Origin of the sequence: Pseudocolwellia agarivorans (assembly GCF_002000085.1) — a bacterium.
GTDB lineage: Bacteria > Pseudomonadota > Gammaproteobacteria > Enterobacterales > Alteromonadaceae > Pseudocolwellia > Pseudocolwellia agarivorans.
The window spans coordinates 173,015-230,685 of sequence record NZ_MUZU01000004.1; the positions used below are offsets into that span (position 1 = coordinate 173,015).

55 protein-coding genes (2 of these 55 running past the window's edge) are annotated in these 57,671 nt (G+C 34.5%); 41 read left to right on the forward strand and 14 right to left on the reverse strand.

The window, feature by feature from the left end:
- From fliI to B0X80_RS08250, 41 genes are all read left to right on the forward strand, one after another.
- Positions 1-497: the 3' portion of a flagellar protein export ATPase FliI gene (gene fliI / locus B0X80_RS08050; protein ID WP_077339334.1), read on the forward strand. The gene continues 859 nt to the left of window position 1, outside the view; only the last 497 of its 1,356 coding nucleotides appear in the window; its start codon lies beyond the left edge, outside the window; its stop codon occupies positions 495-497.
- A 55-nt stretch (positions 498-552) separates the two neighbouring features.
- Positions 553-993, forward strand: coding sequence for a flagellar export protein FliJ (gene fliJ / locus B0X80_RS08055; RefSeq protein WP_077339336.1), 441 nt, complete (start codon positions 553-555; stop codon positions 991-993).
- A 104-nt stretch (positions 994-1,097) separates the two neighbouring features.
- Positions 1,098-3,131, forward strand: coding sequence for a flagellar hook-length control protein FliK (locus B0X80_RS08060; RefSeq protein WP_077339338.1), 2,034 nt, complete (start codon positions 1,098-1,100; stop codon positions 3,129-3,131).
- A gap of 136 nt (positions 3,132-3,267) precedes the next feature.
- Complete coding sequence (gene fliL, locus B0X80_RS08065; RefSeq protein ID WP_077339340.1) at positions 3,268-3,816, forward strand: flagellar basal body-associated protein FliL; 549 nt, start codon at positions 3,268-3,270, stop codon at positions 3,814-3,816.
- Positions 3,817-3,889: 73 nt separating this feature from the next.
- Positions 3,890-4,957: a flagellar motor switch protein FliM gene (fliM, locus tag B0X80_RS08070; protein WP_077339342.1), complete on the forward strand. Its 1,068-nt coding sequence runs from the start codon at positions 3,890-3,892 to the stop codon at positions 4,955-4,957.
- A 74-nt stretch (positions 4,958-5,031) separates the two neighbouring features.
- Positions 5,032-5,424, forward strand: a complete 393-nt coding sequence (gene fliN, locus B0X80_RS08075) for a flagellar motor switch protein FliN (RefSeq protein ID WP_076416948.1) — start codon at positions 5,032-5,034, stop codon at positions 5,422-5,424.
- Positions 5,425-5,434: 10 nt separating this feature from the next.
- Positions 5,435-5,854 (forward strand): flagellar biosynthetic protein FliO, encoded by a 420-nt coding sequence (gene fliO / locus B0X80_RS08080; protein WP_077339344.1) that lies wholly within the window; start codon positions 5,435-5,437, stop codon positions 5,852-5,854.
- A gap of 106 nt (positions 5,855-5,960) precedes the next feature.
- Entirely contained in the window at positions 5,961-6,683 is a 723-nt protein-coding gene (fliP, locus tag B0X80_RS08085; protein ID WP_089024856.1) for a flagellar type III secretion system pore protein FliP, read from the forward strand.
- Positions 6,683-6,952 (forward strand): flagellar biosynthesis protein FliQ, encoded by a 270-nt coding sequence (gene fliQ, locus B0X80_RS08090; RefSeq protein ID WP_076416947.1) that lies wholly within the window; start codon positions 6,683-6,685, stop codon positions 6,950-6,952. The genes fliP and fliQ overlap by 1 nt, the downstream gene beginning before the upstream one ends.
- Positions 6,953-6,967: 15 nt before the next feature.
- Positions 6,968-7,750, forward strand: coding sequence for a flagellar biosynthetic protein FliR (gene fliR / locus B0X80_RS08095; RefSeq protein WP_077339346.1), 783 nt, complete (start codon positions 6,968-6,970; stop codon positions 7,748-7,750).
- Entirely contained in the window at positions 7,750-8,880 is a 1,131-nt protein-coding gene (flhB, locus tag B0X80_RS08100) for a flagellar biosynthesis protein FlhB (protein WP_077339348.1), read from the forward strand. The genes fliR and flhB overlap by 1 nt, the downstream gene beginning before the upstream one ends.
- Before the next feature lie 203 nt (positions 8,881-9,083).
- The gene (gene flhA / locus B0X80_RS08105; RefSeq protein ID WP_077339350.1) at positions 9,084-11,189 is read left to right on the forward strand and encodes a flagellar biosynthesis protein FlhA; all 2,106 of its coding nucleotides are present in this window, start codon (positions 9,084-9,086) and stop codon (positions 11,187-11,189) included.
- A 40-nt stretch (positions 11,190-11,229) separates the two neighbouring features.
- Complete coding sequence (flhF, locus tag B0X80_RS08110; RefSeq protein WP_077339352.1) at positions 11,230-12,753, forward strand: flagellar biosynthesis GTPase FlhF; 1,524 nt, start codon at positions 11,230-11,232, stop codon at positions 12,751-12,753.
- A 167-nt stretch (positions 12,754-12,920) separates the two neighbouring features.
- Positions 12,921-13,763: a MinD/ParA family protein gene (locus tag B0X80_RS08115; protein ID WP_077339354.1), complete on the forward strand. Its 843-nt coding sequence runs from the start codon at positions 12,921-12,923 to the stop codon at positions 13,761-13,763.
- A 32-nt stretch (positions 13,764-13,795) separates the two neighbouring features.
- The gene (locus B0X80_RS08120) at positions 13,796-14,515 is read left to right on the forward strand and encodes an RNA polymerase sigma factor FliA (protein WP_077339356.1); all 720 of its coding nucleotides are present in this window, start codon (positions 13,796-13,798) and stop codon (positions 14,513-14,515) included.
- Positions 14,516-14,564: 49 nt separating this feature from the next.
- A complete protein-coding gene (cheY, locus tag B0X80_RS08125; RefSeq protein ID WP_076416940.1) occupies positions 14,565-14,948 on the forward strand; it encodes a chemotaxis response regulator CheY in 384 nt (127 codons plus the stop codon).
- Between the two features lie 41 nt (positions 14,949-14,989).
- Positions 14,990-15,733 (forward strand): protein phosphatase CheZ, encoded by a 744-nt coding sequence (locus B0X80_RS08130; protein WP_077339358.1) that lies wholly within the window; start codon positions 14,990-14,992, stop codon positions 15,731-15,733.
- Positions 15,734-15,744: 11 nt separating this feature from the next.
- A complete protein-coding gene (locus tag B0X80_RS08135; RefSeq protein WP_077339360.1) occupies positions 15,745-17,802 on the forward strand; it encodes a chemotaxis protein CheA in 2,058 nt (685 codons plus the stop codon).
- 11 nt (positions 17,803-17,813) lie between these two features.
- Positions 17,814-18,908, forward strand: coding sequence for a protein-glutamate methylesterase/protein-glutamine glutaminase (locus B0X80_RS08140; protein ID WP_077339362.1), 1,095 nt, complete (start codon positions 17,814-17,816; stop codon positions 18,906-18,908).
- A gap of 61 nt (positions 18,909-18,969) precedes the next feature.
- Positions 18,970-19,749 carry a ParA family protein gene (locus tag B0X80_RS08145; protein ID WP_077339364.1) on the forward strand — a complete coding sequence of 260 codons (780 nt, stop codon included), beginning with the start codon at positions 18,970-18,972 and terminating at the stop codon, positions 19,747-19,749.
- Positions 19,749-20,516 carry a chemotaxis protein CheW gene (locus B0X80_RS08150; protein WP_245825417.1) on the forward strand — a complete coding sequence of 256 codons (768 nt, stop codon included), beginning with the start codon at positions 19,749-19,751 and terminating at the stop codon, positions 20,514-20,516. Before B0X80_RS08145 ends, B0X80_RS08150 begins: the two co-directional genes overlap by 1 nt.
- Positions 20,517-20,540: 24 nt before the next feature.
- A complete protein-coding gene (locus B0X80_RS08155) occupies positions 20,541-21,035 on the forward strand; it encodes a chemotaxis protein CheW (RefSeq protein ID WP_077339366.1) in 495 nt (164 codons plus the stop codon).
- A 15-nt stretch (positions 21,036-21,050) separates the two neighbouring features.
- Positions 21,051-21,506 carry a DUF2802 domain-containing protein gene (locus tag B0X80_RS08160; RefSeq protein ID WP_077339368.1) on the forward strand — a complete coding sequence of 152 codons (456 nt, stop codon included), beginning with the start codon at positions 21,051-21,053 and terminating at the stop codon, positions 21,504-21,506.
- Between the two features lie 143 nt (positions 21,507-21,649).
- Complete coding sequence (locus B0X80_RS08165) at positions 21,650-22,414, forward strand: MlaA family lipoprotein (RefSeq protein WP_077339370.1); 765 nt, start codon at positions 21,650-21,652, stop codon at positions 22,412-22,414.
- A gap of 164 nt (positions 22,415-22,578) precedes the next feature.
- Entirely contained in the window at positions 22,579-25,323 is a 2,745-nt protein-coding gene (locus B0X80_RS08170; protein WP_077339372.1) for a polysaccharide biosynthesis/export family protein, read from the forward strand.
- A 135-nt stretch (positions 25,324-25,458) separates the two neighbouring features.
- Entirely contained in the window at positions 25,459-26,511 is a 1,053-nt protein-coding gene (gene wecA / locus B0X80_RS08175; protein WP_077339374.1) for a UDP-N-acetylglucosamine--undecaprenyl-phosphate N-acetylglucosaminephosphotransferase, read from the forward strand.
- Between the two features lie 444 nt (positions 26,512-26,955).
- Positions 26,956-28,794, forward strand: a complete 1,839-nt coding sequence (locus B0X80_RS08180; RefSeq protein WP_077339376.1) for a hypothetical protein — start codon at positions 26,956-26,958, stop codon at positions 28,792-28,794.
- A 176-nt stretch (positions 28,795-28,970) separates the two neighbouring features.
- A complete protein-coding gene (locus B0X80_RS08185) occupies positions 28,971-29,690 on the forward strand; it encodes a DsbA family protein (protein ID WP_175623905.1) in 720 nt (239 codons plus the stop codon).
- Between the two features lie 194 nt (positions 29,691-29,884).
- A complete protein-coding gene (gspG, locus tag B0X80_RS08190) occupies positions 29,885-30,295 on the forward strand; it encodes a type II secretion system major pseudopilin GspG (protein ID WP_077339591.1) in 411 nt (136 codons plus the stop codon).
- Positions 30,282-31,943 (forward strand): GspE/PulE family protein, encoded by a 1,662-nt coding sequence (locus B0X80_RS08195; RefSeq protein WP_089024849.1) that lies wholly within the window; start codon positions 30,282-30,284, stop codon positions 31,941-31,943. Before gspG ends, B0X80_RS08195 begins: the two co-directional genes overlap by 14 nt.
- A complete protein-coding gene (locus tag B0X80_RS08200) occupies positions 31,940-33,130 on the forward strand; it encodes a type II secretion system F family protein (protein ID WP_077339380.1) in 1,191 nt (396 codons plus the stop codon). The genes B0X80_RS08195 and B0X80_RS08200 overlap by 4 nt, the downstream gene beginning before the upstream one ends.
- On the forward strand, positions 33,117-33,515 hold the full coding sequence (locus B0X80_RS08205) for a prepilin-type N-terminal cleavage/methylation domain-containing protein (protein WP_077339382.1): 399 nt from the start codon (positions 33,117-33,119) through the stop codon (positions 33,513-33,515). Before B0X80_RS08200 ends, B0X80_RS08205 begins: the two co-directional genes overlap by 14 nt.
- A 10-nt stretch (positions 33,516-33,525) precedes the next feature.
- Entirely contained in the window at positions 33,526-33,918 is a 393-nt protein-coding gene (locus B0X80_RS08210) for a hypothetical protein (RefSeq protein ID WP_139345300.1), read from the forward strand.
- On the forward strand, positions 33,915-34,607 hold the full coding sequence (locus B0X80_RS08215) for a type II secretion system protein (protein WP_175623906.1): 693 nt from the start codon (positions 33,915-33,917) through the stop codon (positions 34,605-34,607). The genes B0X80_RS08210 and B0X80_RS08215 overlap by 4 nt, the downstream gene beginning before the upstream one ends.
- Entirely contained in the window at positions 34,591-35,448 is an 858-nt protein-coding gene (locus B0X80_RS08220; RefSeq protein WP_175623907.1) for a type II secretion system minor pseudopilin, read from the forward strand. Before B0X80_RS08215 ends, B0X80_RS08220 begins: the two co-directional genes overlap by 17 nt.
- A complete protein-coding gene (locus B0X80_RS08225; protein WP_077339391.1) occupies positions 35,432-36,430 on the forward strand; it encodes a hypothetical protein in 999 nt (332 codons plus the stop codon). Before B0X80_RS08220 ends, B0X80_RS08225 begins: the two co-directional genes overlap by 17 nt.
- Positions 36,427-36,972 carry a hypothetical protein gene (locus B0X80_RS08230; protein ID WP_077339393.1) on the forward strand — a complete coding sequence of 182 codons (546 nt, stop codon included), beginning with the start codon at positions 36,427-36,429 and terminating at the stop codon, positions 36,970-36,972. The genes B0X80_RS08225 and B0X80_RS08230 overlap by 4 nt, the downstream gene beginning before the upstream one ends.
- Complete coding sequence (locus tag B0X80_RS08235; protein WP_077339395.1) at positions 36,969-37,457, forward strand: hypothetical protein; 489 nt, start codon at positions 36,969-36,971, stop codon at positions 37,455-37,457. Before B0X80_RS08230 ends, B0X80_RS08235 begins: the two co-directional genes overlap by 4 nt.
- Positions 37,454-39,496: a secretin N-terminal domain-containing protein gene (locus B0X80_RS08240; protein ID WP_077339397.1), complete on the forward strand. Its 2,043-nt coding sequence runs from the start codon at positions 37,454-37,456 to the stop codon at positions 39,494-39,496. The genes B0X80_RS08235 and B0X80_RS08240 overlap by 4 nt, the downstream gene beginning before the upstream one ends.
- A 134-nt stretch (positions 39,497-39,630) precedes the next feature.
- Entirely contained in the window at positions 39,631-40,977 is a 1,347-nt protein-coding gene (locus B0X80_RS08245) for a lipopolysaccharide biosynthesis protein (protein WP_077339399.1), read from the forward strand.
- Positions 40,974-42,167, forward strand: a complete 1,194-nt coding sequence (locus B0X80_RS08250; protein WP_139345301.1) for a polysaccharide pyruvyl transferase family protein — start codon at positions 40,974-40,976, stop codon at positions 42,165-42,167. The genes B0X80_RS08245 and B0X80_RS08250 overlap by 4 nt, the downstream gene beginning before the upstream one ends.
- 132 nt (positions 42,168-42,299) lie before the next feature.
- Here B0X80_RS08250 and B0X80_RS08255 read toward each other — a convergent pair whose 3' ends face one another.
- The 14 genes from B0X80_RS08255 to B0X80_RS08320 all read right to left on the reverse strand — a co-directional run.
- Positions 42,300-44,222, reverse strand: a complete 1,923-nt coding sequence (locus B0X80_RS08255) for a hypothetical protein (RefSeq protein ID WP_077339403.1) — start codon at positions 44,220-44,222, stop codon at positions 42,300-42,302.
- 169 nt (positions 44,223-44,391) lie between these two features.
- On the reverse strand, positions 44,392-45,273 hold the full coding sequence (rfbD, locus tag B0X80_RS08260) for a dTDP-4-dehydrorhamnose reductase (protein WP_077339405.1): 882 nt from the start codon (positions 45,271-45,273) through the stop codon (positions 44,392-44,394).
- A 60-nt stretch (positions 45,274-45,333) separates the two neighbouring features.
- Positions 45,334-46,395, reverse strand: a complete 1,062-nt coding sequence (gene rfbB / locus B0X80_RS08265; protein ID WP_077339407.1) for a dTDP-glucose 4,6-dehydratase — start codon at positions 46,393-46,395, stop codon at positions 45,334-45,336.
- 36 nt (positions 46,396-46,431) lie between these two features.
- Positions 46,432-46,980, reverse strand: a complete 549-nt coding sequence (gene rfbC / locus B0X80_RS08270; RefSeq protein ID WP_077339409.1) for a dTDP-4-dehydrorhamnose 3,5-epimerase — start codon at positions 46,978-46,980, stop codon at positions 46,432-46,434.
- Positions 46,980-47,858, reverse strand: a complete 879-nt coding sequence (rfbA, locus tag B0X80_RS08275) for a glucose-1-phosphate thymidylyltransferase RfbA (protein ID WP_077339411.1) — start codon at positions 47,856-47,858, stop codon at positions 46,980-46,982. Before rfbA ends, rfbC begins: the two co-directional genes overlap by 1 nt.
- A 26-nt stretch (positions 47,859-47,884) precedes the next feature.
- Positions 47,885-48,928 carry a DUF1972 domain-containing protein gene (locus B0X80_RS08280; RefSeq protein ID WP_077339413.1) on the reverse strand — a complete coding sequence of 348 codons (1,044 nt, stop codon included), beginning with the start codon at positions 48,926-48,928 and terminating at the stop codon, positions 47,885-47,887.
- A 2-nt stretch (positions 48,929-48,930) separates the two neighbouring features.
- Positions 48,931-50,052 (reverse strand): glycosyltransferase family protein, encoded by a 1,122-nt coding sequence (locus B0X80_RS20440; RefSeq protein WP_175623908.1) that lies wholly within the window; start codon positions 50,050-50,052, stop codon positions 48,931-48,933.
- A 192-nt stretch (positions 50,053-50,244) separates the two neighbouring features.
- Positions 50,245-51,183 carry a glycosyltransferase family protein gene (locus tag B0X80_RS08290; RefSeq protein WP_139345302.1) on the reverse strand — a complete coding sequence of 313 codons (939 nt, stop codon included), beginning with the start codon at positions 51,181-51,183 and terminating at the stop codon, positions 50,245-50,247.
- Positions 51,184-51,216: 33 nt separating this feature from the next.
- Positions 51,217-52,515 (reverse strand): hypothetical protein, encoded by a 1,299-nt coding sequence (locus B0X80_RS08295; protein ID WP_175623909.1) that lies wholly within the window; start codon positions 52,513-52,515, stop codon positions 51,217-51,219.
- A 2-nt stretch (positions 52,516-52,517) separates the two neighbouring features.
- Positions 52,518-53,441, reverse strand: a complete 924-nt coding sequence (locus B0X80_RS08300; RefSeq protein ID WP_077339419.1) for a hypothetical protein — start codon at positions 53,439-53,441, stop codon at positions 52,518-52,520.
- Between the two features lie 10 nt (positions 53,442-53,451).
- Complete coding sequence (locus tag B0X80_RS08305; RefSeq protein WP_175623910.1) at positions 53,452-54,954, reverse strand: lipopolysaccharide biosynthesis protein; 1,503 nt, start codon at positions 54,952-54,954, stop codon at positions 53,452-53,454.
- 32 nt (positions 54,955-54,986) lie between these two features.
- Positions 54,987-56,117: a dTDP-4-amino-4,6-dideoxygalactose transaminase gene (gene rffA / locus B0X80_RS08310; RefSeq protein ID WP_077339422.1), complete on the reverse strand. Its 1,131-nt coding sequence runs from the start codon at positions 56,115-56,117 to the stop codon at positions 54,987-54,989.
- On the reverse strand, positions 56,104-56,676 hold the full coding sequence (locus tag B0X80_RS08315) for an acyltransferase (RefSeq protein ID WP_077339423.1): 573 nt from the start codon (positions 56,674-56,676) through the stop codon (positions 56,104-56,106). The genes rffA and B0X80_RS08315 overlap by 14 nt, the downstream gene beginning before the upstream one ends.
- Positions 56,677-56,784: 108 nt before the next feature.
- On the reverse strand, positions 56,785-57,671 hold the 3' portion of the coding sequence (locus tag B0X80_RS08320; RefSeq protein WP_245825418.1) for a Wzz/FepE/Etk N-terminal domain-containing protein. It continues 139 nt past the right edge of the window; the window shows 887 of its 1,026 coding nt (coding positions 140-1,026); the start codon falls outside the window, past its right edge; it ends in the stop codon at positions 56,785-56,787.

The window sequence follows — 57,671 nt, forward strand, 5'->3', positions numbered from 1 at the left end:
CAGTATTTTCTAAACTACCACAACTGGTTGAACGAGCAGGTAATGGTGGTGAAGGACAAGGTTCAATTACTGCATTCTTTACTGTATTAACAGAAGGTGATGACTTACAAGACCCTATTGCTGATGCGTCTCGGGCAATACTTGATGGGCACATTGTGCTATCACGCGACTTAGCCGATTCAGGGCATTACCCCGCGGTAGATATTGAAGCTTCAATTAGTCGTGTTATGCCTATGGTAACTGGGCCAGAGCACCAGCAACTTGCCCAACAATTAAAACAAGTTTATTCCTTGTATCAACAAAACAAAGATCTTATTTCTATTGGTGCCTACAGTAAAGGCAGCGATCCGCGTATTGATCAATCTATTACCTTACTGCCTGTTATTAATTTCTTTTTACAGCAAAAAATATCTGAAGTTATTCCATACGAACAAAGTTTAAGTCAGTTACAAGAAATTATCTCTGCGGCCCAAGCTCATGCACAACAAGGCCAATAACTTATGCGTAATTATAATGTTATTACGAGGCGCTATTTATTAAAGGAGGTTTTCTATGCCAATGAAGCAACTAAACACCTTATATAAATACGAGCAAACTAACGAAAACACCGCAGCTAAAAATTTAAGAGAAGCTGAGTTTGAATACCAACAAAATTTACAACGTTTAGATAGCGTAAGTGAATATCGACTCGAGTATATGAAGCGACTTAATCAGCGTTCGCTTGAGGGGATTGATAGTTATACCTTTAGTCACTTTCATGCTTTTATAAAAAAACTAGATAATGCCTCAGAACAAGTTCAAATAGCGTTAAATCAAGCTCAAGCCATGGTAAAAAAGCGAAAGCAAGAATGGTTAGCACAAAGACAAAAAGTACAAGCCGTTGAGTTATTAAGAGATAAAAAATTAAAAGCACTGGCCTTAATTGACAACAAACGAGAACAAAAAATGTTTGATGAAATAGCCACCCAGCAATTTGTTAGACGAAAAAGGTAATAATTTATACCAGTATGGAACATGTTTTGCTTTAATTTTAAAGTAGCTCCTTTTATACCTACTAAATAAAAGGTAATGGAAGCCCATTTTTTTCAGGAAAATTTATGTCTAATATGACTTTGTTAACACTAGAATCAACTCAACCCATTGATACAAAAGCATTAAGTGGTGGCTTTGACGATTCAAGTAAAGAAAGTTCTTTATTGTTTTCTGATGTAATGGAAAAACATAAAGGGCAAGCTCAAAGCGGCAACAGTGTTACAACAAACGGCAAAAAAGAGCAGCAGTTATATGCTAATGAAAATATTCATAAAGAAAATGAACTTAATGAGTACGAAAACCAAAATCAAACAGAAGAATTAGAAACACAAAACAATAATCATGCAGATGCTGAATTAAGCACTAAAACAAATAATGAAGCACAAGATACAACTCTTTCAGAAGCGGATGCCGCAGAGTCGATTGATCCTAAAAGTATACCTTCAACTAAAGAGCAAACAACTAACCAGCCAGAGCAATTATTATCTTTTTTAAATGCTTCTGAAAAAGTATTGGTAACTTCAAATAATACAGTAGCGTCTAGTAGTGAAAAAAATGCAGGTGAAGAAGCGTCTAAAATTGTAGAGACCAATAAAGCTGTAAATAGTGCGAATACGTTTAATAAAGTTGTAGGAGATTCATCTGAAACTTTAATTGAGAAAGAAAGCGCAGGCGCACTAAAAACAGATAAAACACTGATCGCACAATCAGTATCTAATCAAATCGATACCGAAGACTCAGACATTTTACAAAAAGTGAAGGCGTTACTTCAGTCTAAAGAAACAGAAAGCACGAACACATCGGTTAAAAATATCGTTGAAACACCAGTTAAAAATAATGCTGATAAGAGCACAGCTAAAGTATTAAGTAATGATAGTGCGGAAGCTACTGATGATGAAATGCTCATTAAAGCAGGTGCGGTTGCAACACAGCCTCAAGGTATACCTACAACGTTAGATGCTAAAAAAACAAACAGAAAACTTGAGAACATACCCGATAATAAAACGGGGACTGTAAATCATATAACAAATACAAAAAGTGAAGCATTAGAAGAGGTGATCGAACAATCTACCGACATACTTTCTGATACTGAAAAAACAAGTATAAAAACAGAGCAAGTTATTGCTCAATCAAATGCCCAATCAAAATTTCAAACACTATCTAAAGACGTCAGTAAAATCGATCAGAGCGTAAATGAAAGTAAAAATATTAACGCCACAGGGGAGTTATCAGAAGAAGCTATTGATAACGAATCATTTGATGAAAGTATTACCCGTAAATTAAACAATGTAACGAACGAAAAACACAATGATGTTAAAAATATTATTGGTGAAAAAAATCAGATCGAGCAAAACAAAAGTATAGCTCAGTCGCCTGTTGCAACAAAAGAGTTTGAGTCAAAAGCTGAAACTGCAGCTGAAAGTACAGAAGAGAGTGTTGATATTGTTATCGAAGAAATAATGCATAACGAAGCAAAAACACTTAATAGTCATGCTAAATTAAACCAAGGTGTTAATCCTTTATTTGATACGTTGTCTCAAAGGGATGTTAAGCATCTTACACAGGGCGAAGAAAGATTTATCGAGCATGAGCTTTCATTTGAAAATACAATGCAAAACATTTCAGCAGATTTAGCCCAAACACAAAAAAGTGCGGTTATTCAACAAATAGAAACCATTTCTATTATGCGTAAAGACTTTACCGATGCTGTAAAAGAAAAAGTTATGGTGATGATTAACCAAAAAATACAGCAAGTTGATATTCAGTTAGATCCTCCTGAATTAGGTCGAATGCAAGTTCGTATCAACTTACAAAACGAACAAGCTGTGGTTAATTTTGTAGTACAAAACCAACAAGCAAAAGAAGCTCTTGAGCAAAATATGGATAAGCTTAAGCATATGATGTCAGAAAGTGGGGTTGATGTTGGCGGGGCCAATGTAAAACAACAATCGAATCAATCATCAGCACAAGAGCAAAATAATCAAGGATCAAATGGACAATTTGAACAGCACGAAGATGGCGCTACAGAACAATCTATAACGGCACAGCAATCAAAAGTGATTAAAGCTTCATCAACAGGCGTTGATTACTATGCTTAAATTAATAAAACACATTGGCTAGGTTGCCATTCAAGGCTATAGTTATACCCAATTGATTATTCGAATATATATACCCTTTATTATTCAAGCAAATATGCATCTTGATTGGTAACGGGTATAAGCTTAAGGAATCGAAATGGCTGACGGTAAAGAAGAAGAGTTAGAACTAGATAATGCCGGTGGTGGCAAAAAGAAAATGATCATCATTATTGCCGCCGTTGTAATTTTAATTGCAGGCGGTGCAGGGGCTTTTTTCTTTATGAGTGGAGGCGACGAACCTACCGCTGCAGAGGTTGAAGCTGCATTAGACAGCGGTGAGAGTGGAAACAGTATGCCTGAAGCCTCTTCTGCAACGGCAGAAATAGGAACCGCAATTTATGTTCCTATGCCCAGGCCTTTTAGATTTAATGTACCTGGTGCAGCACGTGATAGATTTGTTGAAATAAGAGCGCAGCTATTAGTTCGCGGTGGTGATGATGAAGAAACAGCAAAGAAACACATCCCTTTAATTGAAAGCACTTTATTAGCGGTATTTTCTCAATCAAACGCTGATGATTTAGCTACCAGCGCAGGCAAAGTGTCATTAAAGCAAAAAACCTTATCTGAAATTCAAAAAGTATTAATGGATATTGAAGGTAATAAAATTGTAGAAGAAGTTTTATTTACGGGTTTTGTAATGCAGTAATTTTACATCTCGCTATAATGCGGCTGATAAAAGTAAATAACAATAACCATAACAACTATAAAGAGACTATCGAGTGAGTGATTTATTATCGCAAGATGAAATTGATGCGCTATTACATGGTGTTGATGACGTTGAAGAAGAGGAATTAGTAGAAGACAGTGCCAATGCAGATGGCATGTCCGACTACGACTTTTCATCACAAGATAGAATTGTGCGTGGGCGTATGCCTACCCTTGAAATGGTTAACGAACGTTTTGCCCGTCATATGCGCATTAGCCTATTTAATATGATGCGCCGAACAGCTGAAGTTTCTATTAACGGCATTCAAATGATCAAATTTGGTGAGTATGTTCACACTTTATTTGTACCTACAAGTTTGAATATGGTTCGATTTCGTCCATTAAAAGGTACGGCATTGATCACCATGGAAGCTCGCTTAGTTTTCATTTTAGTTGATAATTTTTTTGGTGGCGATGGTCGTTATCATGCCAAAATTGAAGGGCGAGAGTTTACCCCAACAGAACGTCGTATTATCCAAATGTTACTTAAATTAATCTTCGAAGATTATAAAGAAGCTTGGTCACCTGTTATGGATGTTTCATTTGAATATTTAGATTCAGAAGTCAATCCATCAATGGCAAACATTGTTAGCCCAACCGAAGTGGTTGTTATTAGTTCCTTCCATATTGAACTTGATGGTGGTGGTGGCGATTTTCACGTCGCTTTACCTTATTCAATGTTAGAGCCTATTCGAGAGCTTTTAGATGCTGGTGTGCAAAGTGATAAAGAAGACACTGATATGCGTTGGTCTAAAGCATTGCGTGATGAAATTATGGATGTTCCAATTGGTATATCAACAAAATTCATAGAAGTAGAATTACCTTTATCACAAATAATGGAGCTTGAAGCTGGCGATATTATTCCTATCGATATGCCTGAGCATGTAACCGTATTAGTAGAAAACTTACCAAGTTTTAGGGCTAAATTAGGTCGTAGTCGCGACAACTTAGCGCTGAAAATAGAAGAAAAAATTAAACGTCCAGAATCAGTTAAAAACGAACTAACCATATTAACTAAAGGTGGTAAACGTTTAGACAGTGATGCGGAACTTCATCTTTTGGAAGATGATTTAGAATATTAGCTATACACATAAATGAATACCAATGTGTTGTAGATAAATAGAATTAAATAAAAATATGATAGAGGTCAACAGCGATGAGCGATGACAACGAAGATTTAGGCATGTGGGACGAAGCAATGGAAGAGCAGGCAGAAGCAGAAGCGGCTGATGCGAAACCCGTTGAATTAGATGAATTAGAAGCTGATGCTCCAATAACCGGAGATGAAAAGCGTAAGCTCGATGCTATTTTAGATATTCCTGTCACGATTTCTATGGAAGTAGGTCGTAGTAATATTAGTATCCGTAACTTATTACAATTAAACCAAGGTTCTGTAGTTGAGCTTGACCGAGTCGCGGGTGAAGCACTTGATGTGATGGTAAATGGAACCTTAATTGCTCATGGTGAAGTGGTCGTCGTTAATGACAAATTTGGTATTCGTTTAACCGATGTTATTAGTCAAATAGAGCGGATTAAAAAACTTAAATAATGGATCATTAATGCAAGTACTTTGTTTTTTTGTTGGCGTATTTTTTACTTTTACCAGCTTTGCTGAAGAAAAAACCGTACAAGTAGGTAAACATGTTACGGCGAGTACCGATCCGGTTACTATGATCTTGTCGTTATTTCTTGTTTTATTAGTTGTTATTGCAAGTGCTTACCTTTTAAAGAAATTTCAAATTACTGCTCAAGGGAGTAATCAGGGATTAAAAGTTGTTACAAGTTTGCATTTAGGCACAAAAGAACGTGTAGTTGTAGTGCAAGTAGCAGATAAACAATTAGTGTTAGGTGTTACTGCAAATCAAATTACACTTTTAGATACGTTAGATAAGCCGCTAGAAACAGGTAAAAGTGCAACTGAATTTTTTGATAAATCCGTTGTTAGTCTGTTAAAAAAAAGCATCAAAAAAAATGATTAAACCTATGGTAAGTAACGTGATAAAAAACGTCGTAAATGAAGTGCCAACAGCAATAATAAGTACTGTAAAGCAGCGCTTGCCTATTTTAGTATTTGTTCTTTTATCAATGTTTGCTTTTAGTGGTGTTAGTTATGCTGAAGACTTAAGTATGTCAGCGTTAAAACTCACCACTAACCCTGACGGTTCACAAGAATATTCAGTAACGCTTCAAATCCTCATTTTTATGACTGCCCTAAGCTTTATACCAGCGGCAGTTATTATGATGACTTCTTTCACACGAATTCTGGTTGTTATGGCGATATTGCGTCAAGCGATTGGGTTACAGCAAACACCGTCTAATCAAGTGGTTGTTGGTTTAACCTTGTTTATGACGTTATTTATTATGACCCCTGTATACAATGAAATTAACGCACGAGCTATTCAACCTTACTTGCAAGATCAACTTACCTCCGTTGAAGCCATAGACAGGGCCAAAGTACCTTTAAGAGCTTTTATGCTTGAGCAAACACGTATAAAAGATCTAGACACATTAGCAAGTATGGCGGGCATTGAACAAGTCGGTGAACCCACAGATTTACCTATGACGGTTATCGTGCCTGCATTTGTTATCAGCGAATTAAAAACAGCCTTTCAAATAGGTTTTATGTTGTTTATTCCTTTTTTAATCATCGATTTAGTGGTGGCCAGTATATTAATGGCAATGGGGATGATGATGTTATCTCCCATGATCGTTTCTTTACCTTTTAAATTGATGCTCTTTGTATTAGTAGATGGTTGGAATTTAGTGATTGGTACTATTGCCACCAGCTATGGGATGGGAGCCGGCTAATGAATCCAGAGGTCTTTGTAGACATCCTCAGCGATGCTTTATTTCTGGTTATTATATTAGTAAGTGCGGTTATTATTCCTAGTTTACTTATAGGTTTAGTGGTTGCGGTATTCCAAGCGGCAACTTCAATTAACGAACAAACATTAAGTTTTTTACCTCGCCTGATTGTTACTTTGCTTGCTTTGATTTTTGGTGGGCACTGGTTGGTACGACAACTCATGGATTTTACTATTCGATTAATAGGTAGTATTCCCAGTGTTGTTAGCTAATGGCGTGTTCAGCTAATGGAATATACCGACGCGGTAATTAACCAATTTATTGCTGACTTTATTCTGCCTTTTACGCGTATTTCAGCATTAATTATGAGTATGATTGGTTTTGGTTCTAAAACCATTCCTTCATCAATCAAATTAGGTTTATGTGTTGTGGTTACTGTTGCGGTAATGCCGGCAATTCCTCCGTCACAAGTTGATAATATTTTTTCTCTTGCAACCGCTTTATTAATAGCGAAACAAATCATTATTGGCATTATGCTAGGGTTTGTAACGACCCTTGTGATTAATACGTTTATTTTAGCGGGACAAATTATAGCCATGCAAACGGGTTTAGGTTTTGCGTCTCTAGTGGATCCCGCCAGTGGTATGAACGTACCTGCTGTTGGTCAATTTTTTCTTATATTATCTTCTCTATTGTTTTGGGTTATGGATGGGCATTTAGCTTATTTGCAGTTTGTTGTTACAAGTTTTGATACCTTACCTATCGGTTCTAACGATTTTGATAGTACAAAGTTTAGGGAGTTGGTTGAATGGGGAGGTTGGATGTTTGCTACAGCATTATCTTTATCTATTGCGCCTTTAACCGCTATGTTACTTATTAACTTTTCTTTTGGTGTTATGACTCGGGCCGCTCCCCAATTAAATATTTTCTCTATTGGTTTTCCTATTACCATGTGTGCAGGACTACTTATAATGTGGCTAACCATGGGGAATTTTTTCACACACTTTCAAATACAATGGCAAAGAGCGCTTGAGTTCTCTTGTTATTTAATTGACTGTAAGGCTGCATAATGGCTGAGTCTGATAGTGGTGAAAAAACCGAAGAACCCACGGCCAAAAAGCTTTCTGAAGCGAGAAAAAAAGGGCAAATAGCTCGATCCAAAGATCTAGGTACAATGTTTGTCTTGGTAGGAAGCGCTGTAGCAATAATGATGGTTGGCAGCTCTTTAGTGGAGTCGCTTTCACACATTATGACTCGGTTCTTCAGTTTATCCCGCAAAGAATCTTTAGATATTCACGCCTTATTTAATGTTGCTCAAGGTACAGTATCCGACATTATTGCTCCACTTTTATGGATTTTCTTCATTATCATGTTAGCTGCTTTTATCGGTAATACGATGTTAGGTGGTATAAGCTTTTCGGCAGAGGCTATGGCACCTAAGTTAAGTAAAATGTCACCTATTGCTGGCTTTAAAAGAATGTTTGGCGTTAAAGCTTTAGTTGAACTGATCAAATCATTACTCAAATTCTTTGTTGTGTTTATTGTTGCTTTTCTTTTATTAACTAGCCTATTCGATCAAATATTAGGCTTAAGTTTAGAAGCTATTCCTATAAACTTTGAGCATGCGACAGACATGCTGCTGTGGATGTTTTTAGCGTTAGCTTTATCTATCGGTATTATTGCTGCTATCGATGCCCCTTATCAAACATGGGAACATAATCGACAGCTAAAAATGACCAAACAAGAAATAAAAGACGAATTTAAAAATTCAGAAGGTAGCCCCGAAATTAAAGGGCGTATCAGGCGTGTGCAATACGAAATGTCGCAACGACGAATGATGCAAGATGTGCCTGATTCAGATGTGGTTATTACTAACCCAACGCATTACTCTATTGCATTAAAATACGATGGTTCTTCAGGTGGTGCTCCTCAGTTAGTGGCAAAAGGAATAGATGAAATGGCTATTCATATTCGCACTATAGCTAAAGAACATCAGGTAGAAATTATTCAATCACCAGCTCTTGCACGTTCTCTTTATTATACTGCTGAAGTCAATGAAGATATCCCTGAAGAATTGTTTGCAGCTGTCGCTCAAGTACTCGCCTTTGTTTATCAGTTAAATGAACATAAAAAAGGTAAAAGCAAAAGGCCTACTGCATTAGCTAAAAATTTACCTATCCCTGATGAGTTTAAATATTAATTTAACCCCAATGCGGGTTAATGAATGTTAGTGAATTAATTAAAGTCCTTATTTGTCAGTCGCTTAATGTTTGTCATTGTTTTCTTGAGTTTGTTGAGTAACTTTGCTTATCCCGAGTTGAGGTTAATTTACGCCTTACCATTCTATATTGGTCTAGATATTGCTGAGACATTAGTATGTGTCAATTAATTAGCAGCCTTTAGATGCAATTTTCATCAGCAATAACTCAAGCAAAACAACTTCGATTTAGTCAATTAAAAGGTATTGGTACGCCGTTTTTAGTCATGGCGGCGTTAGGTATGGTTATTTTACCCATGCCAGCTATTTTATTAGATGTGCTTTTTTCTTTTAATATCGCGTTATCCCTTATTGTGTTGCTCATTACGGTTTATACCTTAAAGCCATTAGAATTTGGCTCTTTCCCAGCAGTACTACTTATTGCAACTATTTTAAGATTGGCTTTAAATGTTGCCAGTACGCGTATTGTTTTACTTGAAGGTCATGAAGGACCCGATGCCGCAGGTAAAGTTATAGAAGCGTTCGGTTCTGTTGTTATTGGTGGTAATTATGCTGTTGGTTTAGTGGTATTTTTAATTCTTATTATTATCAACTTTATGGTTGTTACAAAAGGTGCTGGACGTATTTCAGAGGTAACAGCTCGATTTACCCTTGACGCGATGCCCGGAAAACAAATGGCGATTGATGCTGATTTGAACGCCGGTTTTATAACAGCCGAACAAGCAAGAGAGCGCCGTGTTGAAGTAACAAGTGAAGCTGATTTTTATGGTTCAATGGATGGTGCTAGTAAATTTGTAAAAGGTGATGCAATAGCCGGTATTCTCATATTATTGATCAATATTATTGGTGGCTTAGTTATTGGTATGGTTCAGCACGACCTATCTTTTGATAGTGCTGTTGAAATTTATACCCTATTAACCATTGGAGATGGCTTAGTTGCACAAATACCAGGGTTATTATTATCGGTAGGCACCGCAATTGTTGTTACTAGACAAAACACCTCCCAAGACATGGGAGAACAAGTTAGCTCACAACTCGGACAAGAAAAATCACTTTATATTGCTGGCGGCGTTATGTTTATTATGGGCGTCATTCCTGGAATGCCTCATTTAGCTTTTTTAACTTTTGCTGTAATTATTCTCGCGGGAGCATTTTTTGGGGCTAAGTTGAAAAAGAAAAATGCAGCTGACGTCATTGAAAAAGAAAAAGCAGCCGAAATTGAAAGCCAACAAATAGAGTCTGAAGTTAAAGATTTAGGCTGGGATGACGTTAATCACGTTGATATTATTGGTTTAGAAATAGGATATCGTTTAATACCACTCGTTGATAAAGCCCAAGGTGGTGAATTATTAAATCGAATTAAAGGGGTGCGCAAAAAGTTATCTCAAGAATTTGGTTTTTTAGTGCCTGCTGTTCATATACGCGATAATTTAGATTTAGACCCTAACACTTATCAAATTTCATTAATGGGTGTAACGGTTGGCGAAGCAGAAATAAGACACGATCACGAGCTTGCGATTAACCCAGGGCAAGTATTTGGTAACTTAGAAGGCACACCGACTAAAGATCCAGCTTTTGGCTTAGATGCTGTTTGGATAAACCAATCGCAAAGAGAATATGCACAGTCTTTAGGTTATACCGTTGTTGATTGTGCAACCGTACTCGCAACCCACTTAAGTCAAATTTTAACTAATAATGCTTCACAGTTACTAGGGCATGAAGAAGTTCAAAACTTGCTTGATATACTAGCTAAGTCATACCCTAAATTGGTTGAAGGATTTATTCCTGACACATTAACGCTTGGTTGTTTGGTTAAAGTACTACAAAACTTAATGAATGAAGGCGTGCCAGTAAGAGATATGCGCAGCATTGTTCAAACACTTGTAGAGTACGGACCTAGAAGCCAAGACCCTGAAGTACTAACGGCTGCAGTTAGGATCACACTGCGTAAGTTTATCGTACAAGAGCTTGTAGGGCCAGCCAATGAAGTTCCCGTCATAACATTGTCACCAGAGTTGGAACAGATGTTGCATCAGTCTATGCAGATGGCTGGAGATGATGGTGCTGGAATTGAGCCCGGTTTAGCTGAGCGTTTACAAACTTCGTTAAGCGAAGGAGCCCAGCAACAAGAAATGGCGGGTGATACGCCTGTTTTACTTACATCCGGTATATTAAGAACTGTGTTAGCTAAGTTTGTTAAATATACAATTCCAGGATTAAGAGTTATTTCTTATCAAGAAATACCAGACGATAAACAAATAAAGATCATAAGCGCGATAGGCAATACATAGCATTATTCGCTCGCGATAGTAGATAAATAAGGGGTCCATAGTGAAAATTAGACGTTTTGTTGCCGCAGATATGAAAACTGCATTAGCGCAAATTAAAGAAGAGCTAGGGGCGGATGCTGTTATTATGTCAAATAAAAAGGTTGTTGAAGGTGTCGAAATTATGGCGGCTATCGACTATTACCCATCACAAGCCAAAGAGACTATTGCTCAAGAACCAACAGCAACGAATAAAAATCCTCAAGACTTGAGTAACGATATCGTAAGTTTGAGTGGTAACTCAGTTGCAGCACAGACTAAGCAAAGTGAAGAGAAAACAGAAGCAGCTTCAGCTCCTGTAGATAGCTTATCAGCTTTATTGAATCGCAAAGTACAGCAAGAGGCTCAAGCTGAAACTCATAGTAGCTTGAAAGAAACAGTACCGTCTTCAAGTAGTGATATTGAATTACAATTCAAAAATTTTACAGATCGCTTACAACAAACAACTCAACAAAGAAACGAAGAGCAACATACAGAGCAAAAAAATAGTGCTCAAACGGAATCAGCATCGTTTAATGATGTAAGTCATACAGAAAATACCAATGATACCCAAGCCTTTGATGAACCTTCTATAAATTCTTATACACCTGAAACTTCAGGTGAATTCGAAAATATGAAAAAAGAAATGCATACCATTCGTCATTTGTTAGAGCATCAATTATCAGGGCTGATGTGGCAAGATATGGCACAAAAAAATCCTCAAAAAGCATTGCTTATAAACAAGCTAGTTGCTTTGGGATTAACTGACCACATGGCAGACCAAATTGCAGGATTTATTCCGCCACAACAAAATGAACAAGATGCTTGGGAACAAGCTAAAAAGTTTATAGCTCAACAATTAAATACAACTAATAACGACATAATTCATCATGGTGGTGTTATTTCTTTAGTAGGGCCTACAGGTGTAGGAAAAACAACAACTATCGCTAAACTAGCTGCAAGATTTGCTCAAATTCATGGGGCTGACGAAGTGGTTTTAATCTCTACAGATAGTTTTAGAATTGGTGGTTTTGAACAGTTAACAACCTATGGTCGTATTATTGGCTGTCAGGTAAAACTGGCTAACGATGCACAAGCATTAGATGCCTTATTACAACAGTTTAGCCAAAAGAAACTTATTCTTATTGATACCGCAGGCATGGGACAAAGAGATATGCGTTTAGCGCAGCATTTAACCGATTTAATTGCTGATGCACGTGTACGAATTCGTAACTATCTTGTCTTATCAGCTAATACTCAGCAACGTGTTATGCAAGAAAATGTAGAAAGATTTAAAAAAATTCCATTGGCTGGCTGTATCTATACTAAACTTGATGAGAGTATTAGTATTGGTGAGATTATTTCTACCTCTATTCAGAATGGACTACCGATTGGATATTTAACCGATGGACAAAGAGTTCCTGAAGATATTAAAGTGGCTAACGCTGAAAAGTTAGTTACCTTAGCAGACAAAATGAGTAGCAGAATAAATCACCAACATGCTAGTACATGGCGACCAATGCCGAAAAAAGAAGCAAGTGCAGCATAAATTGAATATGTTTAGCAAAACAAACTAGCTTAAATTAAGTAAATTAGTTAAATTGAATGAAATTGATAAAAACTGCTTATAACTTCACGAGTTAAGATGTACTGAGCTATAATACACATACTTAGCAACATCTTTTCAGTGGATATGTCAGTGACGAGAAGATTTAAATGATAGACCAAGCGAGTGGTTTACGTAAGATGCAAGATTTACAACAAATTAAAGTAATAGCAGTTTCAGGTGGTAAAGGTGGCGTAGGTAAAACTAACGTATCTTTAAACACAGCCATAGCATTAGCTCAATTAGGCAAGCAAGTACTTGTTTTAGATGCCGACTTAGGGCTTGCTAATGTTGACGTTATGTTGGGACTTCGTGTTCAGCGTAACTTATCACATGTACTATCTGGTGAATGTGAATTAGACGATATTATTATTGAAGGCCCCGCCGGAATTAAAATTATTCCTGCAACGTCAGGTACTCAGTCTATGGTGGATCTAACACCTAATGAGCACGCCGGACTCATTCGTGCTTTTAGTGATATGCAAACAAAGTTTGATATTTTAATTGTAGATACCGCCGCTGGTATCTCAGACATGGTATTAAGTTTTTGTCGTGCTTCACAAAATGTCATGCTAGTTGTATGCGACGAACCCACATCAATTACCGATTGTTATGCGCTAATGAAACTGTTAAGCCGTGACCATGAGGTATTTAAATTTAAAGTTGTAGCTAATATGGTGCGCAGTCCTAACGAAGGGCAACAACTATTTGAAAAACTCTCTAAAGTAAGTGACAGATTTTTAGATGTAGGATTAGAGCTTGTTGGTGTTGTTCCTTTTGATGAAAACATACGTAAATCTGGTCGTAAACAAAAAGCAATAATTGAAGCATTTCCTAATTCACCTGCTTCAATAGGTTTTAGAAACTTAGCAAAAAATATCATGAAATGGCCTATTCCGCATCAACCATCAGGCCATTTAGAGTTCTTCATCGAACAATTATTAGAACATTAATATGCCAACTAACCTGACGTGAGTATATAAGTTTGGGAAAAGCAGATGCTTACAGTACTCAAACAGATAAATCTGTTCTAATAGAACAATATACTGTTTTAGTTAAACGAATTGCCTACCATCTACTTGCGAGGTTACCTGCAAGTGTACTTGTAGATGATCTCATTCAATCTGGAATGATTGGTCTTTTAGAAGCCTCAAATAATTTTGACCATACTAAAGGTGCAAGCTTTGAAACATTTGCAGGTATAAGAATTAGAGGAGCCATGTTAGATGAAATTCGACGTGGAGACTGGACACCTCGCTCTGTTCATAAAAATAGTCGTATGGTAACAGATGCAATAAAAGAATTAGAAGCCGAGTTAGGAAGAGATGTAACCGATAAGGAAGTAGCAGATAAACTTGATATTTCTTTAAATGAATACCATCATATTCTTAATGATGTAAGTTCTGGGAAAATAATCGGAATAGATGATTTAGGCATTAGTGAAGACGCTTTGAATTTAGAAGATAAAGAGAAAAGCAATGAACCCTACAATCAAATAGAACAAATTGTTTTTAAAAGAGCGTTAAGTGAATGTATTTCTACTTTACCTGAGCGAGAAAGTTTAGTACTTTCATTGTATTATGATGAAGAGCTTAACTTACGCGAAATAGGACAAGTTCTTGATGTAAGTGAATCAAGAGTGAGTCAAATTCACAGTCAGGCCATGCATCGTTTAAAAGCGCGTATGCATTCTTGGCAAAGTTAAGTAGAATACAATTAATTTAAAATTTTGAATGTTCTCACCGGAGGGTGCCTTGGATAAAAATATGAAAGTTCTTGTAGTTGATGATTTTTCAACGATGAGACGAATAGTGAAGAATTTGTTACGTGATTTAGGTTTTACTAACATTCAAGAAGCTGATGATGGCAATACAGCTTTACCTATGCTGCAATCAGGAGAGTTTGATTTTGTAGTAACCGATTGGAACATGCCGGGCATGCAAGGTATAGATTTATTAAAAGCTATACGAGCAGATGCAAGTTTGTCTCATATACCTGTTCTAATGGTAACAGCTGAAGCTAAAAAAGAACAAATAGTCATGGCTGCTCAAGCTGGAGTAAATGGCTACATTGTTAAACCTTTTACTGCTGCTACGTTAAAAACTAAACTCGATAAAATATTCGAACGTTTAGGTTAATTGAAGCTTTTTCATTAAAACCTAAATAAAGGATATTTTGCATGAGTAACTTGCCTAAAGTACATATTTCATTAGAACAAGCGAAGTTGTTAGTTGAATATTTAGAATCTGATCAACAAGATAAAGCTGATGAATTAGTTGCAGATATTCAAAACCCGATTAATACAGAATTGTTTGCTGAAATAGGGAAATTAACCCGTCAGTTACATGATTCTTTGAATAATTTTCAGGTAGATTCACGACTGACCGATTTAGCAAAAGCAGACATTCCTGATGCTAAAGAACGCCTCAATTATGTTATAGAAAGAACTGAAGAAGCTGCCAATAAAACAATGGATGCAGTGGAGGCTATTTTTCCTGTAATAGAGTCTTTACAAAGTAGAGTTGAAAACGTTAATCCTTTATGGACAAAGTTAATACAAAATAAACTCGAGCTACCTGAGTTTAAACAGTTATGCTTAGATATTGATCTACTATTAAAGTCAACGGGAAGTGAAACCGATAAAATTCGCGTATTAATGACAGATGTTTTAATGGCGCAAGACTTCCAAGATCTTACTGGCCAAGTTATACGTAAAGTGATTGATCTTGTAATAGAAGTTGAAGATGGTTTAATTGGAATGCTAACCGCATTTGGCATGTCTTCAGACTCAGTTCAAAATAAAGCTAAGCCTTCAGTAGGTGATAATTTGGTTGAAGGTCCGATTGTAAATACTAAAGAACGTAATGATGTTGTTTCAGATCAAGACGATGTTGACGATCTTTTATCAAGTTTAGGGTTTTAAGGAGTTGCTAAATGTCGTTTGAGCAAGATGAAGAAATTTTACAAGATTTTTTAATTGAAGCAGGTGAAATTCTAGAAGCCTTATCTGAACAATTAGTTGAGCTTGAAAATGATCCTGATAATGCTGATTTATTAAATGCAATATTTCGAGGATTTCATACTGTAAAAGGCGGCGCAGGCTTTTTATCATTAACTGAACTTGTCGATGTGTGTCATGGCGCAGAAAACATATTTGATCTACTAAGAAATAACCAAAGAACGGTTACTTCGGCATTAATGGACGTAATTTTACAAGCAACAGATTCTATTAATGAAATGTTTGCTTTAGTACAAGCAGGCGAACCATTAGTCCCAGCTGAACCCGAATTAATCGCTGAATTACATCGATTAAGCGTACCTGAATCTGAAGATGCTCCGGCCGCTGCTGTTGTGGCAGAACCCGAAGTTTCAACCTCATCTAATTCATCTGACGAAATGTCTGAAGACGAATTTGAAAAATTACTCGATGAACTACATGGCGGAGGTTCTGTAACGCCTCCTCCAGCTTCTACGCCGCCTAATGTAACAAGTAATAGTAACGAAATTACAGACGATGAATTTGAAAGTTTACTTGATGATTTACACGGACAAGGCGCGTTTTCTCCAGAAGTTAATAAACCTGCAGCTGCAAGTAATGTTATTGATGATGACGAATTTGAAAACTTGTTAGATGAACTTCATGGACAAGGAAAAGGACCACAAACATCAAATAACAAACCACAAGCTACTCCCGCACCAGCAACACCGCAACCAACACCTGTAGCACCAGCTAAGCCTACACCTGCTGCCAAACCTGCAACTTCTGAGAAAAAAGTATCACAACCTACAGCTTCTCAAGGAGAAACAACGGTTCGTGTTGATACTAAACGACTTGATCAAATCATGAATATGGTTGGGGAACTGGTATTAGTTCGAAATCGTTTAACCAGTTTAGGAATGACAAAAGAAGACGAAGAGCTAACCAAAGCGGTTTCTAATCTTGATGCTGTAACTACTGATTTGCAAGGCGCGGTAATGAAAACGCGTATGCAACCAATTAAAAAAGTGTTTGGTCGTTTTCCTCGAGTAGTACGTGACCTCGCTAGAAGCTTAAATAAAGAAATTAAGCTTATTCTAAAAGGTGAAGAAACTGATTTAGATAAAAACTTAGTTGAAGCGCTTGCTGACCCATTGGTGCATTTAGTACGAAATTCAGTAGACCACGGAATAGAAGATCCCGATGTACGTGAAGCTAATGGCAAAGAGAGAGAAGGTACTGTAGTACTTTCAGCTTCACAAGAAGGTGATCATATTCTACTAACCATCCGAGATGATGGTGCAGGAATGAACGCCGAAAAGTTAAAAGAAATAGCGATAACCCGAGGCGTATTAGATGCAGATGCAGCTGCAAGAATGTCAGATAGTGAAGCATTTAATTTAATTTTTGCACCAGGGTTCTCAACTAAAACTGAAATATCAGAAGTTTCTGGCCGTGGCGTAGGAATGGATGTTGTAAAAACTAAAATTACACAATTAAACGGTACAGTTAATATCGATTCTGAATTAGGAATTGGTACCATACTTGAAATTAAAGTACCTCTAACGTTAGCTATTTTACCAACCCTTATGGTCATTATTGGTAAGCAAACTTTTGCTTTACCGCTAGCTTGCGTGAACGAAATATTCCATTTAGATCTAACAAGCACCAACATAGTTGACGGACAATTAACGATTATCGTTAGAGATAAAGCCATTCCTTTGTTCTATTTAGATCAATGGCTAGTTCGAGACTATGTTGAAAAGCCTAGAGATACCGGGCATGTAGTTATTGTACAAGTAGGTACTCAGCAAGTTGGCTTCGTTGTAGACAGTTTAATAGGCCAAGAAGAAGTTGTTATTAAACCTCTTGATCGTTTATTGCACGGTACTCCAGGCATGGCAGGCGCTACAATTACAAGTGATGGCGGTATTGCATTAATTGTTGATGTGCCAAATCTACTCAAATATTACGCTAAGAAATCTAGTGTCCATAAAAAATTACGTACAAGATAAAGAGATAGTTAATGCCATATAAGGTATTAGTCGTAGATGACTCCAGTTTTTTTAGACGTCGGTTAACTGATATTTTAAATGCTGATCCAAACCTAAATGTTATTGATGTTGCAGTAAATGGTATCGACGCTGTAGAAAAAGCTAAAATACTTAAGCCTGATGTTATTACCATGGATATTGAAATGCCTCATTTAAATGGCATTGACGCGGTAAAGCAAATAATGAAACACTCGCCAACCTCAATTATTATGTTCTCTTCGTTAACACATGAAGGTGCTAAAATAACGCTTGATGCTCTTGATGCAGGAGCGTTAGATTTTTTACCTAAAAAGTTTTCTGAAATAGCTAAAACCACCTCAGATGCAGGCATAGTTTTACGTCAACGTGTTACTCAGTTAGCTCGGAAAAATTCTACGATCAAAGCAAGAACAAACTTAAGAGATATAGTCACTAATAAAACACCTATAAAAAGGGTATTGAGCGACGTTACTCAAAAAAGTAGAGTTGTGATTCAAAAATCACCACAAAACTATAAAATTCTCACAATAGGAACCTCAACCGGCGGACCTATTGCACTTCAAAAAGTACTAACCCAATTACCTGAAAATTTCCCTGTACCAATTCTTATTGTGCAACATATGCCAGCGTCATTTACTAAAGCCTTTGCTAATCGATTAAATAACTTATGCAAAATATCAGTTAAAGAAGCCGCTACCGGGGATGAACTAAAAGCTGGACATGCTTATGTAGCTCCAGGTGGTAAACAAATGGTTATTGATGGCAACGACTCAAAAGCTAAGTTAAAGATAATAGATGATCTTTCAGAAAGAGTTGCTTTTAAGCCCAGCGTTGATATTACTTTTGCTTCAACAGCTAGAGTGTTTGGTAAAGATGTATTAAGCATAATCTTAACGGGTATGGGCTCTGATGGTAAAGATGGATGTCGTTTATTAAAAGATAAAGGTGCCACTGTTTGGTCTCAAGATGAAGAGTCTTGTGTTGTGTATGGTATGCCGCAAGCTGTGGTAAAAGCAGGTTTATCTGACGAAGAGCTAGCATTAGATAAAATATCATCATCAATACTAAAAGTTTTTGATCTAAAATAAACGATTTAACTCAAAAATAGTATTAACTAATTGTTATTAATAGCTTTGATAGGAAGTTTTCTTGGTAGTTTGGACTGTAGCAAATCAAAAAGGTGGCGTTGGAAAAACTACATCAACAATAACGTTGGGCGGTTTATTAGCTGATCAAGGTTTGCGAGTGCTATTGGTTGATACGGATCCTCATGCATCATTAAGCTACTATTTTGGTATCGAGTCAGAAGAGTTAGACTTAAGTGTTTATAATTTGTTTCTTGAGTCTTCAACTAAAGAACAAGTATTACAAACCTTATGCCCAACACAATATCCTAATATTGATATTTTGCCCGCTACTATGGGGTTAGCAACATTAGATCGTGCCCTAGGTAAAAAAGGGGGCATGGGGCTAGTCCTTAAAAAAGCGATACATTTAATCGAAGATGAATACGATTACGTTTTAATTGACTGCCCGCCTATTTTAGGGGTGCTCATGGTTAACGCACTGGCCGCATCAGACAGAATAATTGTTCCAGTACAAACAGAATTTCTTGCATTAAAAGGGTTAGAGCGAATGATCAACACCTTAGATATAATGCAAGGAGAGCAAGCAGATCCCTTTAAATATACTATAGTTCCTACTATGTTTGATAAACGCACTAAAGCATCATTAATAACCTATAGAAAACTACAAGATATATATTTTGGTAAAGTATGGTCTGGTGTTATCCCAATTGACACTAACTTCAGAAATGCAAGCCAAGCACGTAAAGTACCGTCTGATTATTTGAGTAGTTCAAGAGGTGTGGTTGCTTATAAAAAATTATTACATGCCTTAATAGATGAACATAAAAGGTTGATATCTTAATGGATAAATCATTAACTGCTAGTAAGAAATTAATGAAAAATTACTTATCTGAGCTGTTAACAGAAGATAAAGAAGATTTAATTGAACAAAAAGCAGCGGAAGAAGAAAAGTTAAATAAACTACTTCAAAAAGCGAGTGCAGCCGAGCGTGTTAATGAAACGATAGCAAATACGGTTATTTCAAATAAATCTACTAATATTAATATAGACGAACAAAAAGTAGAGCTATTATCTAAATCTAACAAACAACCAGTTAAAAATACGCTACCAAAAGAAGAAGATAAAAATAAGCTTAAAGCAAAAAATACCAATAAAACATATCGAGACAAAAGTTTCCAAGCAATGTTTTTTGACGTTGCAGGCCTAACCATAGCCGTACCTTTAGTTGAATTGGGTGGAATTCATAACGTAGACAAAATAACCAACTTAATGGGGAAACCCAAATGGTTTGAAGGCGTTATGCTTCACAGAGAAGAAAAAATTAATGTAGTTGATACCGCACTTTGGGTAATGCCTGAAAAGTACAATGCAGAATTAAGAAAATCAATAAATTATCAATACGTTATAATGTTAAGTGACAGCAGTTGGGGATTGCAGGCAGAAAATTTAGTTGATACTGTTACATTAAAACCAGAAGACGTAAAATGGGTTAGCTCAGCTAAACGTCCTTGGTTAGCAGGATTAGTTAAAGACAGAATGTGTGCTCTTTTAGAAGTAGAATCATTAATTCAACTATTGAATAATGGTATAGATATACAGCAAATATAAATATTTGAAATTGAGGGTAATTAAATGTCTGACGAAAAGCGTAATGATAATCCTAGCCAAGCTAATGATGATGAAGTTTTACAATGGGTTACTTTTAAATTAGACACTGAAACGTACGGTATTAACGTAATGCAAGTGCAAGAAATTTTACGTTATAGTGAAATTGCACCTGTTCCAGGTGCTCCTCAATATGTTTTAGGTATAATTAACTTACGTGGCAATGTAGTTACCGTAATAGATACGCGCTCAAGATTTGGATTAGAATCAAGTGAAATCACAGACAACACACGAGTGGTTATTATTGAGTCTGACAATCAAGTTATTGGTATCTTAGTGGATAGCGCATCAGAAGTTGTATATTTACGCGCTTCAGATATTGATGTTGCCCCAAATGTTGGCAATGACGAAAGCGCTAAATATATACAAGGCGTTACCAACCGAGAAGGTGAACTTCTTATTTTAGTTGACTTAAATAAACTACTTTCAGACGACGAATGGGATGCAATTAAGCAGTCTTAATTACTGTAAATAAATATGTTTAATACCCCTGAATTTATAGTGCTAGGCGCCTTAATAATATTATTACTATGCATTATTATAATATTATTTATATCCGTTCGTTCGCTAAAAAAGCAAGTTCGTTTAACCGCAACAAGTATTGCTTCCAACGAATTACTTGTTAACCAGTTACAAACACTATTTTTACAGATTGATAAATCTTTAGCTGAAACTAACACTCAACATAGCGTACAAAATACAGAACTAAACCAAGTATCAAAACAGTTAGAGCATAGAATTAAAAACCTTCAAGACGATATTCTCAAATTACAACAAGTACAATCTCAACAACCAGAAGACAAATTATACAGCAGAGCACTTAAATTAGTTGAATTAGGAGCTGATGCAGAAGAACTTGTGAGAGAATGCGATATTCCTAAAGCAGAAGCAGATATCTTGATAGCTATTCATCAAAAGAAAAATCCACTTTAACTGTTCAATTTCTTACAAGATTTAACATTTTTACCGATAAATACTGTGATTATTGCAGACACATCATGTTAAAATGCCAAAAAATTACATTATATTCTCTACGAATATAGGTCAGCTAATCTCATGGAACAGCGAATAGTCATATGAAGATCCCCTCAGAAAAATCTATTTTAATTGTATTTATAGTTGGTTTATTAGCTATTAGTGGTTGTTCTTCCACCCCGTCGAATAACGCATATGCAGACCCTAAAGATCCTTTAGAATCAATTAATAGACCTTTTTGGACCTTTACATGGGACTATGCGGATAAGTATGTTGCAAGACCCGCCTCTTCAGCTTATGCCGAGTATGTACCTACCGATTTAAGAACAGGCGTTTACAACATGGCGCTTAACCTTAACGAACCTTCTGCAATTATTAATAACTTACTACAAGCCAAGTTTTCTGACGCAGCCGTAAGTACTGGTCGATTTTTATTAAATTCTACTATTGGCTTATTCGGCTTTTTTGACCCCGCGAGCGATTTTGGTTGGGCCAGAAAACAAGAAGAATTTGGCGAAGTATTAGGTAGCTATGGCGTAGGCGATGGACCTTATCTTGTTGTACCGGGCTTAGGTCCATCTTCAGTAAGAGAAGAGGTTGGTGACTATGTTGACAAATATTATTGGCCGTTAGCTGCCATAGACTTTTGGCCCAATATTGTAAGAATGGCTGTGGTTGGGCTAGAGCAAAGGGCTTCATTATCGCAACAAGAAAAACTGATAGATGAATCTATAGACTCTTATGAATTTGTCAAAAATGCTTATTTTCAAAACTTAAAGTTTAAAGTTTATGACGGTAACCCACCTATTGAAGTTAATGCGGCTGATGAAGCTGAGCTTGAAGCATATTTAGATGAGATAGATTAAACTAATAAATATTTGTTTATTTTATAATTTATACACTGTGGGTTTCATGATAACGCTTTAAGCTACTTTATGCTTAGAGCGTAAAGTGATAGAATCCTTACCCGAAAGATTTGTACCAACTTATGGTATTTATAATTAAATTTTGCTCTAGGACAACTTTTTTAATGATAACTTTTTTACACAAATCAACGCTGTTACTTTTAGTGTTTTTATCATGTTTTTCTTTTGTCGCACTTTCTGCACAGTTACCCAGTAATATTTCTCCTCAACAATTAGAGCAATTTAAAAAATTATCTCCAGCACAACAAAAATCATTAGCATCAAGCATGGGAGTTGATTTAAGTACAATTCAATCTCAAGTTAAAAAAAATAATATAAGTGAAGACGAAACAAAAAACTTACAACAATATTACCCTAGAGGAACCCAGTTTGATGAAATGGGAAACCCAATAGGTTTATCAGAAGAAGAGTTAGCTGAAGAAGACGAAGATGAATTAAAGCCATTTGGTTACGATGTTTTTGCTAACGCACCATTAACTTTTGCTCCTTCAATAGATATCGCTATACCTGATGATTACACTATTGGAACAGGGGATGTACTCAGCGTACAAATGTTTGGTAAAGAAAATAATGAATACGAATTAATTGTTTCAAGAGAAGGCAAAGTAACCTTTCCTGAGCTCGGTGCATTTAAAGTCGCAGGTATGACTTTTGAAGAAGTTAAAAAATATTTAAAAAATGAAATTCAAAATAAAGTGCTAGGTGTTGATATCGTTTTAACATTAGCTGAGCTACGATCTATTCGAGTTTTTGTTTTAGGAGAAGCTTTTAAGCCTGGTAATTATTTACTTAGTTCATTATCCAGTATTACTCATGCTATTTTTTCTGCAGGTGGGATAAGTGATATAGGATCTTTACGTAATGTTCAATTAAAAAGAGCGGGTAAATTAGTTTCTTCGCTTGATTTATATGACTTATTAATTAATGGTGACTCCAGCAGCGATGTTTTACTAAAATCTGGAGACGTTATTTTTATTCCACCAGTCGGAAGTAGAATTTCCATTGATGGTGAAGTAAAAAGACCCGCAATTTACGAGTTAAAAAAAGAAGAAAATTTTAACTCTATTCTAAAAATGGCCGGAGGAATGTTACCTTCAGCTTATCCATCATCAACCATTGTTGAACGTTATAATAGTCGCAATTTACGTTCAGTTGTTAACATTGATTTATCTATTGCAGAAAACCTAGCCAAAAAAGCCAGAGCTGGCGATTATATTCGTGTAATGGCAACATCGAGTAATTTTGAAGATAGTGTATCTATTATAGGAGCTGTATCACGTCCAGGTAATTATCAATGGAAGCCTGAGCAAAAGGTATCCGACTTACTACCGAACATTTCTTCTTACTTACTTGAAAATGCAGATCTAACGTATAGCATTATTGTAAGGCAAATGAACCATTCACGTGATATAGAAATAATACAGTTTAGTATTGCTGATGCATTGTCTGATAAAAATGCTATTGATAACGTTTCATTAAAGCCTTTAGATAAAATACTTGTATTTTCAAATGTTGAAAGAAATAGCCAAGAACTGACAAACTTAGATGAATTTCTTTTAACCGAAACAGAGCTTTTAGAAAAAGAAAAAGAAGTATTAATTAAAAGCTATGAAGATAATTTATTTTGGGAGCAATATGGTGAAAATGCAGAACCTGTTAATCCATTTAAAGAAGAAGATAAGGCAGAAGAAACTTACAACGCTACTAAAAAATCATTAAAAGATCTTAAAGAAAAAAATATAGAACAAGAACTAAAACCTAACGAAATAAGTTTCTTTTCAAGACAAAGATTATTAGCACCAGTAATTAAACAACTAAAAAGACAAGCCTCTTTGAACCAACCGTTAAAGCTAGTTGTTATTGACGGAGCTGTAAAATATCCCGGTACATATCCCTTAGCCAACAATGCTAGCGTAGTTGACTTAATTAAAGCCGCTGGTGGTTTGTTAGAGTCTGCCTTTTTACAAAAAGCCGAATTATCAAGGTTTGAAGTGAACAATAAAGCAGCCAATAAAACATTGGTTAACCTTAATTTAGCTGATGCCTTAGCTAGCTCAGAGACAAGCTTTCGTTTAAAAAGTAAAGATCGATTAAATATAAATCATATTCCCGCATGGCAAAAAGATCAAACAGTAGAATTACTAGGAGAGTTTAAGTTTCCGGGACGTTATACCGTTAGAAGAGGCGAAACTCTTGCTAAATTAATTGAAAGGGCTGGAGGTTTTACTGAGTACGCAGACATTCAGTCTTCTCTTTTTACGCGTGAGAAATTAAAGCAAGTTGAATTACAAAATTTAATCGATGTTTCTCAAAATTTACGAAATGAAATTGCTTCAAAATCATTATCTCAAAGAGAAGGCAGCCAAATTTTAGATTACGAACAAGCTAACTTATTATTAGCAGATCTTACTAAAGTTGAGCCTGTAGGGCGTTTAGTCGTTGATATTGAGAAAATAAACGATGGGCGTTCATTTGATATACTACTAGAGGATGGAGATGCTTTATACGTATCGCCAAAGCAAAACACAATCAATGTAGTCGGCCAAGTTCAAATTGCATCGTCTCATTTGTTTGAAAAAGGCTTAACGGCTTTTGACTATATTAAATTAAGCGGCGGAGCTAAAAAACAGGCTGATGAAGACAGGATTTATATCATAAAAGCTAATGGAGCTGTTGAAATACCAAATAACGATAATTGGTTTACAGCCAACAGTGGTCAATTACAACCGGGTGATACGGTTGTTGTACCATTAGATTCATACTTTATGGATGATCTAACCTTATGGCAAACCGCAACTCAAATTTTATATCAAGCTTCAGTTGCCGTAGCTGCAATTGCAAGATTGTAAAGGTAAATTTATGTAATAGAATGTAATGCTTATGTGCAAAATGCATAAACAAAGATATACTAAACACATTCAACTTAGTTACAATATGTATTGTAACTAATTTAATTTTAATAACTTTCAACTGGTATACATTAAATGTTATTTATAATACCTGCTTTATGCGTGGCTTTTTTTTCATCTATATTTACTATTAAAGTACTGCTTCCGTTAGCGCCACAAATAGGTCTAATTGATTATCCATCAGATAGAAAAAATCATGATGGTGCTATTCCTCTTATAGGGGGTATATCAATATTTACCGGTGTACTTATTGCTTCATCTTTATTTGTAGAGCAAAGCCAACTTTTAAATTTATACTTAATTTCATCCGCACTCCTTGTGTTTATAGGTACAATGGATGATATTTACGATCTTAGTGTAGCACCTCGTATGATCTTTCAAGGTCTTGTTGGTGCAATTATGGTTTTTGGTGGTGGTATATACATCAGTAATCTTGGTGATCTATTTATACTAGGTGATATAGACATCGGGTATTATGGAATAATATTTACCATGCTCGCTTGTATTACTGCCATTAATGCTTTTAACATGATTGATGGGATAGACGGGCTAGCGGGGTCAATGAGTATTGTCTCTATTTCATCTATCGCTATTTTAACTTTGTTTGCTGATAGTCAAAGAGATGTGTTACTACCACTTATTATTGTGGTGGCTATTATCCCTTACCTTTTTTATAACGTAAGTACACGTAACCCCAGAGGTAAAAAAATCTTCATGGGAGATGCTGGTAGCATGTTTATGGGCTTAACGGTTATATGGTTACTTACCTTAGGCACTCAACATACAGAAACGCAAGAAGCGGCTTTTAGGCCCGTTACTGCCTTATGGATAATCGCTGTTCCTATTATGGATATGTTTGCCATAATGTTTAGGCGTATTCGTAAAGGTGTGTCGCCTTTTAAAGCTGACACCGGTCATTTACATCATATTTGTTTAAGATTAGGACTTACTTCTAGGCAAGCGCTTTGGGCCATATGTGGTTTAGCTATATTTTGCGCACTTATTGGTATTGCAGGAGAAGTCGCTTCTGTTCCTGAATGGATAATGTTACATTGTTTTATAGCTTTATTTTTATTGTATTCGTTTGCTATTCAACATTCATGGAAATTTGTTAGAGCGCTTAAATAATAACGTAATAAAGTAGTGATATATTACATTAAATAAGTAAGCATAGGTATTGTTATAAAATTGTTATAAAACTGATGTTTTTTGCTTGAATTTTATACGCTTGCTTGTAAAGCACGGTTTATTGACACTAATAAGCACTTTTTTGTATTAACTTATTGACAATAGACCAAGTAATCATTAAATTTCACACTCATTGTAATTTAATTGAGCATTTAGTTAGTAGTTATGATGCAGTGATGCTTAATTGATAAATGAGGGAGGGCATGCCAATAAATTTCTTTATTTGTTTGTTATGGCTGAACGAATTGAAACAATTAATTAATAGCAAAATGTAAATACAATGATTAAAAACTAATATAGTTTTAAAAGAACACGTGTTCACAAGTCTTTAACGTTACATATAAGTAATTAAAGGCTTAAATATATAAATGGAGTAAACTTAGAATGAAAAAATTTAATTTAGCAGCATTACCATTAGCAGTTGCCGGTGTTTTAGCATCAACTTCTGCACTTGCTGGTACAGAAGCTTGTTTTGAAGTATATAAAGGTGGGGATGCTTTAGCGACTGCTGCTTTTGCTACACCATACAACTTAGCTGCATGTAAAGAAACTCGTGGTGGCGCTGCTGCTGATGATTTAGCCATTAATGATGTTGTTGCAATAGCATATGAACTTACTGGTAAAAATTCAGACGGTGAAAAAGTTTTTGATATCGATTTTGACGATATTGATAACACAGGTGCTATAACTGGTGATGATCAATACATTGTTTACATCCCAACAACTGATATCCCAGGCGGCACAAAAATTGATATGATGCTTTCTGGTTCAGAAGCTGAATTTTCAGGTAACGGTAACCAAATTCATTTAGTTAAATATGATGAAGTTGCAGCTGATGGTTCTTTTCTTGCTGTTGCATCATCAGATGGTACATTAGATGGGACTGATAGCATTACGTTTATTACAAAAGCTGGTACTACAATCGGTGCTGGTACTCGTTTAATTTTCTCTAAAGTATCAACTGGTGCTGCTGATGCTGATTTAGTACCTGTAGGTATTAAATTGGGTAACACACAGTGTACTGATGCAACTCGTTCTTCTTCAGTAATGTTAGAAGTAACTGATGCAGTTACGGATGGTGGTACTGGTTACTCTATTCAAGGTGCTGTTTCAAAACCACAAGTAATTGCTGAAATTTCTCCACAATTTTACGCTTTACATGGTGGCACAACTGCTGAAGCATTAGTTAACGCTGAAAGTGAAGACTCTGCTAACACTGCAATCATTGCTCGTACTGAGTTTGTATACAATGCTGGTGATGCTTCTGATCAACTAATTGTTAAGCAACATGAAGCTGTTTACAAAACTTCATTTTATGATCGTGCAGCTGTATTAGACCAAGCAATTAGTTTAGATGCAGACGATCACTTAGAAACTAAATTTGTAGCTAGCTCTGCTCCTGGTGATGAAGTTGAAATGGGTCTTTATAATGGTCGTACTGCTGCTACAGGTGTTTTAGCTGGTCAAGAAGATGTTGAAACAGGTACTACTTGGGGTAAGTTTGGTTTAAATGAAGCTGCTGCTACTACATATAATACAGAAGCATTAGATTTATTCCCGGCGGTTGTACCAGTTGGTTCAGATGCTGAAACTAACCCTGCACTTGCTGCATCTAATCTTTTTGGTGCTGTATATAACGAAATGTACTATGTTGTAACTAACGATCGTGCTCCTGGTGCTGCTTCTGAAGAAATTATGAACTTTAACTACTCAGTTGACACTCATTACACTTTAGACTTTGGTACTGACAACGAGTTAGATCACTGTGCACAAGAGAAAAAATCTCATCAAATCGGTGTTAACGGTGCGGTTCTTAAAGTTCCTTACGTAGTAAGTGCAGCAGGTAACTTTGTACGTATTACTAACGAACATGACGAAGCTGCTGAAGTAACATTTGATATGTTTGGTGAATCTACAGATGGTACTGTTGAAAATCGTAAAGTTACAGCTATCTCTTTAGGTACTGTTGCTGCACAATCTTCAGTTGTTTACCTTGTTCCTGAAATTTTATCAGCAGCACAAGCAGCTGGTTACTTAGGTCAAGACGGCGGATACGCTGCTGCAGATTTCGGTTCTAACGCTAAGTCTGGTGATAACCGTCACACAGTAACATTTACTGTTACAGCGCCACGTGATTCAGTTCACGGTGTATCTGTACAGAAAATTATCGGTGGTTTAGACCGTGTAATGCCAGTACTTGACCAAAACGAATGGTCACAGTAATTTAGTATTATAATTAAAATACGACATGCTTTTTTACAATTATTTAAGCATTATTAAACAGTAATAGTTTGTTTACTAATTGCTAATTAATAACGAAGCAGTACAATAAAGCCCTCGCATTTGCGGGGGCTTTTTTTTGTGATCATTTTGTATATTTTATTTTTAGAGGAAAATACGTGAAGAAATTAATAATAGTGGCATTAGTTGCATTTTTGAGTGCTTGTCAAACAACATCAGATACTACTGAAATTGAGCAACTTAAAGCCGAGATAAAACAACTTAAACATATACAAGCTTTAGTTGCACAAAAAGTAGGGTTAGGTGAGTTAGTACGTCCTGATGAAATATCAATTACAAATGGTCAACGTGTAGGTGAAGAGTCAGCTAATATTGTTTTACTTGAATTTACAGATTTACATTGCCCATTTTGTGCTACATATCATAAGAATGTATGGCCACAAATAAAAGCCGATTATGTTGATACAGGTAAGGTGTTATTTGTAGGTAAAGAGTTACCATTGCCTAAGCTACATCCTAGAGCTGCTTATGCAGCCGTAACCTTACGCTGTGCAGCAAAACAAGGTGCTTACAGCGACACTAAAAATTATTTGTTTGAAAAAGGCCAAAAGTTTGCAGAAAGTGATTTAACTGAAATTACTACGTTAAATAATTTAGATGTAGAGGTATTTGAAGCCTGTTTGAAAGATGTGAGCGTTCATAATGCTATTACCAGTTCGTTACTCGATGCCAAAAAATTAGGCTTTGCTTCTACGCCTACTTTTATTATTGGTGTACGAAAAGGCGATGCAATTACTGATTACGAAATTGTTAATGGCGCAGGTTCCGTTGAAAGTTTTACAGATATTTTTGATAAATTATTAGCAAAAAACAAATAATTTAACATTGTTAGTGTGTTACGCATAGAGTGAGGAATCAGCTTTCCTCACAAGTCTGTTTAAATACCGAGACTTTAGATAAAATAACTATAGATAACTTTTTTATCACCATGTTAGTAGGCATTAATGTGGTGATTATTTTATGTGTTATTAGCAAGGTAAATATTCAAGTTAAGGTAAGGGTTTTAAGTAATATGAGAAGTTATAAACGAATTAATAAAGGATTTACTCTAGTTGAATTACTTATTGTAATGGTAATTTTAGGGTTATTATCAGCCATTGTTGCTCCACGTATGTTTAGTAAAGTTTCATCAGCTAAAGTTGGTACAGCCAAAGCTCAAATGCAAGTAATTGCTACTGCATTAGACTCTTATCGTTTAGATATTGGTTATTACCCTGAGAATTTAGATCAACTTGTTAAGTCTGAAGATCCTGCTTGGGATGGACCTTATTTTCCAAAAGCGATCCCTCTTGATCCTTGGAAAAATGATTATGAGTACAATAGAACTAAAAATGAACAAACCGGTGAAGATTTTTCACTTAAAAGTTTAGGCCGCGATAAGAAACCGGGCGGAGAAGGTGAGGATTCAGATGTGGAATTCTAAAGTTGAAGACTACATTCGTCATCACGAAATAATTGATAATAATCGATTAGACGAAGCCAAAAAATATCAAGCGAGCTCTGGTCATTTTATAGAACAAATATTATCTCATTCGGGCTGGATTGACGAAGAACAACTGTGTGAGATGTATTGTCATTTACTATCACTTTCACATTGGATACATGGCTTTCAACTGACATCTGCCCAACTACTATTATTAGATAATGTTAACTTTAAATTTTTAGCTAAATATCAAATGATCCCAGTGCACTTAGATGATGGCACTCTCACTATTGCTATTTGCTCTCCACATAATCAAGAGGCTTTTGACTATAGCCGTTTTTTACCCTATAGCGTTAATTTTGCCTGTATAACTGAAAAAGATTTTGAGTTATTTCAGGAACAATATAAAGCAATGTTACCTAACGCACAGCAAATCGACATTAGTGGTGACAATGTAGAAATGCTGAAAGAATTAGCATTGGGAGCTCCAACGGTTAATTTAGTGAATAATTTAATTAATAAAGGTATTAAGCTTGGAGCATCAGATTTACATATTGAACCTATTAATGGGCGGTTTAGGGCTCGTTATCGAATAGATGGTATTTTAAAAGAAGCAGATCCTATTCCTTATAGTTTGCAATTAGCGGTAATTTCAAGAATAAAAATTTTGTCTAATATGGATATTGCTGAAAAAAGACGTCCCCAAGATGGAAAAATTGAAATGAGGGCGGGTAGTACCGATTTAGACATCCGTTGTTCTACCTTGCCGTTAGGGCAAGGGGAAAGTGTTGTAATGCGTTTCCTAATCAGAAATGCAGTTAAATTTGACTTACAAAAGCTTGGATATGCAGAAGATCTAATTGCACGAGTTAATGAAGATTTAAAGCGTACTTCAGGTGTTATTTTAATGACTGGCCCTACAGGTTCAGGTAAAACGACGTCTTTGTATTCATTTCTTAACCAAATTAATACTTTAGATATTAAAATTATTACTCTGGAAGACCCAATTGAGTATCAGTTACCGGGTATTAATCAGGTACAAGTAAACCCTGATATTGGATTTGATTTTTCGGCAGGGCTTCGTAGTATTGTACGTCAAGATCCTGATGTGATCATGGTTGGTGAAATTAGAGATAATGAAACTGCTAAAATTGCTTTGCAATCGGCACTTACTGGTCATTTAGTGTTTAGTACTGTGCATACAAATGATGCTCCGTCTGCATATACTCGATTGATGGAATTAGGCATTGAAGAGTATTTGTTAAATGCTGGTTTAGTTTCAATAATGGCACAACGCTTAGCTCGAACATTATGTCATCATTGTAAAAAAGAAAGCGATGAACCTAATGTTATTAGCAAGTACGATCTGGCCGACTTAGCTAAACGTTACAATATAGAAAACTTTACGATATATGCTCCTGTTGGCTGTTCACACTGTGAAAACTCTGGTTATTTAGGTCGAGTGGCATTTTTAGAATATTTACCATGTGATGTTGAAGTAAAAAGATTACCGAAAGATGAAAAATTATTAGATAATTTATATCTTTTAATGAAAAACAATAATCTACGTTCACTTAAAGAAGATGGGTTTTTAAAAGCATTACAAGGTGTTACTTCCATAGATGAAGTATTAAGGGTTGCAGGTTGAGCCAGTTATTCCGCTATAAAGCTTATGATCGCTCGGGTAAAAATGAAGAAGGCGAAATTAGCGCTCAAAATAAAGCTGAAGCAGAGCACATTTTGCTTGAGAGAGATTTACTCGTTATAAAAATTTCTCCTATTAAACTGGGTAGCCGCTCTAATAAAGTTTCGCTTGCTGACATTGAACAATCTACTGAGCAATTAGCTATTTTATTAAATAATGGTTTGAAAATAGATAAAGCTTTAGAGGTTTTGGCGAAAACTAATAGTAAAAGTGGTGTTGGACGTGTATGGAAAAGTATTCTTGATGAAATTAAAAAAGGTAAGTCATTAAGTGAGTCAATAGAAACACAAGTTGATATTTTTTCATCATTGTATTGTGAAATGGTTAAAATAGGTGAAAGTACTGGTAATTTACCCATTGTTTTCACTCGTTTAAGTGAAAATTTACGTTTTCAAATTAGTTTAAGAAGTAAAGTTTTACAGGCAATAAGCTATCCATTTTTTATTTTACTTGTATGTGTTAGTGCTATTTGGGCTATTTTTAATTTTGTTGTACCCAGTATGTCGACTATGTTTGAGTCTATGGAAGAAGTACCATCTTATACACAGTTTTTACTCGATGTTAGTCAAAATGTACAAGAGTATCAAATACATGCGATTGTTGTTGTTTTTACCGTAATATTTTCTGGAATTTATTTTTTTAATCAACCCAAAACACGTAATAAATTTATTGCCTTCATGGTGAAATTACCTTTAATAAAAGGCATTACAAATAAGGCTGATAGAATTCGTTTTGCCACTGCTTTACAGTTAACCTTAGAAAGTGGCGTTAATTTATCAAGCGCACTTAAACTTGCAGGTGAAACTGTTATTGATGTGCAACTAAAGCAAAAGCTTGCCACTATTGCTAGCCAAGTATCTTCAGGTAGCCAATTAAGCGATGGTTTACAAACTGCCCGTTTATTTGACGATGTTGCTCTTTCATTAGTTGCCGTAGGAGAAGAAAGTGGAACTTTAGATAATTCATTTCGTGAAATTGCCTCTCGTTCACGTCAAAACTTTGAAAGTTGGCTAATGAGATTTACAGCATTACTTGAGCCTTTACTTATTTTAATAATGGGTGGAGTTGTTGGATCTGTGGTTATCATTATGTTGTTAAGTATAGTGTCGATTAACGATGTTTCTTTCTAAAAAAAATAGAGCAAAAGGCTTTACGTTAATTGAGTTGCTTATTGTTTTAGTATTAATAGGTTTAAGTTCCTCTTTTGTTCTCCCATCTATGTGGCAACAGCTTGAACAAACTAAATATCGATCAGAAATCGCTAAAATAAAATCGCTGTTTAGCTATTGTAAACAGTATGCATATTATAAAGGCACTGTTTTAGAAATTGAGGTTGTTGACAGTAAGTTTTTGATTAAAGATACCCGCAATGGCAAATTATTAAGAACCGTAAATTTTGAAACGTTTAGTTTTGAAAAAGGTATGCTTTTTTTCGATGTGAAATCTAGTTTTAGCAAGACTAGCTTAATGATTATTCGGAATAACGAAAAAGGTTCATTTCAGCTTGAAATCTAAACAGAAGGGTATGACATTAGTTGAGGTATTAATTGCGGGTATAATTCTTTTTATCTCAATTAGCGTTATTAGTATGGTTGCTCGTACAAAAATACTTAATGAGCAAAAATTAATTAAAGCGATTAATCAGGCATATTTAGCTGAGTTTTCACAAGGCACGATTAAATACCATTTACAATATACACAAGATAGACAAGGGCGGATTGTTATTGCAGGTAATATTTATTTATGGAGTGCACAAATAAAAGATGCGAAACCTGCAATGAGGGCGTTAGTTAACTCTGATGGTAATGATGTGAGTACTAATGATAGCTTACTCACAATTTATAACGTTGTTATTACACGTGAAGGTAGTGAAAATCAGGTTTTTGAATTTGCACAGCTATTATGGAAAAGCTCATGAAGAGCAATAAAGGTTATACCCTTATTGAAGTGCTTGTTGCTATGGTTATTTTTAGTGTACTAATAACATTGGCTGTTTCTTCGTATCGTTATTTTTTTACTTCTGTTGGAGATAAGAAAAATCAAAGTTATGCATTATCTTTACTTACACAACGTAAGATAATTAATACAAGTATTAAAGGGTTAGAGGCGTATTATTATCTTGATTATGATAATAAATCTGTTTTGTTTTTTAATGGTAAAAAAGAAAGTTTTTCTTTTGTTTCTTATCAACCTAGTTATCTTGATGAACCTTTGGTTGTATCAACATTTTTTATTGCAGAGTCAGGCAAAGAGCTGCGTTATTGTGAAAGACCGTTAGGAAGTTTAGCGTTAATTAATTATATGTTTAGGGACTCAGATTGCCCTGTAAGTCATTTGTATTTTGAAGGTGAAAGTATAAGTTTTTCTTATTTTGGTTGGAAGGATGCTTTTGAGCTTGATAATTTTTATTCAGAGTATTTAAATGTTGCAATTAAACCTCAGCCTAAGTGGCGCTTTCAATATAATAGTGCTGAAACACTGACTTTACCTTTATTTATAAGAATTCAGCACGCTACGAGCAATAGTTTATTACCCAATGAATTTATGTTTGAGTTACCGCAAGAGTTACCTGAAGCTAAGCGAGAGAAAAATGCATTTTCAGGTTAAGAAAAAAAATCAAACAGGGGCTGCATTGCTAATTGTTATAATGATTACGGCAATTATGTCGATTATTATGACCTTGATGTTGCATCAAAGTCGTTTAGATATGAAGTTAACTGCACTTGTAAAAAATAGAACAATAGCAGAATTAAGTTTAGAAACGTTACAGTCAACATTTGTTTTTGATCTGATGACGACTCCACTTCATTTAGTTGGCCCTAAATATACAAATGATGAGTTTATTTTTGATTCATTAGTTTCTGATTTTAAAGGTTCTGTTGCTGTAGTTGATAAAATGTCTATATCAGTACAAGATCTTGGGGGAATGGTTTCATTAAAACCTTATGATGAGAAGAATTTTAATCGATTGTTAATTCAACAAGGATATTCTAACGATATGTTATTAGCCTTTAACGATAAGCTAGAAGATTGGCAAGATGTTGATTCGTTAGTGCGCCTTGAAGGAAAAGAAAAAGGAGATTATGCTGATTATCCTTTTTTTCCTTCAAATATGTCTTTACAGTCAGTTAATGAGCTTGCTTATATATTAGAACCTACTGTTTTTAAAAATATAAAACCTTGGATTGTTCTTTATGGTCAAGGGGATATCAATAGACAATTTACCCCTGAGGCTTTATACTCCGCGGCTGGTATCGAAGTAACAAAAAATAAGGAAGGCACCTCAAATTATAGTGGTGGAGAGGGGGCGTATGTATATCCATCAGGACGTTATTTTATCAAATTATCATTTAAAGATAGGGGTGTATCTTTAAATAAACAATTTCTCTTAATTAGGGGGCTAGATACTTTTCAGCCTTTTTTTGTAGCAAATGAAAAACTATTTTAGTCGTCTATTTTCTATCGGTACTTATTTTAATATTAGTTATATTTTTAATATAAAAGAAGGATTAGGCCGATTAACCGATATTACAGATAAACGTAAAAGAGTAAATATTTGCTTACTTGAACGTGACTCATATTGGTTAGCCGAACGACGTTATACTAATATTAATATTATTGATTTACCTAAACTGATAAAAGCTGAAATAGCAACTATTGCACCATTTCCTGGGCGTGTTTTTTGGAATATTAAAACGTTAAATACCTCTCAAGCTACTGTTGTTTATGTTGTTGTTCCTATTAAATATATTGAAGAAATTATTGGTAAGTGTCATTTTGTATATCCAAAAGATTATAACTTTTTTTCTTTGTCATCTAATGCTAAAAATTTAGATCCTAGTAGTAATTTAGCTCTTGATTTACCTATTGTTCAAGTTGAAGCGAATACGAGCTTCACGGAAGATTTCAAAAAAACTAATATATTTAATTTAGCTGGTTTTTATTTATTTAAAAACAAAGATAAAATTAATACAAAACAGAAGGTTTCTTTTAAACAATTGGCTTTAATTATCTGTGCTAGTGTCACTCTCTTTACGGTGGTCTCTTCCGCTTATCTTAGCTTTAATTTAAGTTACGTTGAAAGTGAAATAGCTGAGAATAGTTCTGCAGTTGAACAAGCGCTTAAAACCCAAAGTGAATTAAAGGTTAAATTTGAGTCTAAAAAAGAGTTTGATACTTTTTCTAAAGAAAATAAAAATGTACTAGCTATTTTTAGCCATTTGAATTTTAAAGATGAAAAGTATCGAATTGAACGTCTCGAACTTCACCCTAAGGGTTTTAAAATAACGGGGACTTCTGAAACGTCAGCCACTAATTTACTCTCTATTTTACTAAGCTCTCCAGGAATTAGCGAAGCTAAGTTTGACCGTGCAGTTTCAAAAAATAGATCCGGTGAGGATGTTTTTGTTATTGAGGTAACTTTTTCATGAGCAGTTTTACATTAAATATTAAATCTGTAGGGTTAATCGCAATTATCGTTATATTGTTGTCAGAATATGCTGTATTACCTTGGTTTGATTGGGTTGATGAGACAAAGCAATCAATAGAAATGAAAAAATTGACATTATCGAAACAAGAAAGATTAATTGCTAAAGCGGCCTTATTAGAAGAGCAAAGAGACTTATTGGCTACAGAGTTTATTCCTCGATTAGCTGATTTAAGTATTGTTAAAAAAAATCAAGATTCAGCCGTTCTTTGGCTACAAGAAGTTGAACTGCAATTAGCTAAGTACGATGTAACAATTAATTTAAAATCACCACAACGTGAAGTTGATATTAATGATGATTTTGCTGTTTATGCAGGTAGATTGAATGTAAAAGGCAATTACAGTGATATTCTAAATTTACTCGATAAGTTAGAAAATTATAAAATAGGTAATCGTATACGTCAGTTACGATTAAATAGTAATAAAGCTAACCCTACAAATGTAACGGCAGATGTTGAATTTTTGAAGGTGTTTAAACGCTCATGAGGAATTTAGCTATTGCATTGGTTGTGGTTTGTGGTTTTGTGTGGTTGTTTTTTACTACAATTTTGCTTGAAGATACGGATAATGATAACGGAGTATCTTTAGAGGAAGTGAGTAGTCTTCAGATGAAAAATTCAGGTGACGCTACTGCAGATATAAAAAATCTTGCTCTATTACTTGGTGTTGAATATCAAGAAGAAAATGAAAAGGAAGTAGAAATTAAAACTACTTTAGATGTTGAAATTGGTGTTGTTGTTATATATACCTCTGAAAAAAATCTAAAGGTTCGCGTTAGAACACTTGTTAACGGCAAGCAAGAGCAGCGAGATATGGTTATAGGAGATAAGCTTTATAATTTTGTATTGACGGCTATAACTCCAAGCTCAGTAGAGTTAAATGACGGCGAAAATATAATAATACTCAAAGTTTTTAAAAATACTGTCATTTCAGTGACTGATTTACCGAAGGAATCACCAGACTTATTATGAAAACGTTTCATATAAAAAATTTAGTGTCTACGCTAGCGTTATTATCATTAGTTGCTTGTTCTAATATAGGGCGAGTTGACAATAAAACGCTAGACTCAACTCAACTCAGAAACTCTGAAATAAAAGTTTCTCCCTCTATTTTACGCTCTAACGATATATCTGATACGGAACAGAACAACAAAGAAGTACCTGAAGATAGAAATAATTCAGTACTTAAGGTAACCAATGTTCCAGATTTAGGTGGTATTAATCAGGTGTTAGATAACTCTACATCAACACTTGAACTAGAGGGGGAGCCTGTTACTTTTGTTGCAGATCAGTTAAGTATTAAAGAGTTTTCACATAAAGTGTTTAATGAGTTGCTTAATATTAATTATGTACTCGCTCCAGAATTAGCGAGTTCTAAAACGAATTTAACACTCAATATCTCTACTCCTATTTCGCGTACTGAATTTTATACTTCAGTTAATGAAACCTTAACTCAAAATAAAATTAATACTTATAGAAAAGGCGATATTTTATATTTAACAAAATCTTCAGGTGATAATAAAAAGAATAATATTGCATTAGGGATTGGCGTTAATGATGATGACGTTCCTGATATTAGTGGTCAGATCACTCATATAGTGCCTTATACCTATAGTGAAAGTCGTAACATATCAAGTATTATGAAAAAGCTGGCTACAGCCAAAGTAACGATTAATTCAGCCCAAAAGCTGATTATTTTGGAAGGTGAACGAGAAGAGATTATTCGTGCACTGAAAATCATTAATATGCTAGATGTGCCAAGAGCTTTTGGCCGTAAAATTAGATTATTCGAATTTGCACACATGACTCCTGAGGATGCAATAGACCAAATTACGTCTTTATTACAGGAAGATGGTTTTTCAATTAATGCTCCTGGTGATATTTCTTTTGTACCAATGGCAAGAATTAATTCTTTTGTTGCTTATGCTGCTAGTGAAGAAGTTATTAACAGAATTAGTTATTGGGCTAATAAATTAGATGTTCCTTTAGCGGGTGATCAAAAACAATATTTTGTTTATAAGCCTAAATATGCAAAAGCTGAAGAAATGAAAAGTGCGTTGAGTGGTTTGTTATCTGGTAGTTCAACTAAGGCTTCTAATCAGTCATCAGGAAGTCAGAGTAAGCAAGTAGGTGTTGATTCTAGTAATAGTTCATCTATGCAATTTAATTTAGATAAGCAACAGAATGCTTTGATTTTTAATACAACGCCAATAGAATATAAGAAGATATTGTCTTTATTAGAAAAAATAGATGTGTTGCCTGGACAAGTTATTTTAGATGTAACTATTCTTGAAGTAACACTAAAAGATGATATGAAATCAGGAATTGATTGGCTATATAATAATGCAACGTCTTTACCTAATGCCACTAAGGTGGATTTTTTGAGTTCTGGTTCTATTGCTGGTTTTTTTACTTCAGGTGATTGGCAATCGAACTTTAATTGGAGTGAGGAGCAAGACGATGCTCGTGTTATCTCTAGGCCTTATTTAATTGTAAGAGATGGTGAATCTGCATCGATCACGTCGGGTGACCAAATACCTATCATTACTCAAGTAGTTGAGGACACAGGTAATACAGGATCAGTATCGAATTCAGTTCAATATCGTTCAACCGGTGTGAATGTATCGTTAACGCCTACGATTAATTCTAATGGTGTTATTTCATTAAGTGTTTCTATGTCAGTAAGTAGCAGTAAGGCGAGTGCAAACACACAAGTACAAACACCGACTATTACTAATCGTGCTATTACAACTGAAATTATTGCAAGAAATGGTCAAACAGTAGCTTTAGGCGGATTGATTCAAGAAAATAAAAATGCGATAGATAATGGTGTGCCAGTGCTTGGTAGTCTACCTATTTTAGGTAAGCTCTTTTCAAGCACAACAGACACTTTTACTCGAACAGAATTAGTCATGTTAATAACAACTAAAATTGTTAGAGATTCGTTACAAGTGGATGAATTTAGTGAAGCAATGGCTGAGCTTTATAGCGCACCAATTGTTATTAAATAGTTATAGAGACCAAAGCGTTTCCAGTGTTTTTATTTTAATATTTAATAATCATGTATTTAGTGAATAAGTACATGATTATTAGATTACCATACAATTCAGAGTTATCAGCGCAGCAGGCAATTGTTGTGTAAAGTGTGAGAATTTCAATAATTTTGCCTTCTTTTATCAAATGTTTATCTCGAAATAAAATCATTAGGAATGTTTTAATTGTTTCTAGTGGAACTGCGGGCGCTCAAATAATCTCATTGCTTGCGTCTCCAATTATTACACGCTTATACACACCTGAATCAATTGGAATGTTAGGTAGCTTCATGGCAATTGTTGCTATTTTATTACCTATAGCAGCATTAAGTTACCCTATTGCTATTGTTTTACCTAAGAGTCATGGTGATGCGATCAAGGTTGCTAATAATTCTTTACGGATAGCAATTTTTTTTACTATTGCTTTAACTGTAATGATTTTACTTTTTCAAGAAAAATTAATTAACCTTATAGGCATGGAGGGGAGTAGTACTTTATTTATAGCGTTAAGTTTACCCTTAGCGATACTTATTAACACTTTACTTGCTATTTGTACTCAATGGGCGATACGTCATAAACTGTTTGTTATTAATGCGCAAGCAGTTGTTGCTCAATCTTTAACACTTAATGGTACTAAAATTCTATTCGGCTTACTCGCTCTTCCATTAGGTAAGGTCTTAATAGTATTAACGATTTTAGGATCTTTATTACAAAGCATAGTGCTATTGCTCTTAATGAAGCTTAAAAAGAAAGAAGAGCTTAAACTCCCTCTGAATGCTTCTTTTGATAGTACGTTAATAAAACAATATAGAGAGTTTCCTTTCTACCGCAGTCCTCAAGGCTTACTTGCTAACCTTAATCAAAATATTCCAGTAATATTATTGGCTAGCTTATTTGGGGCTGCTTCTGTTGGGTTTTATGCTTTATGTCGAACAGTATTGCAGCTTCCAGTAACACTTATCGCCAAGTCGGTAAATGATGTTATTTACCCACAAATTAATCAAACGAGTATTAATAATAAACCAATTAGCACTTTGATTATAAGAGGCACACTGTGGTTGTCTATTTTAGGACTTGCGCCTTTATTGCTTTTTATTGTTGTTGGCCCTGATCTTTTTTCGTTAGTTTTTGGTGATACATGGCAGAAAGCAGGAGAAATTTCTCAGTGGCTTAGCGTATGGTTTTATTTTAATTTTATCAATCGTGCCTGTGTTGCTGCTATTCCTGTGTTAAGACTAGAACGATTTTTGTTACTTAACAGTTTACTCAATTTTATTTTATCTAGTTTAGGTTTTTACATAGGCTATAACATTTTTGATAATGACGTGTACGCGGTTGCTATGTATAGTTTATTTGGGATAATCCCTCAGATTATTATTATTTCATTTGTTATTTTTTCTGCGAAGAAACATGATAAGCAATTGCTTGACTACAAAGAGTCTACGGGGAGTTCAGTTTGAAAAAGATAGTGCTATACGGTGCATTCGATAGATATAATTATGGCGATAATATTATGCCAATATTATTTGAAATGTTTATTGAAAAGTATGTAAAGCACCTCTTTAATGAGTTTTCTTTTGAATATGCAGCAATTAGTGATTCTAATCTTACCAAGTATCTCTGTAATGAAACAAAAAGTATCAATGATTTGACTGATAGCTTGCCAGAAGGCTCGGTTATCGTAGTGGTAGGTGGTGAAGTTTTATGTACGAAGAATCAATCATTATATTTACACATGCAAGGTAATGGTTTACACCATTTTGCTCTAAAAGTATTCCGCAAGATTTTTCCTGATTTTTTTGACAGATATGCCAATGCACGTTATTCAAGTCGATGGCAATACCCTTTTATTCCACCATTAAATGCATTCTCTCAACCTATTAAGGTTATATTTAACACCGTTGGCGGTGACGTGAAAAGTTTATCGGAAACAGAGTTAAAAGATGTTTCTTCTCGATTTTCACAGGCGAGCTACATTTCTGTACGTGATAAAAGAACCTTTGATGAAATCAGCCCGCTTTATAAAGACACTGTTTTAGCCCCCGATTCTGCTTATATTATGTCTGATTTACTCAGTCAAGGTGAACTACTGGCTAAGGCTGGCAATTCTATTGCTGATAAATTACCTGAGCAGTACCTTGTTTTTCAAGCTGCTCCTGGGAAAGTTGGTTGTTCGGTTAGTGATTTAACGAGTTTAGTTGCTGATTTAGCCAAGGGTTGCGATAAGAGCGTTGTATTGTTACCAATAGGTTATGCTTCGGGACATGATGATTGTGATTTACTAAAAAAAGTGCATAAAGCTTTGCCAGCACAAACGATGTTATTGCACGATTTAAATATTTGGGAAATTATGTATGCTATTAAAAATGCCGATGTATTTATTGGTACTAGTTTACATGGTGTTATCACGGCAATGTCTTACAGTGTGCCTCACTTTGGCATCAACCCTAAGGTAAGTAAACTTGATGCCTTTTTGAAGGAATGGAGTGTAGCACCTTTTAATCAATGTTATGCCATAGAGGAGCTTGTAACCTTGCCTAAGCTTATTAATGAAAAAAGCATGATTGAGTTTCAGGCTAAATCTAAAAATAGCGTAGAGCAGGTTAAGCAAAACTTTCATCGTATTATTGATGCTATAAGTACAAGATAAAAGTCTTTAGCTTATTTAATAGACATAAATAATAGACTGTATGTGCTATTAAAATTAATTGATGGTACGTTGAAAATTTATTAAACTTCAACGTACTTTCATTGTAGTGTTACCTATCAAGTATTGTACTTATTAAGGAGCGGGTGTAAAAGTGTATATCGCATTATCGACTACTAGATACCAAGTATCGTTAATATACATACTTTTACCTACACTTGCGCCTAAGGTGGTTAATTGCCCATCGGCTTTACTAAAATAACGCTTGTTACCAAATGAAAACATAACATCGCCGTTATCAGCAAGTGCTTCTAATGATAAAGATGGAGAACCATAGCGTCCATCATAAGTAAAAGATGTTCTTTGTTTTATCTCACCACTAGGAGAGCGACTTACGAAATTTACTGGTGATGCATATATTATCCAATTATTATTTATTTTGTATTTAATTTTTCCAGGATGGTTAGTGTCTCTTTGACCGCCATAACCGTACAGGGCAGACTCACTCTCGAATAGTACATTATCGCCATCATGCAATATCATTTGATAACGTTCTCCAATTCCGGTGTGCATAATTTTAACTGAAAGAAATGCTGTGCCTGTTTTATTTATGACAGGTTGCTCGCTATCATTGGTGATAAGTGTCGGCTGATCATTTTTATATAATAATATACCTGGGGTGTCTCTTATACCCCAATGGCCTATGCCACTTGCTACGATGGTTCCATTATTAGCAATGTCGTAAGTACAACGTGGGTCTGTATCTATAACCGTATTGGTTTGGGTGGATAGTGTTCTTCTATATAGCATGTCATCCACACAAAATACGGCATAATCCCCAGCAGTTTGTACAGGTGAGGTCGCTCCTAATGGATAGAGTTCATTGTTATTCCAATCGAATGATGTATTGTACTCTGTTTCAAAAACAGCACCTCTAGGTGTTAAATAATTCCCTCTAACTGATAAATATGCACCCGATGTTTTCACTCTATAAAGCCCTGGTACATCGATGCTCTCAATGTTATCGGTGGTTAACTCCGCGATATGTAATTCGTTAACATCTAAACCGTTTGAGGTTAATTCTTCTTTAATTAGTGCTCTTTGTCCGTCAAAATCTAGCACATCTCCTGTGAATTTTTTTACTAACGTCACATTCACAGCATCTTCGCTAACAAAAAGGGAGATTATTTTTGTGGCTACTTGACCTGTATTATTTGTAACCTCAATCGTTAACGAGACCTTTTCGCTGCTAAAGTTAGATAAATCAATTGTCTGGTTAAGTTGATTGGTTGATGAAGCTAATATAGTGTCTTCGTGCTTTATTGTTATTTGACAATCACCTGAGCTTTCTTCAGCACAACTTATATCAAAGAGGGGTTGGGTATTAACAAAGTCATCATCCTGGGGTGCTTTAATGCTAATAACAGGAAGGTTGTCGATGGTTATTTGTTTGGTAGCGGTCGAGGTTATATTAAATATATCTTCAGCGATAATATTGAGCGTGTAATTACCATTAGGCAAACTAGTTAAGGGGAGATAACCTGAAACTAATATATCATTATTATTATTATTCGTACTTCTATTGCTTATTATTGCACTGTGACTTTCAACTTCAGCTGTAACTCTTCTAAGGGGATCATGCGAAATAACTTTCAATTGTATATAGGTATCATCATTTACAGATTCATCGTCTCTTGGGTGGATAATATCGATGATTCTTAACGGCACAATTTCAATTGTTAAAGGAGTGCTGGCTTTGACACCTGCTGCATTCTCAACAGTCAAGGTGTAGGTAGTAGTATTGTTAGGTCTTACTGCTTTAGAACCTCCAGAAGTAATATTACCAATACCGAGATCTATCGTGCCTTGACCATTGCTAAACACAGCTGTTAATTTTACTTCTTCACCGATTGTTATTTCGCTCATTGAAGCAGTAAAACTTGATATTACAGGTGCAGGAATAGGTTCCGATGCAGGTTTGTCATCTCCACTGCTGCCGCCACAAGCGGATAAAAGAAAAGTTATTGCTAAATAAATACTAAGTAGTAGTTTGTTCAAAATATTCCATCCAAATATAAGTCCATTTTTATTTGGGTGGATTATATCAGTAACAACCATCGAATGTTATGGTTTTTACATTTACATTTACATTTACATTTACATTTAGATTTACATTTACATTAGATGAGAAGATAAGTTTTTAATTTCAAAGTGTTATTTTTTGTTTTTATAAAGAGCGGGACGAGGCTTTATAGTTCAACTTTTTAATACACTCTGTTAAATGTCTAGTCCAATGTTTGCTTGGTTCAATAGGATAAGAATTACTAGCATTTAATAAGCTGAAAATTGGTCTTGTTGCTGGTGTTGGGTAACTACTAGCAGGGATAGGTTTAATTGGGATTTTTTTTGATAGTAATTTATTATTAAAAGCGATCTCTTGTATTGCAACAGCAAAGTCATACCAGGAGGCAACACCGTAGTCACTCCAATGATAAATAGGGCTAATGGTTTCTTTTTTAGTAAGCTTCCATAAAAATTTAGCCAGACCTTCGGCATAGGTAGGGCAACCAATTTGATCACAAACTACGCCAAGCTCTTCTTTTTCTTGCATCAATCTCAGCATGGTTTTAACAAAATTATTACCATGAGATGAATATAACCAAGAGGTTCTAACAATGGCACTATTTTCAGAGTAGTGCGTTGTGATAGCTTGCTCACCAGCTAATTTTGATGCGCCATATATGCTACAAGGATTAGTTTTGTCGTCAACGTTGTAGGCTTTGTTCTTTTTACCATCAAAAACGAAATCGGTAGAAACATGTATTAATCTTGTATTGCTTTTCTTGGCAATAATGGCAAGATTTTCTACTGCTTGTTGATTTAATAAATAAGCTGCATTGCTGTCTGTTTCAGCCTTATCTACTGCGGTATAAGCTGATGCATTAATAATAACTTTAGGTTTATAAGTATTAATAGCTTTTTCTAGAGATGTTACATCACTAACGTCAATATCGCTTCTGCCTAAACAGAGATGCTCAATACCTGTTGGTTTGTTAGACGTTAGTTCATTTGCTAATTGGCCACTTTTGCCAATAATTAATACTTTCATTTTATTTGTCCTAAAAAAGGCAGCATAAATGCTGCCTTAATAATTAGCTGATTATGCCGTTTAGTTACCTAATCTTTCTCGTTGATAACTACCATCTTGAACATGTTTACACCATTCAAGGTTTGCAAGATACCATTCGACAGTTTTTTTCATACCTGAGGTAAAAGTTTCTTCTGGCTTCCAGCCCAACTCTGAGCTTATTTTATTGGCATCAATGGCGTAACGTACGTCATGACCTGGTCGGTCAGCAACATAGGTAATTAATTGATTAAAATCTGTAATACCATCTGGCTTATTTTCAACTAGGTCATTTAGGTGGTTGCAAAGGGTATTAACCACTTCAATATTTTGTTTTTCGTTAAAGCCACCTATATTATAGGTTTCGCCAATTTTACCGGTTTCAACGACACAAAATAGTGCTTTGGCGTGGTCTTCTACATATAGCCAGTCTCGCACCTGCTTACCATCACCGTAAATAGGGAGTTTCTTTCCATCAAGTGCATTTAAAATAATTAATGGTATAAGCTTTTCTGGGAAATGATAAGGGCCATAATTATTTGAGCAATTAGTTACCACTACAGGTAAATTAAATGTTCTACACCATGCTCTAACGAGATGATCAGAGGCAGCTTTTGAAGCCGAATAAGGCGAGCTAGGGTCGTAAGATGTTTTTTCGGTGAATAAGCCTGTTTTGCCTAAGTCACCATAAACTTCATCCGTTGAGATGTGATGAAATCTAAAACCTTGTTTAGTTTCATCATTGAGTGTCGAAAAGTAACTCCTCGCGGCCTCTAAAAGAGCATAAGTACCTACAATGTTAGTTTGAATAAACTCACCTGGACCATCAATAGAGCGGTCAACATGGCTTTCTGCAGCTAAATGCATTATGTAGTCAGGTTTAAACTCTTTTAAGGTTTTAGTAACAAGGATTTGATCACAAATATCACCTTGAACAAAGTGATAACGTTCGTTATCTTCAATTGATTTTAATGACTCTAAATTACCGGCATAAGTTAATTTATCAAAATTCATTACTATGCTATTTGTTTCATTTATTAAATAGCGAATGAGGGCGGAGCCAATAAAACCTGCTCCACCTGTTACAAAAATTCTTTTACTCATAATATAATTCTACTTTTAATTTATTTAAGCGTAATACTATAGAAAGTATTTAGCATTTTTAAATTGTTTACCTGCTTTGTCTTTTGCTGAAAGTATTGGGCTCTCTCCTTCTGGAATAGGCCAATCAATAGCCAAATCAGGATCGTTCCATAGCACACTTTCTTCATATTCAGGTGCATAATAATCTGTACATTTGTACACAAACTCAGCTGATTCAGAAGTAACAAAAAAGCCATGCGCAAATCCTGCAGGTATCCACATTTGTCTTTTGTTTTCGGCTGATAAATATGTACCAAAAGCTTGGCCAAAACTAGAACTGTTTTTTCTCATATCAATGGCGACATCGTATACTTCGCCTGAAATTACTCGTACTAATTTACCTTGTGCTTGTTTTAGCTGATAGTGCATACCGCGTAATATGCCATGTGAAGATTTGCTATGATTGTCTTGTACAAAAGTAACATCGGCTATATGTTCTTTAAACCAGTCGCTACGAAAGGTTTCAAGAAAAAAACCTCGGTTGTCACCAAATACTTTTGGTTCGAGTATTTTTAAATCAGGAATAGTTGTATTAATAATATTCACTAAAATATTTTCTCTTCAAGTAGATTTAATAAATATTCACCGTAGCCACTTTTTCGTAATGGCTCAGCGATTTCTCGTAACTTTTCTTCAGAGATCCAGCCATTACGAAAAGCTATTTCTTCAGGACAATTAATTTTGAGTCCTTGTCTTTTCTCTACAGTAGCAATGAATTGTGCGGCAGCCAATAAATCATCGTGGGTTCCTGTATCTAACCAAGCTGTACCGCGACTCATTATTTCTACTTTTAATTCTTCTGCTTGTAAGTACTGCTCTATTACATCAGTAATTTCTAATTCACCGCGAGCTGAAGGTTGCACATTTTTTGTTAATTCAACGACTTTATTATCAAAGAAATATAAACCCGGTACAGCGTAATTTGATTTAGGTACTAAAGGTTTTTCTTCTATAGAAATAGCCGTACCTGCTTCATTAAATTCAACAACACCATAAGATCTAGGGTTTGATACATGGTAACCAAAAATTGTAGCTCCAGATGTTTGTTTGGAAGCATTTTGTAAAGATTTAGATAAATCATGTCCATAGAACATGTTGTCACCTAATACTAGTGCTGCAGATTGACCATCTAAAAAATCTTCAGCAATTAAGAAAGCCTGTGCTAGTCCATCCGGACTTGGCTGTATAGCGTAGGTAATATGAATACCAAAAGAGTCACCATTACCTAGTAGGTTTTCATACCTGTGAATTTCTTCAGGTGTAGAAATTACTAAAATCTCTCGAATTCCTGCTTGCATTAATGTTGCAAGAGGGTAATAAATCATAGGCTTATCGTAAACAGGCATTAGTTGTTTACTAACAACCTTGGTTAATGGGTAGAGACGAGTTCCGCTTCCACCAGCTAAAATTATTCCTTTACGCATTAATTAATACCTTATTTAATAAAATTTTAGTTCAATAAATTTAAATATTGCTGTTTAACTATCTTCCATGTGTAGCGACGTTCAGCTATTTTTAGCATATTTTCAGCATTATCGACTGTGTCTGACTGGTTAATAAGCGCGACTAGATCATCAACATTAGAGAAATAGTGAGCACTATTTTCGGTGCTAGCCTTATTATAATTACAATCAAAGGCTAATATTGTTTTGTTAAAGTGCATCATTTCAACAAGAGAAGGGTTTGTTCCACCAGCTGAATGGCCATGAACATAAAAAGAGCACTTTTGTCTGATTTCAAATAATGTTGTTAGGTCATATACGGGAGAGAGCATCTCGATGTTTTTGAAAGTTTGGTATTTCACTTTCATCTTTTTACCAAAATCACTATTATCCCAATTACCAATAAATTTAAGGTTTTTATTGGTTTGACTAAAGCTTTCTAAAATCATTTCAATATTATTTTCAGGTTCAATTCTACATAATGCCATAGCGTAGTCATTATCAATAATTGATAATGCTGATGTTATCGCATGATCGCCACCATAGGCTATAACTTCTGGTATTACGCCATATTCATCAGTGACATAATTAGCTATGGCCTGATTGTCTGCAATTATAGTATCAGAATATTTTACTGCTAGCCTTTCAGAATATTTTAGTAAGTTTTTTGCAAATTTATTCCATTTGCCTCTGCGCCATTCTAAGCCATCAATGTTTGTTACTATTTTAACCTTCGAAAATAACCGAATAAACGGCAAGCAAATACACCCTGATACACCTAAAATAAGTACTTTATCAGCTCCTGTGTAAATAGCATGCAATAATGACCAAATATCATACGGCATACTTTGCACACCATTTGCTTTGAGAGGGATAAAATGCAAATGTGCATTTTTATATTTGCTCGTTTGTTTGTTATATGATTTACTTGAACAATATACGGTTATATTATGTTCATTGTCTTTTTCATCGAGTAAGTTTTCTACTAGCGTTTCAAAGCCGCCGTAACATGCAGGTACTCCGACAGTACCAATAATTGCGATATGGCTCATATTTATTCTCTATTATTCGATTGTATTAGTTGGTCTAGAACGTTTTGTAAACTAACATCTAACTTCCAATCATCTTGAATGGTATCAGATATTAATTTATTACCAGACACTGCATACATGTCTTTAATATCTTCTTGTAATCTTTGGCTTGTATTATAATTTCTTATGAATCGACTATCTATTATTTCGTAGTCTATAGATGTTAAGCAAGGGATGTTATATTTCATATATTCATAAAGCTTTAGCGGGGAACCGTCATGACTTTTTTCTGCTAAATAAGGTAATAGACCAACTTTAAACGTTTGGCATATTTGTGGCACATCCTTATAGGCAAATTTACCGAATGTAGTTATATTTTTTATTGAGGATAATTCATTACCAATTCTTTTATCCATAATTTGACCGTAAATAGCTACGGTGTATGTTTTTGCTATTTCTTTTACAAACTTAAGATCAAATTTATCAGTTATAAAACCTATAAAACCAAAGTCGTAATCAGTTTTTTTTTGTTTTTTATCAATGTTTTCAATAACGTTATTAAAAATTTTATTTGATATAACTTGGGTGTTGGGGGTTTTATACGGGCTGTTGACTTCTAAGCAAACATCAGAGACCCCACTGATAAAGTTAGCGAACTTAGCAATAAAGTGATATTTTTTTTGCACTAGTTGTTTTTCATTAGAGGTAAAGCGATTATGTTTCTTGAAATTATCAATAAAGTCGTACCAATATAGCCATCCATTTAATTGTGCAGGGTTAAAAGTACCAATAGGTAAGAAGTCAAGAAAGACATTAATACATTGTTGTGATTTACTTTCTACAAGGTGCTTATTAATAACTTCAGCATATACATCTTCCGCCCAACTACGTCCTTTAATTGCACCTAATAGGTCTTTTGAAGTGGCATCGTATGTATTGATTTTAGTTATATTTATTTTTTTAGGGCGCGTTTTTTTTAATAGAAGGCGTTCTAAAATTGATACAGGTCTATTTAGTACTGTAATAGAGTGTATGTCGTTAAGTTTTGCGAGTGTCTCTATAAATTGTAAGTCACGTACAGCGGGTCCAAATTCCTCATGAAAATAGGCATCTCTGTAGGGAGCTATGAGTAAATTAATTTTCATTATGAGGCCGCCTGTTTTTATGTTCAACGAGGTAATTTAAATATAAACTTACCAATGATACTGCTCCTATGTGGGTTGTATAGCTATACATATGTATTTGGCTATATTAGCTCTTAATGTGCATGAATAAGGCGCACGCAAGTAGAACTTTAGAGCTAAGTTAGAGCCTTTTTATTTTAAATATGTATTGAATTAATTGTTAATCGTTTTGTTTAATGTGAAACCGTCACGAATAGCTTTGATAAATATTTTGGTTTTTTTTAATTTCAATGAAAAAATAAATTGTAAAGAAAAAATAGTACTAAAGACCGCGATGTTTAACATATATAGGACTTTTGATTGATTACGCTTTAAGCCTAACCAAGTGTTATTTCTAACGGAGTAATAAAGTTGTAAGTCTGATGCGTTACTGTATCTATTATTTAATAGCTTTATACCTTTATGTAAATGAAAACTTTTCTCAAGATCTTCTATTAAGAGAGCTTCAGAGAAAATAATTTTAAAGCTATATTGAGATACTAGTCGGTAGGTATATTCATAATCATCAGCATATAGATAGAGTTCTTTTATTGGGAGTACTCCTGTACTTAATGCTTCTCTACTGAGTAAAAGACCACCATATGGAGCTGCAGCTAAATCGCCAAGGTATGAAGCTGACTCTTTTCTTATTAACGAAAACAAATCACGCCCTAGAAATGAATTAGGGCTACCTAGTACATGTTCTGGTTTTTTTAACTCACTGGCTATTTTGGGTAATGTCCGGTCAGGTCTATGAAAGTAATATAACTCATCATTGTTTATAGTTAAGTTTGATATTGTTTCATAGCAATCTACAGGAACAAGATTGTCATCATCAAGTAATAAAATATATTCAGCGTTATCATGCTGTACTATGTATTGCAGTAATTCACTGTAGCCGCCAGCTGAACCTAAGTTTTCTTCAGAATATAAAAAAAACAATTGTGGCTGCTTATATTTTTCTCGTAATTTTTGATAATTGGTAAGTGATATACCATTGCAGTAAACATAAATATGGATAAATTTTTGTTCAAGTAATCGATCTATAGATTGAAAAAGGAAATTGAGTCTATCACCATAAGTAAGAGTTGCTGCGGCTATATTTTTTGACATATTAATGTTGGGGGCATTTTGAAGCAATGACTACTATACCTTTGTGTAGAATCCGAAAATATTTTTGTTATTATACTCTGTTTTGAATACTAACAGTAAGGGGAATGACCAATAAAAAATCAAGAATATATTTTCATAAAACGAGTTATTTAATATCATTGCAAATAATCCACCTATAAATAGTGTTAGGCAGGCTGCCGTTTCATTATCAGGGGACTTATTGTATATCCATTTTAATTTTATAAACGATATAGCTACAATAATAAAAAAGAGTAATAGCCAAAAAACACCGTTTTGGCTGATAAAATAGTAAAACCCATTATCAAGATAAAAAGTCGTTTGGGCTAACCCTTGAACGAACCCTTTTCCAATAAGTAATTCAAGGAAGTTATTAGGACTTAAAAAGTCAACCCATGCGTTAAATCTTACACCTAAAGTACTCAGTTTTGTAAATATACCTGCAGTAGATGAATGACCAAATCCATAATCAATTATATTTAGAACTAATGGAGTTAATAGCACACCAATGACAATGCATATTATTATTGTTGATATATAATATATAAAAAAGGGGGTTAGAAAACGCCAACAGAAGTACGCCGAAATACTAATTGCTGCTACTGCAATTCCATTACGATTAAAAGTCATAATTAGTAAAGGAATAATAATAAGTAACATCAGTATTTTTTTTATTGAGCTTTTTATATAAAATAAAGCAAACACTATCATAACATTACAATAAAGAGCTAAAGAATAAGCAGAATAAAAAATACTACTGAATCTTAACTGAGTACCTCCTTTATGTGTCTGTATAGGATTTACTATGAGATCGTTTTTCATAAGTACTACAAAAAAATCAGTGACTTCTTTGGGGTTAATAATAAAAGAAATGAATAATAAGGTTGTCATTATTATAGTAAATACGCTCAAGATTAAATTTGATTGTTTAACCGCATTAAACATTTTATCTGGATGTAAATAAGCTAAAAGTATTAGTGTTATTGGAATGATACCTTGAAAAAACAGTGCGATGACGAGATTAAAAAAGGTGTAATTATATGAGTTATCAAAAAGGTAATACAAAATAAATGAAACGTTGTTCCAAGTAAAAAAAACAATTAACAAAAAAGCTAACATTGAAATTTGCTTTCTTAAATATATATGCCCTAAACATAATAAAAAAAACATAGTGTATAAGGGTAAGAATATATAATTAATATTAACAGGGATAAAATGGGTCATTATCTTGAAAAAATCTTTTAAAAGTAAACTTAAAACTAGGAGTGTTAAAAGATAAAATAAACCATTTTTTTTTATATTCGGGAGTTTCATTATTAAGTATTAAAAAAATAATGGTTTATTTCATCTACACAAAGCTTTACATTATTTAAAGATTTTTGTTCTTCATTAGTAATATGTTGCTTAACAAGATGTGCTGTTGAATTTGCTTTTTCAATATTTTCAAAGCCATAAGCTATACCATAACGATCCGTTTCTTTTGGGTACCATTCTGTTTCGCTTGTGTTTTTATCTGGTATAACTATTGATTCACAACCACATAGCACGGCAAATATAGAATATGCTGTATAAGTATCATAAGAGATAAATTGTTTAGATTTTTTAAATACTTTTGCCACCTCTTTGTGAGATAAGTTATCTATTAAAGTTGAGCTGGAAAGATCATGAACTAGTTTTTTATGTTTCCCTTTACGAATACAGTAAGCAACCCCTTTCTTTTTAGCAGGTAATTCTTCAAGATTGTAGTGCTCTAAAGGGTAGTGGATTACTTTTAGCTCTTGTGTTGACGTTTTAGACCCCGGATAGTTGAAATCATCTATAGCACTATTAAATTTGAATAGTAATTCTCCAGGGTTATACATAACTTTTCCTGTATGAAAACCTGGTTGATGTAATAACCATCTTACAACATTCTTAGCTTTAAGTGGATTGCCTAAAACTAATTCAGAATAAATTACAATAGTATCATCACTTATTTTTGGTTTTTTTTGAGGATTCATTATTGGAGTATTTAAACTACTATTGGTCTTATAACCTTTAAATAATGCTTTTATTTCAAATTTTAAAAAAACTATAAGAGTTTTAAAAAAATTATTTTTATCAATAATGAATTGTTCATTATGTGGGTAGAGTCTAGCATCATGTCCTAACTCATTTAATAAATGACACAGCTTGTGTAAAACGACAATTCCACCACTTTTTTCATTGTACGGTGGCGAAAATATGATAAATTTTTGCATTTAGGGTAAATTACTTCTCTGTAACCAATGATATATTGTGAACAATAGTCGTTATGCGACTTTTTAATAACCAGATTGATAATATTAGAATACTAACACATAGTAATCCTACAGTAGCTAGAAGGAAGAATAACTCTAACCTCTCAAGGTTTAAGTGTTCAATAATAGTGTGAAAACTAGCTTGTATTCCCAATGAAGCTGCTGAGACTATAATGATAGCAGGAATTAATACGGTGCTAAAGTATCTAGTTAAGTAAAATTTGAAAGTATATCCGCCCCATAAAATTAAAAATAAGCAGTTATGTAGCATCCAAAATATAGCTGTACCTTCGCCAGGCTGGTTTTTTACAACAAGAAAGGTAATGGGGATTACAATTACACTATATATGATATATGCAATTAAATGCTTCTTTAAATTTTTTAAGGTAAATTGCAATAGAAATGCAAAATTTACCAATACAGCTGCTACATTTCCAATGGCTAGCCATATAATATAATGAGATGCATTTTCAGCCGCTTTTATATCACCGGTCCATGCCCATACTAATTCTTTACCAAAGAATGATATAAATACAGCAAAAGGAATAAATAAAACGGCGGAAAATAATGATGCATTAATCAAAAGCTCACTGTATTTTTTATTATTATTATTTGCTATCAAAGAGGTTAGTCGTGGCATTAATACTTGGTTTATAGGCATGTTTAGTGTGAATATAACTCCTGTAATAGTTACGGCTAATGAGTAATAACCAAACAGTTCTAATGACATTGCTCCAGACAATAATAGTTTGTCTATTTGTGATACGAGTACCCATAATATAGACAGAATAGATAGTTGGGTAGAGAGAACGAGTAAAGTTTTTATGGAAGACGTGATTGGCTTTGCTGATACTTTTGCATTGTTTATTGTCTGTTTAGACTTTATATAAAAGAGTACTTGCAGCGCTAGCCATTCAAGAATGGCAATAACGGCTTGATATGAAAAGTATGCTTTTAATGAGTTATCATATAAATAAAGGATTAATAGCCCAACAGGGTATCGTAATGTTGTAAAGAAAAGGTTGAATATACCGAGAAGGCCATGGAACTCTAAACCAATTAAACCGCTTCGTAATGGTCCACTAAGATACTTGAAGCTCAGTGAAACCATCATAGATTTTATACAAAAAGAAACTACATCAATTGAAAGCGAGGTTTCAAACCAATGTTTAGAAAAGGTTTCTGCAGTGTACGTACCTATTAAGAAAATGATGACTGATATAATAGCGAAAAGTGTATAAATTTTATAAAAATTTTTGAGAAAACTATTAAGGGATAACCTACAGTTTTTTGATAGTGCTATTTGTCTTGAAAGTGTTCCACTAATCCCTGCATCAAAAATCTGTAACCATGTTTGTAATATTAGATAAAATCCAATTAATCCAAAGCCCTCGGCCCCAACAAAAGATATAAGGAGGGGCGTTAGCGCCAGAGTTATAATTGTAGAATATATTTGGGCTGAATAAGTGATCACAAGTGACTTTTTTATATGCACAAAAAACTCTATTATTTAAAAAAATTGTGAATATGATTACAAATATTATCTACATCATCTAGTGATAAGCTGAAGTACATAGGTAGCCTAATAACTCTTTCACTTTCAGTTGTCGTGTATTCATCTTTTCCTGAAAAAGAGCCGTATTTAAGCCCCGCTTCTGCTGAATGCAATGGAATATAATGAAATACTGAAGTAATATTTTGTTTTTTCAAATAAGAGATAAAATGAGAGCGAGTATTAATGTCTTTTACTTTTACGTAAAACATATGTGCATTATGTATACAGCTATTAGGGATGAAAGGTAATGCTAAATCATCTGATTTTTGTAAAGAGCTTAAATTTGATAAGTAACGTTCCCAAAGGCTTAAACGTTTCTTATTGATAGTATCGGCATTTTCTAATTGTCCCCAAAGGTATGCTGCTTGTAATTCGCTTGGCAAATAACTGCTACCTACATCTACCCATGAGTATTTATCAATCATTCCTCTAAAGAATTTACTTCTGTTTGTGCCTTTTTCTCTGATAACTTCAGCTCGTTCAGTAAATAAACTGTCATTAATTAGCAATAGCCCACCTTCGCCACCGCTAGTATAGTTTTTAGTTTCATGAAAACTGTAGGCTCCTAAATGGCCTATGGTACCTAAGCTTTTCCCTTTATAGCTACTCATAACTCCTTGAGCTGCATCTTCAACTACAAACAGATTATTAGCTTTAGCTATGTCCATGATGGTATCCATTTCACAGGCTATACCTGCATAATGAACTACAACGATGGCTTTTGTTTTGTTGGTAATTGCAGAAGATATTTTTTTTTCGTCAATATTCATTGTATCTTTACGTATATCAACAAAAATGACTTTTGCTCCTCGAAGAACGAATGCATTTGCTGTACTGACAAAGGTGTAACTAGGCATGATGACTTCATCACCTGGTTGTATGTCAAGTAAAATCGCAGCCATTTCTAGCGCTTGAGTGCAGTTAGGCGTTAATAAGCACTTAGTTACATTAAAATGCTGCTCAAACCATTTTTCACATTTTTTAGAAAAGTGACCATCCCCAGCCATAGCATTACTTCTTGCTGCTTCTAATAAATATTGTTCTTCATTACCAGTATAAGGTGGCTTATTAAATGGGATCATTGTTTTTTTCCATTAAAAATTTTTTTTCAAGTTTTAGAATTTCTTTATTACGCTCTTTTATACGTTTTGCAGGAATACCAATATAAATTCCCCATGGTTTTGTGCTTTTATTAAGTAAAGTCATGGCTCCAATTGAGCAACCATCTGCAATATTAGCTCCAGGCATAATAGTTGAGGCAGTACCAATAATTACATGTTTACCTATACTGATTTTGGTAAATTGTTCATTTTTAAATTGTACAGGTATAAGGCTGTTTACCATTGTACTGCCTGAGTAATCATCGCTCTGAGAGAAAACATTCACCCTGTAAGCTAAAGTTGAAAAGTCATCTATTTCAACTCCAAGTTTTCCTCCTGCAATTAAACAGTAAGGAGTAATGTGACAGTATTTACCTATAGTAATTTTTCCCGATAATATACAAAAGTCATCGACTCTGGAGTTATCATTTATTGAAACAGATTCACAATTGTAAATACTTGCCTTATCGCTAATTTTTACATTATCACCTAAATAGGCAAAGCCCATTGATTTTAAAATTTTTTGTGATAAATAAGCCAATTAATTAACCTTATAAAGAATGTTAGAGATAATGGTGATTAAAGTGTTTGGTGTGAGAAATCAGTAAATCATTAATATTGATAATGGTAAGTATAATATTATGTGACATTAAGTTATTGATTTTTCATTTTTTTTATCTTTAATTGATTTTTCATTATCTGCTTTTTTGGAAAAAAAGCGAAATAAGACAATAAGTAAAGAAAGTATTCCCCCTAGTAATGTACCTAGAATAACAATAAGTGCTCGTGCAGGTTTTGCTTTTTCATCAGGAACTTGTGGTGGTTGTATTGTTTTCAATACGTACTCCGGCTTCACTTCTATGAGCATCATGTTTTTTGTCTGTTCTTCTATTAATTGATAGAAAATGTTTTCCATATTACTATTCTTAATATTATCTAATTTTTTAGTTAAGTAATTTATTGAATTTTGAGCTTCTACTTTATCCTGTTCACGCATAAAATTATTTATATCGGAGATAAGCCAAGAAAGCCACTGTTTAGCCATGTGTGGGGAGTAATATTCTATTTCTATAGTAATCATTGAAGTTAATTTAGATTGTGAAACGGAAAGCAACTTAGTGAATTCGGTATATGTTTCCCATGGGGAAGGTTTTGCCTTTTTAGGTAATTCTACTTGCCTGATCCATTTATTCTGTTTGCTATCGTAGACATCTTCATCATAAATTAATTGATTTAATGCGTAGTCCCACTTCTTTGCTGCCATGATGGGAACAGTTAATTGATGCCTATCAATAAAGCTCTCAATAAAAGCTCTTGTTTTAATGATTTCCAGTGCGAGACTAGTCTTATCTGTTGTATCTCCACCGCCTATATTAATGCCTGCTATACCTGCTAATCCACCAAATTTACTGGCTAACCCAGCTAAGCCGCCTGCTCCTCCTTCCGAGCTAACAGGCGCCATTAAAGCTGACGCCTTATAAATGTTAGGCATTGATAAGGCTATAGTCACGGAGGCAACTGCAAATATAGTGCAAA

Bases quoted from the DNA above. Each gene is read 5' to 3' on its own strand.
- fliQ (WP_076416947.1), top strand. From the start codon at position 6,683: ATGAATCCAGAGGTCTTTGTAGACATCCTCAGCGATGCTTTATTTCTG.
- B0X80_RS08155 (WP_077339366.1), top strand. From the start codon at position 20,541: ATGTCTGACGAAAAGCGTAATGATAATCCTAGCCAAGCTAATGATGAT.
- B0X80_RS08215 (WP_175623906.1), top strand. From the start codon at position 33,915: ATGAAGAGCAATAAAGGTTATACCCTTATTGAAGTGCTTGTTGCTATG.
- wecA (WP_077339374.1), top strand. From the start codon at position 25,459: ATGTTATTTATAATACCTGCTTTATGCGTGGCTTTTTTTTCATCTATA.
- B0X80_RS08240 (WP_077339397.1), top strand. From the start codon at position 37,454: ATGAAAACGTTTCATATAAAAAATTTAGTGTCTACGCTAGCGTTATTA.
- B0X80_RS08230 (WP_077339393.1), top strand. From the start codon at position 36,427: ATGAGCAGTTTTACATTAAATATTAAATCTGTAGGGTTAATCGCAATT.
- B0X80_RS08060 (WP_077339338.1), top strand. From the start codon at position 1,098: ATGTCTAATATGACTTTGTTAACACTAGAATCAACTCAACCCATTGAT.
- B0X80_RS08225 (WP_077339391.1), top strand. From the start codon at position 35,432: ATGAAAAACTATTTTAGTCGTCTATTTTCTATCGGTACTTATTTTAAT.
- fliR (WP_077339346.1), top strand. From the start codon at position 6,968: ATGGAATATACCGACGCGGTAATTAACCAATTTATTGCTGACTTTATT.
- B0X80_RS08140 (WP_077339362.1), top strand. From the start codon at position 17,814: ATGCCATATAAGGTATTAGTCGTAGATGACTCCAGTTTTTTTAGACGT.
- fliJ (WP_077339336.1), top strand. From the start codon at position 553: ATGCCAATGAAGCAACTAAACACCTTATATAAATACGAGCAAACTAAC.
- B0X80_RS08165 (WP_077339370.1), top strand. From the start codon at position 21,650: ATGAAGATCCCCTCAGAAAAATCTATTTTAATTGTATTTATAGTTGGT.
- B0X80_RS08115 (WP_077339354.1), top strand. From the start codon at position 12,921: ATGATAGACCAAGCGAGTGGTTTACGTAAGATGCAAGATTTACAACAA.
- B0X80_RS08130 (WP_077339358.1), top strand. From the start codon at position 14,990: ATGAGTAACTTGCCTAAAGTACATATTTCATTAGAACAAGCGAAGTTG.
- B0X80_RS08290 (WP_139345302.1), bottom strand. From the start codon at position 51,183: ATGTCAAAAAATATAGCCGCAGCAACTCTTACTTATGGTGATAGACTC.
- B0X80_RS08135 (WP_077339360.1), top strand. From the start codon at position 15,745: ATGTCGTTTGAGCAAGATGAAGAAATTTTACAAGATTTTTTAATTGAA.
- B0X80_RS08170 (WP_077339372.1), top strand. From the start codon at position 22,579: ATGATAACTTTTTTACACAAATCAACGCTGTTACTTTTAGTGTTTTTA.
- B0X80_RS08180 (WP_077339376.1), top strand. From the start codon at position 26,956: ATGAAAAAATTTAATTTAGCAGCATTACCATTAGCAGTTGCCGGTGTT.
- flhB (WP_077339348.1), top strand. From the start codon at position 7,750: ATGGCTGAGTCTGATAGTGGTGAAAAAACCGAAGAACCCACGGCCAAA.
- B0X80_RS08220 (WP_175623907.1), top strand. From the start codon at position 34,591: ATGCATTTTCAGGTTAAGAAAAAAAATCAAACAGGGGCTGCATTGCTA.
- B0X80_RS08295 (WP_175623909.1), bottom strand. From the start codon at position 52,515: ATGAAACTCCCGAATATAAAAAAAAATGGTTTATTTTATCTTTTAACA.
- fliL (WP_077339340.1), top strand. From the start codon at position 3,268: ATGGCTGACGGTAAAGAAGAAGAGTTAGAACTAGATAATGCCGGTGGT.
- rfbD (WP_077339405.1), bottom strand. From the start codon at position 45,273: ATGAAAGTATTAATTATTGGCAAAAGTGGCCAATTAGCAAATGAACTA.
- flhA (WP_077339350.1), top strand. From the start codon at position 9,084: ATGCAATTTTCATCAGCAATAACTCAAGCAAAACAACTTCGATTTAGT.
- rfbA (WP_077339411.1), bottom strand. From the start codon at position 47,858: ATGCGTAAAGGAATAATTTTAGCTGGTGGAAGCGGAACTCGTCTCTAC.
- rfbB (WP_077339407.1), bottom strand. From the start codon at position 46,395: ATGAGTAAAAGAATTTTTGTAACAGGTGGAGCAGGTTTTATTGGCTCC.
- B0X80_RS08150 (WP_245825417.1), top strand. From the start codon at position 19,749: ATGGATAAATCATTAACTGCTAGTAAGAAATTAATGAAAAATTACTTA.
- B0X80_RS08235 (WP_077339395.1), top strand. From the start codon at position 36,969: ATGAGGAATTTAGCTATTGCATTGGTTGTGGTTTGTGGTTTTGTGTGG.
- B0X80_RS08160 (WP_077339368.1), top strand. From the start codon at position 21,051: ATGTTTAATACCCCTGAATTTATAGTGCTAGGCGCCTTAATAATATTA.
- B0X80_RS08210 (WP_139345300.1), top strand. From the start codon at position 33,526: ATGACATTAGTTGAGGTATTAATTGCGGGTATAATTCTTTTTATCTCA.
- B0X80_RS08205 (WP_077339382.1), top strand. From the start codon at position 33,117: ATGTTTCTTTCTAAAAAAAATAGAGCAAAAGGCTTTACGTTAATTGAG.
- B0X80_RS20440 (WP_175623908.1), bottom strand. From the start codon at position 50,052: ATGAAAATTAATTTACTCATAGCTCCCTACAGAGATGCCTATTTTCAT.
- gspG (WP_077339591.1), top strand. From the start codon at position 29,885: ATGAGAAGTTATAAACGAATTAATAAAGGATTTACTCTAGTTGAATTA.
- B0X80_RS08195 (WP_089024849.1), top strand. From the start codon at position 30,282: ATGTGGAATTCTAAAGTTGAAGACTACATTCGTCATCACGAAATAATT.
- B0X80_RS08280 (WP_077339413.1), bottom strand. From the start codon at position 48,928: ATGAGCCATATCGCAATTATTGGTACTGTCGGAGTACCTGCATGTTAC.
- fliP (WP_089024856.1), top strand. From the start codon at position 5,961: ATGTTTGCTTTTAGTGGTGTTAGTTATGCTGAAGACTTAAGTATGTCA.
- fliO (WP_077339344.1), top strand. From the start codon at position 5,435: ATGCAAGTACTTTGTTTTTTTGTTGGCGTATTTTTTACTTTTACCAGC.
- fliN (WP_076416948.1), top strand. From the start codon at position 5,032: ATGAGCGATGACAACGAAGATTTAGGCATGTGGGACGAAGCAATGGAA.
- rffA (WP_077339422.1), bottom strand. From the start codon at position 56,117: ATGATCCCATTTAATAAGCCACCTTATACTGGTAATGAAGAACAATAT.
- B0X80_RS08300 (WP_077339419.1), bottom strand. From the start codon at position 53,441: ATGCAAAAATTTATCATATTTTCGCCACCGTACAATGAAAAAAGTGGT.